The organism is Caballeronia sp. 11_S32 (assembly GCF_056930355.1).
Map to the genome: position 1 here is coordinate 1,244,871 of NZ_JBXOWH010000004.1, position 56,458 is coordinate 1,301,328.

Here is a 56,458-nt window from a genome sequence, read left to right on the forward strand (position 1 = left end):
TCCGAGAGATTGCCGCCCGTCAAGATGGTCGGCGGAAGCGGCACTTGCGGCGTGTCGTAGATGCTCGTCGGGAACGCGCTGCTGAACGTGAACGCCGACTTCGAATCCACGCGCACGATCGACGCGCCCGCCGTCACGAAGTGCGACACCGGCCCGGTATTGAAGTGGCCGCGCACGCCCGCTTCGGCGGACGTGCCGTCTTCCTTGTGTGGCACGCCGAGCGCCGTGGCGTTGGTGCTGCCGTCCGCCAGGATGTTCGGCGACGAGTATTGGCCGTGCTCGTCGGTGTGGCGCGCGCCGCCCGTGATGTATGCGGTCCAGCCGGGCAGGAAGTCGTATTCGGCGCGCAGGATGCCGACCGTGTCCTCGATCGAACTGAAGCTCCAGGTTTGCGCGTAGTTATACGTGGCCGACGGCGGCTCCGGAATGAAGTTCGCGAAGTCGTTGACGGTCGGCCGCCCGCCGTTGATGCGCTGGCGCTGATACAGGAAATCGCCGTAGAGACGCAGCTTGTCGCCGCGCCAGTCGAGCGACACGGCCGTCGTGTTGTCGCGGCGATGTTCGCCGTCGATGCTCGTTTCGCCGTCGTGGTTCGCCTGATTCACGCGGATGCCGAACTGCCCTTCGCTGCCGAAGCGCCGGCCGATGTCGATATGCGCGCCGATCTCGCCCGACGCCGAGCCATCGAGCGTTACGCGCGTGAGCGGCTTGTCGTCCGCGCGCTTCAGTTGCAGGTTCAGCCCACCGCCCACCGAGGAACCGGTCGGCGACGCGCCGTTCAGAAACGCATTCGCGCCCTTGAACACGTCGACGCGCTCGAGCGCATCGGTCGCGACGAGCTGACGCGGTGTGATGCCGTAGAGACCGTTCAGCGACACGTCGTCGCCCTGAAGCTGGAAGCCGCGAATGACGTATGTTTCCGCGAAGTTGCCGAATCCATACGCAGTGCGAACGGACGGATCGTTCGCGAGGACATCGCCGATCGTGCGTGCCTGCTGGTCCTCGATCAGCTTCGACGTATACGTCGTCATGCTGAACGGGACGTCGATCATTTTCTGCTGGCCGAGCACGCCGAAATCGGCGCCACGCGCGACCTGGCCGCCCGCGAAGGTCGGCGCGAGATCGCCGGGCAGTTGCTCTTTCGACGCCTGAACCTTGACCGCTGGCAGCGCGCTCTCCTGAGGCGCGGCGGCGGCGTTGCTGCCGGTGTCGGCGGATTGCGCGTGGGCGGACAGCGAAAAGACCATCGCAACGGCTGCGGCGATGACGGCGCGATGAGCGAGCGCCTTCACAGGCGCGGCCTGCGAGGTGTGACGACGGGAAACGGACATGAATGCGGAAACTACGATGTTGGTCGGTCTTCCGTCCCGGGGCGCGAATGGAATCCGGGCGGCATTGTTGTGAGTCGCAAGACCGGGCGCAAAAGTGCGTGACGGCGGGACTACGTTATGCGCGGATTATAGAGTAAATAAGAGTCGTTATCATTCAAGAATGAAACGATTTGTTTGCGCGCAACATCCCACCCAACTCGGGGGTGCCCATAGAGCTTTATTCGATGACGCTCCGATTACTTCGATGGTGTCAGCGAGCCCCCGCCGCCGTCCGCGCGCTCGCGACCGCCGCCGAATGACGGCGCGCCGAGCGCTTCCTGAACCAGATGATGAGGCCCGTCGCGCTGAGCACGGCGACCGCGATGCCCACCGCGCTCACGAGGATGCGTCCGCCGATGCCCGCTATGCGCCCGGAGTGCAGCGGAAACTGCGCCTGCATGAAAATGTCGCCGGCGGAGCCGCGGCCCGGAATCGACGATCCCGCGAGCGCGCCCGTCTGGCCGTTGTAGTAGAGCCAGGCGTTGCCGAGACCCATGTCGCCATGATCGCGGCCGGGCGCGAAGAAGCCCACGCCGTAGGCCTTGAACATCGGTGCGAAGTAGAGCGCGCCCATCGGTTCGGTCAGGTGTTCGCGCTGCGCGTCGCGGGCGGCGGCGGCGAGAATCTGCTCGCGCGTTGCGAGCGGCTGGCCGGGCGGCCCGGCGCGCAACAGATCGTTGTTTTCCGTGAACGATGGCTGGAGCTTCGAGAACATCGACACGACCGGGCGCATCACCGGTTCGGCGAGATTCATCGAAATGGACGTCAGCGCCATGATCAGCAGCAGGCCCCAGATCCACACGCCGCCCGAGCGATGCAGGTCGAACGTGAGCGCGTAACCGCCGCGCTTCACGCGAAACGCGAACGACTTGCGCCATGCCTTCACGCTCGGAAACGACAGAATCAGCGCGATGCCGCTGTCGAAGAACCACAGGATGCCCACGATGCCGATCAGCCATGTGCCCACATCGAAGCCGCCGACGATCGGCAGATGCAGCGTGTAATGCAGCTTGTAGAGGAACGGCATCAGGTCGATGCGCGCGAGCGACACCGCGCCCCACATGCGCTGCGCCTGCACCTGGCCGGTCGCGGGATCGACGGCGATCTGGTTGTACGCGACATCGAACGGCGCGTTCGTCGCGGGATTCGTGCGCGGCATCACCATCATCTGCGCGGTGTGCCCCGGCTCGACGCCGAGCGGCATATATGTCACTTCGACGCGCGGATCGGCGGCCTCGACCCGCCGCGCGAGTTCGAGCGGCGGCAGCGCGGGGCCGTTGGTGCGGGCGTGGAAGAACGTCGGATTGAGGAGCGCGTCGATTTCGTGATCCCACGCGATCAACGCGCCCGTGAGACCCGACACGAACAGAAAGAGCGCGGTCGCGACGCCGAGCCAGCGATGCAGGCGAACCAGAACCGGTCTCATGCCCGCGAATCCTCGGAGCGGTAGTCGTGCGCGACGGCGATCATCTCTTCGACGTGATGTAAATAGGAATTGTTCGCAATTATAGCGAGCACCGACCGGGCGTACAAGCTTCTCGTAAGCTGCTTACCCATGTTTAGTGCGCGGTGTCGAATTCCGGCGCGACATACATCGACATAACTCGTCTGAAACGCCCGTCCCTTGTGCGACAAGGCTTTGCGGGCGGCACGTGACATTCCATGAAATAGTTTGTGCGTGGTTTTTAACCTGGCCGATCGCCAGAATGGGTTCATTCGCAACCACCCACCAAGGCGAACAATCATGGAACTGGAACTGCTCGGAAAAATCTCGCTGTACGCGATGGGCATCGTCCTCGCCGCGTCGATGATCGAAGCCGTCGTCCTGCACTTCAAACAGAAGGGCACCGACAAGCCCTTCGACTGGCACGAGACCTGGCTTTCGCTCGTCGATCTCGTCGGCCACAAGCTGCTCAGCCTGATTCCGTTCACGCTCGCGACGCCGGTGCTCAACTTCGCGTGGGAGCATCGCATCCACACCGTCACGACGAGCACGGCGCTCACGGTCTTCCTGCTCTTCATCGGACAGGAGTTCTGCTACTACTGGTATCACCGCTTCTCGCACACGATCCGCTTCTTCTGGGCGAATCACGCGGTCCATCACTCGCCGAACCAGTTGACGCTGTCCTCCGCGTATCGTCTCGGCTGGTTCACCAAGTTCATGGGCTCGTCAGTCTTCTTTACCCCGCTCGTGTGGTTCGGCGTGAAGCCGGATGTGGTGCTCGCGGTTGTGTCGATCAACCTGCTCTATCAGTTCTGGCTGCATGCGACGTGGATTCCGAAGCTCGGCTGGCTCGAATACGTGCTGAACACGCCTTCGGCGCATCGTGTGCACCATGCATCGAACGCGACGTATCTCGATGCGAACTTCGGCGGCGTGCTGATCATCTTCGACCGTCTGTTCGGCACCTATGTGGAAGAGCGCGCTGAGGAGCCCTGCGTCTACGGCCTCACGACGCCGGTCACTTCGCATAACCCGATCGTCGTCGAGTTCCAGCACTGGGTCAGTCTCGCGAAGGACATGTTCAACGCGAAGAGCGTGTCGGATGCGGTCGGCTTCCTGCTGCGTCCTCCGGGCTGGCTGCCGAACGGCGAAGGCCAGACGACCGAAGAGCTGCAGAAGCGCGCAGTCCAGGCGATCGAACAACAACCGGCCCACGCTGGCCACTAAGAACGGCATCGAAGCGGTACTTCCGAATCCCGATGACCGGCTCACGCCGGCATCGGGATTTTTTATTGTTTGCGACGGATGGTCGCCGCCGCCGCGCCCGCGGCCGCGAACGCACACGCGGCGGACAGCAGCGCGACCGCGCGCAATGCATCGGCGATGGCATCGGACTGTGCGCGGGCGAGCGGTGTCGATGCCGCCGAAGGTGCCGCGGGTGTCGCATCCGCATCGGCAATACGCATATTTTGATGCGGCAGATGCAGCCGATCGAGCCGCGCCGCCAGCGCCGCGTCGTGCGACCAGACGAACACGATGCCGAGCACGGCGATCGCCAGCAGGCTCGCCACCCGCGCCACCGCATTGTTGATGCCGGACGCGACTCCCGCGCGCTCGCTGCTCACCGATGCCATCACGGTCGTGGTCAGCGGCGCGACGGTGATCGTCATGCCGAGCCCGAGCACGACGAGCGCGGGCAGAAAACCGGCCCAGTAACCGCCGGCGAACGGCAGCGCGAGCATCGCGAAGCCGAGGCCCGCGACGCACGGCCCGGCGATGAGCAGCAACCGCGCGCCGAAGCGGCTCGTCAGCCCGCCGGTGAAGCGCGACAGCAAGCCGATGATGAGCGGCATCGGCAGCACGGCCGCGCCGGCTTGCGTCGCGGTATAGCCATACGCGCGAATCAGCGTGAACGGCAGGAAGAACAGCACGCCGCCGAGACCGAAGTAAAGCAGCAGCGTGACGAGATTGGCGCCGCTGAAATCGCGCGAGCGGAAGATGTCGAGCGGGACCATCGGATCGCGGGATTTCGCTTCGATCGCGACGAACGCGGCGAGCAGCAGCACGCCCGCGACGATCATCCCCAGGACGAGCGAATCCGCGAAACCGCGCGACGGCGCTTCCGTGAGGCCATAGGTGAGCGCCGCGAGGCCCGCCGCCGTGCTCGCGGCGCCGGGCCAGTCGAGCGTCTGCGGCGCATTGGCGTTATGGCTGTCGGGCACGGAGGCTATCGCCAGGGCGATCGTCGCGGCGGCGAGCGGCAGATTCAGGAAGAAGATCGCGCGCCAGGAGAATGCGTCGACGAGCCAGCCGCCCGCCGCGGGCCCGACCGACGATGTGATCGCGCCGACGCCCGCCCACGTGCCGATCGCGCGTCCGCGGGCTTCGCCCTCGAACACCGCGCCGATGATCGCGAGGCTGCCCGGCACCAGCAGCGCCGCGCCGATGCCCTGCAACGCGCGCGCCGCGATGAGCCACCCCATGCCGGGCGCCGCGCCGCACGCCGCCGATGCAGCCGTGAAAATCGCGATGCCCGCGATGAACACCTTCCGCCGACCGAGCTTGTCGCCCATCGACCCGCCAACGAGCACGAGCGCGCCGAGAAACAGCAGATACGCGTTGACGACCCACTGCATCGCCGCGATGCCCGCGCCGAGCTCGCTCTGTATGGACGGCAATGCGACGTTGACGACCGAGCCGTCGATGAACGCCATGCTCGAGCCGAGGATCGTCGCGGACAAGGCGAGGCGCTTGCGCCGGCATGGCTCGCCCGCCGCGACGGGCTGCGTGCGAATGACGAGCTCATCGCAAGGGCTCGCCTGCGACGCCACGGCGTGCGCGCGTTTCTGGCTGTCGAGAGGCGGGCTGGCCAAGGTCGGTTCCTTCTGTGGCTCCGTGGCGAGGACATCGCCGGGAAGTCCAGATGATAATGCTGGATCTCCTCCCTCATCCGGTCATGCGCGTCAGCCACTCGCGCGGACGTGTCGATACGTCCGCGGCCGATGCTCCGACGCGTTGCACATACACCACGGGCGCCGTCGCGCCCTCCGTATTGATGACGAGGCCGCGCGCCTTCGCATCGAGTCCAATGGAGCGCGCCAGTTCGCGATCGCGCATCGACACGACTAGCCCCGCGAATCCCGCGAATCCCGCCCCACCCGATTCGCCCGCGACGATCGGCACATCCTGACCGCGGCGTTGCGCGAGCGGTTTCATCGCGTCGATTGCCGGACCATGCGCGGCTTTCGTTCGCGGCGCTCATGTTCAGGATCGCGCGGAGTTCGCCGGGGTACGCGGTCTCTAATGACTTCGCATTGGATACGAGCATGCGGGACAACTCCGGTGCTGAAGTAGCGACCGGAAAATGATATTGCGCGAGTGAATCAAAAAAGGCGCGTCATAAGGGTCACTTATGCAAAAATCTCTCGATCTTCGAGAGCACGACATGACCTTTAACCTCGACAGCTTCGATCGCAAACTTCTCGGCGAAGTCCAGCGCAATGCGCAGACGCCGCAAAACGAACTCGGCGCGCGGCAGCTCTTCTTTTCCAGCAACAACGTGAAACACCTCCAGACGCTCGTGAGCATGAACCGCGTGAAGGTGGAACTGAGCGCGCCCCGATGCGGCGGACGAATGACGAAGGGAACACGCATGCCTTTGACGGTCGATATCGTCATCTATGACGGCTTCAAGGCGCTCGAAGCTATCGGCTCGCTCAGCGTCTTTACCTACGCAAACATTCATCTCGAACGCCGCGGCCTTCCCGGTCGATACGATGTCAAGCTCGCATCGATCCGGCGCGGCGAAATCATGTCCGACACGGGCGTGTCGCTCACGGCGGAAAAGCGCATCGATACGCTCGCGCTGCCGCATACGGCGATCATCGTGGGCGCGTGGCAAATCGAGGAAGCGGTGGGCCATGCGCCGGAAATCGTGCAATGGGTCGAAGCCGCCGCGAACCGCATGGAGCGCACGGCCGCGCTCTGCTCCGGCGCGTTCTTTCTCGCCGCCGCGGGCCTGCTCGACGGCAAGCGCGCGACTACCCACTGGGCCGTCGCCGATGCATTGAGGGCGAAGTATCCGGCCATTCGCGTCGATGCCGACTGCATCTTCATCCGCGAAGGGAATCTGTGGACATCGGCGGGCGTGACGGCGGGCATCGACCTGGCGCTCGCGCTCGTCGAAGAGGACTTCGGGCTGGACCTCGCGCTCGATGTCGCGCGAGACCTCGTCGTCTATCTCAAGCGCCCCGGCGGACAGTCGCAGTTCAGCTCGCATCTCGTCAGCCAGGCGACCCATAATCCCGGCATCCGCGACGTGCAGGACTGGATCCTCGCCAATCTTCGGCGCGATATATCGCCGGCCGAAATGGCGGAACGTCTGTCGATGAGCGTGCGCAGCTTCAATCGCTCGTTCAAGCGCGAAACCGGCACGACGCCCTCGACATTCGTGACGCGCGCGCGCATCGAGGCCGCGCGCAGGCTGCTCGAGGAAGGCGATCTGCCCGCCAAGACCATTGCCGCGAACAGCGGCTTCAAGACGTATGAGGCCATGCGCAAAGCGTTTCAGCAAGCGCTCGGCATTACGCCGTTGACGTATCGGGAGCGCTTCGGCGTGGGCCGCGAATGAACGTCTTGAACGCCTTGCGCACGGTGCATCAATAGATCACGACGGAACGGATCGACTCGCCCTTCTTCATGAGGTCGAAGCCGTCGTTGATCTGCTCCAGCTTGAGATGATGCGTGATCAGATCGTCGATATTGATCTTGCCTTCCATGTACCAGTCGACGATTTTCGGCACGTCCGTCCGGCCACGCGCGCCGCCGAATGCCGAGCCTTTCCATTCACGGCCCGTGACGAGCTGGAACGGACGCGTGCTGATCTCTTCGCCCGCCGCCGCCACGCCAATGATGAACGACTGCCCCCAGCCCTTGTGCGTGCATTCGAGTGCCTGACGCATCAGCTTCACATTGCCGACGCATTCGAACGAGTAATCCGCGCCGCCATCGGTGAGTTGCACGATATGGTCGACGACGTTCTCCACTTCCTTCGGGTTGATGAAGTGCGTCATGCCGAACTTCTTCGCGAGCTCGACACGCCCCGGATTGATATCGACGCCAATGATCTTGTCCGCGCCGACCATCTTCGCGCCTTGAATCACGTTCAACCCGATGCCGCCAAGACCGAACACGACGACATTCGCCCCCGCTTCCACCTTCGCCGAATACACGACGGCACCGACGCCCGTCGTCACGCCGCAGCCGATATAGCAGATCTTGTCGAACGGCGCGTCCTCACGCACTTTCGCAACCGCGATCTCAGGCACGACGATGTAATTCGAAAACGTCGATGTGCCCATGTAATGAAAGAGCGGCTTGCCATCGAGCGAAAAGCGCGACGTCGCATCGGGCATCAAACCCTTGCCCTGCGTCGCGCGAATCGCCTGACAGAGATTCGTCTTGCGCGACAGGCAGAACTTGCACTGGCGGCATTCCGGCGTGTAAAGCGGAATGACGTGATCGCCCTTTTTCAATGTGCCGACGCCCGGCCCGACATCGACGATCACGCCCGCGCCTTCATGCCCGAGAATCGCCGGGAAGATGCCTTCCGGATCGGCGCCGGACAGCGTGTAGTAATCGGTGTGGCAGATGCCCGTCGCCTTCACCTCGATCAGCACTTCACCCGCGCGCGGGCCTTCGAGATCGACTTCCTCGATCGTCAATGGCTTGCCCGCTTCCCATGCGATGGCTGCTCGCGTCTTCATGTTCCCTCGTCTTTCACGTTTCGAATGATCGGATGATCGGCTACGGTGACGTGCATCGGCGTCATTCGCGTACGCCGTGGCGAAAATCGAGTGCAAGTTGGCCATAGCTCGGTGTCACCCACGCTTTGATCGCACGAGTTAAGCTAGTGATTCCGCTCGCATCGAGATGACGCCATGAGCCGAACAGATGGGCTAGCTCAAAGCCGATGGCTGGCCGACGCGCGCGAGGAAATCGCCGCGGCGCAGCGAACCTGCGACGAAGCGTGGCTGCACGACATGAGCATGCGCTGGGGCTGCCGCCTGGCGATGCTCGTCGCCGATTTCGGCGTGCGCGTGATGCTTCAGGCGGGCGGCATTGTTGTGAAGGTAGAGCCGTCGACGGATGCGGCTAGCGTGTTTATCGACTGCGACGACGGCATGCCTCATTCCCTCGGCCGCGCGGCGTGGATCAAGCTTTCGAAGTTCGAGGAGCACGCGACCGCCGTTCTGGAGGCGAGCGCGCTGATCCACGGCAATGCGCAATGCGATGCCTGCCGCGAGACGATCATCGCGTGGCGTCAGATGCTCATTGCGGCGAACGAATGGCCTAGAGAGGAAGCGGACACATACATCAGCCACGCATGCCGGCCGATACTGAAGCAGTTCATGAATCTCGCGTCGTGCGCGACCGCCGGACAGCAATTCGAACTCGCCCGAGAAGGCGACTACGAGGAAGCGTGGCGCGAGTTCGAGCACTTCTGCACGAACGAACATGCGCGACCCGTAACGGGATGGGGCCGCAAGTACCGGCATCTACGTGACAACGGTGTGGAGCGCCCGTCGACGCCCGATGCGCTCATGCTGCAACCCGCTGCTGCTCACGCGTCACAGCCCGCCGCCTGATCGACGATGCATGAAGTCCGGCTTGCGCTTCTCTAGAAACGCGGCCGTTTCGCAGCATGTATCGAACGTGCTCCGACTGCTCATATCATTAGGAATTCTGTGACTTTGTAACTTCAGTGTAATCGGCAAGCTCTTGAGCCCTATCTTGAAAGGCGTCAAGAGCGATATGCCGTCGTGGCATCCCAGCAATCCGGTCGAACGTCGCCTGATGGCGGTGCATGATGATTGGCCGCGTTTTAGCAGTGATTCACGGGCCACTTTGCTTTATTTGGCAAAAAACCCGCTTCTATTTGAGAAACTTAATCTCTGAAGAGTGAACCGAACAAGGGCCGCCCACGCGGCTCCTTGCTCGGCTACTCGGCGATAGCGATCAACCACCCCTCTTCCAAATTAATGCTGACACGCCCCCCAGCTTCGCCGTCCGCCATTACTTCGCCATCCGAATGATCGATACACCGCTCAGAAGCGATGCCGCAGCCCCACCGTCGCCTCGACCTGATTGCTCGTCGAAGACGGCGCGGTGATGCCATTGATCCAAGCCACGCCCAATGGCGAGCCGCTGCCCGCGCTCACGCCCTGCCACACACCCTGCAGGTAGACATCGGTGCGCCGCGAGAAGCTGTAGCCGGCCATCGCGCTGACCTGGTTCCAGTGCGGATTGCCGCCGCCCGTGAGGCTGCCCGCGCGCGTATACGTGTAGGCAGCAGAAAGCTCGACCGCCGGCGTGAGCGCATAACGCAGGTTGCCTTCAAAGTTCTGGAAGTGCGTGCTCGGTCCTGTCTGGAACAACTGCGTCAGGTTGGTCTGCGTATAGACGAATCCCGCCACGGCCGGACCGAATGCGTAGTTCACGCCCGCGCCCCATGTCTGTTGACGGCTCGAAAGCGCGCCCAGCGGGACGGCGTTCGACGTGAACACGCTCTGCAGCGATGAGCCTGAGGTATCGGTGACGGCGCCATTCGAATTGAGCTGTGCCGGCGTCTGCGCGTCGCTGTTGAGTTGAAGAAAGCCCGCGCCGAAGTTGAGCGGCCCCCATACATACGATATGCCGATGCTGTAAGCACGGTTATTCGAAAAACCGCCCGCCTGATTCGAGAAGCCATACAGCGCGCCGAGCCTGAAGCCCTCCATTTCCGGGCTTTGATACTTCACGGCATTGTTGATCTGGAATGAATCGTTGAGATTGTCGATGTCGAACGGATGCGCGAAGTGCGTGCCGCCATACTCCGTGCCTGTCAACGAAAGCGGCCCCACGAAGTCGACCATGTCGTCGGTTTGACGGCCGAATGTGAGCGTGCCGAATTCGCGGCTCGACAGGCCGACATACGCCTGTCGATTGAAGATGCGATTGCTCGACGTGTTCTGTCCGTTGTTCAGATTGAAGCCATTTTCCAGGTTGAAGATGGCTTTCAGTCCGCCGCCCAAATCTTCCGCGCCGCGCAATCCCCAACGGCTGTACTGGACAGGACCGCTCTTCAGCTCCCAATTGCTGTGGCCGGCGCCAGTCGTCGGGCTGATCTGGCTGTTCGTGTAGGTCACGCCCGCGTCGATCAGCCCGTACAGCGCAACACTGCTCTGGGCATGCGCCGCGCCAGCCAGCGTGAACATCGTCGTCGCGCCGGTTATAAGCAACTTGTTCATTTGCCTGGCTCCATCGATGTCGGAATTCACGCGATGTGTTTCACCCACATTATGCGACTGCATCGGCGACCGGCAACCTCAAATTTCGCGCGCGACAACAGCGCGCAACGAAGCGCCCGCTCAGAAATCGTGGCGCACGGAGAACGTCATGCCCTTCTCGCGCTCATGATTCACGCCGAGCTGCGGGTTGGCGGAAAAATGCCATTCGTCCTCGCCGCTCGTGATGTCGTCGCGCGGTCTGACCGGCGCGGGAACCGAATTCGGCGAAGACGGCTGCGGATAGACCCGGGCGAGCTCACTCAGATCCGGATGGATGTTCCTGTCGTATTTCGACAGCGTGACGGCATCCAGCGCGTCCATGGTGCCTTGAAAGGCATAGCGCGCATGACGCGGCCTGACGGAGTGGATGCTGGCGGTCGAGACGACGACCGGATACGGAAAGAAGAGCAAATTCGCCGCGACCCGCTGAAAGGGAATCATGCGAGTTTGTTCATTGGCTGATGCGAAGCTGCCGACGAGAAAAGCCACGATGCCGGCGACCCAATATCTTCTGATATGGCGAGTCATCGAATGCCTGCGAGACGCTACTGTCCAAGTGAAGCTCAGCGTTCTTAAAGTATTTTAATTCATTTGACGACGCATTTCCTGACGATGATGCCATCGGGGAAATAGTCGCCCGCACGCTCCGCTTCGCGAATCGCTGCAAGGCATTGTGCAGTGAATCGAAACAACGCCGATCGATCGTTCGAGGCTGTTCACAACTGCCCGCTTAACCACTATCTTGTAGAGCAATCTGATCTGCTCACGCACCCTCCGGAGTTCACGCCATGCTCATGCGCACGTTGCAAACCTTAGTCTTGTCCGCTGCAATTCTCGTCGGCGCCTCGCCCGGTGTTTCATTTGCGACGGAACAGGCCCAGCAACGCCGCGCCGGACGCGACGTGCGCCAGGACACGCGCCAGCATGCGCGAGACACGAAGCAGGATTGCCGCGCGGCGAATCAGAAATCCAACGCCAGTTGCAGACATGACAAGCGCGATACGAAGCAGCAAGGGCGTCAGGCAGCGCGAGACATCAAGTACTGACATCGCAATACCGCGCGCGTCGCATTTTCCCCGACCTTCCGATGGACCTTCACTGAAAGGAGATGTCGTGATGAGCAAACATTCGAAAGATGGCGCATCGCATTCTTCTGCTCTCGAAGGCGATGAACTTCGCCTCGTCGATGCATGGTGGCGCGCGTGCAATTACCTCTCGGCGGGCATGATCTTTCTCGCCGAAAATCCGTTGTTGCAGGAGCCCCTGAAAGCCGGGCACGTGAAGCAACGGCTGCTCGGCCACTGGGGCGCGAGCCCGGCACTGTCGTTCGTTTGGGCGCATCTGAACCGCATCATCAGGCGCGACGACATCGACGTGATCTTCATGGCCGGACCGGGCCACGGCGCGCCGGGCGTGCTCGGTCCCGCGTATCTCGAAGGCACGTATTCGGAGGTGTATCCGGACAAGAGCGAAGACGCCGAGGGCATGCAGAAGTTCTTCAAGCAGTTCTCGTTTCCCGGTCATATCGGTTCGCACGTGACGCCGGAAACGCCGGGGTCCATTCACGAAGGCGGCGAGCTCGGCTACAGCCTGTCTCATGCCTATGGCGCGGCGCTCGACAACCCCGGGCTCATCGTCGCGTGCGTCGTCGGGGACGGCGAAGCGGAAACCGGTCCGCTCGCGACGGCATGGCATTCGAACAAGTTCATCAATCCCGCGCGCGACGGCGCCGTGCTGCCGATCCTGAACCTGAACGGCTACAAGATCGCCAATCCGACGATACTCTCGCGCATCAGTCACGAAGAGCTGGAGGCGCTCTTCGTCGGCTATGGTTATCGGCCGTATTTCGTCGAAGGCTCGGATCACGCCGAGATGCACCAGAAAATGGCGGAAACGCTCGATGCCGCCACCGGCGAGATTCGCGCGATCTGGGAGAAGGCGCGCGATGCCGGCGACGCCGAACGTCCGCGCTGGCCGATGATCGTGCTGCGCACGCCGAAAGGGTGGACCGGGCCGAAGGAGATCAACGGCCACAAGGTGGAAGGCTCGTGGCGCGCGCATCAGGTGCCGTTCTCGGATGTGCATACCAATCCGGCCAATCTCGCGGTGCTCGAGCGCTGGCTGCAGAGCTACAAGCCCGAGGAGCTCTTCGACGAAACCGGCCGGCTGCGTGAGGAGATCAGGGCAATCGCGCCGGTGGGCACGCGGCGCATGAGCGCGAACCCTCATGCAAACGGCGGCGTGCTGCGCAAAGAGCTTAAGCTCCCCGACTTCCGCGACTACGCCGTGGATGTCGGACACTCGGCGGGCAAAACGCTCTATGAGAACACGCGTCCGCTCGGCGAGTTCCTGCGCGACGTCATGCGCTGCAACATGGACAGGTTCCGCGTATTCGGCCCCGACGAAACGGCATCGAACCGCCTCCAGGCGATCTACGAGGTGAGCAAGAAAGTCTGGATGGCCGATTACCTTCCCGAAGACGAGGACGGCGGCGAGCTCTCACGCGATGGCCGCGTGATGGAAATGCTCTCGGAGCACACGCTGCTCGGCTGGCTCGAAGGCTATCTGCTTTCGGGACGCCACGGCTTTTTCCATACGTATGAGGCTTTCGCGCATGTGATCGATTCGATGTTCAACCAGCATGCGAAATGGCTCGACATCTGCAAGAACCATGTGCCGTGGCGCGCGTCGGTTTCGTCGGAGACCATCCTGTTGTCATCGACAGTCTGGCGGCAGGATCACAACGGCTTCTCGCATCAGGACCCGGGCTTCATCGATCTCGTCACGAACAAGAGCCCGTCGGTCACGCGCGTGTACCTCCCGCCCGATGCCAACACGCTGCTCGTCGTGGCCGATCAGTGCCTGCGCTCGACCGACTGCATCAACATCATCGTCGCGGACAAGCAGAAGCACTTGCAGTTCGCGACCATCGACGAAGCGATCGTCCATTGCGCGAAAGGCATGGGCGTGTGGCGGCGCGCCAGCACCGATGAAGGCGTGGAGCCCGATGTCGTGCTGGCTTCATGCGGCGACGTCGCGACACAGGAAGCGCTCGCCGCCGCCGCGATCCTGCGCGAGCGCCTGCCCGAGCTGAAGCTGCGCTTCGTGAACGTGGTCGATCTCTTCAAGATGCAGCCCGAGACCGAGCATCCGCACGGATCGAGCGCGCGCGAGTTCGACAGCCTCTTCACGCTCGACAAGCCCGTGATCTTCAACTTCCACGGCTATCCGTGGCTGATCCACAAGCTCGCCTATCGCTTCCACAATCACGAGAATCTGCACGTGCGCGGCTACAAGGAAAAAGGCAACATCAACACGCCGCTCGAGCTCGCGATACTCAATCAGGTCGATCGCTTCAATCTCGTGATCGACGTGCTCGACCGCGTGCCGCGCCTGCAGGCGAGAACGGCGCATTTGAGGGAGGACATGAAGAACGCGATCATCCGTCATCTGGAGTACGCGCACACGCACGGCACCGACCATCCGGAAATCGCCGAATGGGTGTGGCCGTTCTGATCACGGCGACTCCTTGAGCACGCGGAGTTCCGGCTGCACGGCGCCATCCGTTGCACGCCGGTTCTCCGCCTGCTCGCGCTCGTCGCGGTCCCGCGGCGACGTATGAAGATGCATCTGCGGCAACAACATCTCGATGCCAGCTTCGTCCAGCTTGAGCTTGAGCCTCGCGTTGAAGGCGCGCGCCACGCTCCATTGCTGCAGCGGGCGCGTCTTGATCTGCCCTTTCACCACGATGCAGTTCGCTTCGAAGCGGTCGAGCCCCCACACTTCGACAGGACCGATTATCTCGTTGCGAAAGCGGAAGTCTTCGCTCAGGTCCGCGCCCACTTCCGTGATCATCCGCGTGATGTCCTCCATCTTCGCGGAGAACGGCACCCTGACTTCGAACACCGCGTTCGCGAAATCGCGCGACAGGTTCTTCACGATCTTGATCTGCGAGAACGGAATGGTGTGCACCGCGCCTTGTCCGTCGCGCAGGCGGACCGTGCGGATCGTGAGATCCATCACGGTGCCGGCATGACCGCCGTCGATATCGATCCAGTCGCCGACCGAGATCGTCTCCTCGACGATGATGAAAAGCCCCGTGATCAGATCGGTGACGAGCGACTTCGCCCCGAAGCCGACCGCGAGACCGATCACGCCGGCGCCGGCCAGAAGCGGCGTCAGATTGATGCCGAGACTCGCGGCGGCGGCGATGGCCGCGATGCTCGCGACCGTCACGAAGACCGCGTTGCGCACGAGCGGCAACATCGTGCGGGCGCGTACGCCGGGACTGAGCGCCTTGTTGCGCGAGCTGTTCGGGCCGAGCGCCTCGAGAATGATGGTGTCGATGACGATCCAGATGAACCACGCGCCGAACACCGTCGCGAGCACCGCGATGAGCCCGTGCCTGAAGCCCGGCGTCATCGCGCTGTGCTTGATGAGCCGCGCGATCGGCCCGCTCCATAGTTCCAGCTCGAAGCGCAGATACCCGAGCCAGATCAGCAGCACGAAAAGCGTGCACCCGAAGCGCACGAGCCGCATCAGATGCGGCGCGCGGCGCTGCGCGCGCGTGTCGCGGCGGCGTGTCAGATGCAGCAGCAGCGCGGAGACGAAGAGTGTCAGCACGAGCAGCACCGCGCTCAGCAGCGACGGGCGCAGCACGTCGCCTTCCGCGCCGCGCCCGTCGATGATCGCGACCACGGAAGCCGTCGCGATCAGCAGCATCGGGATATGCCACAGCGAGGCGAGGATATCGAGCGCTTCCGTCGCGAACTTGTGATCGCGTCTGCGCGCATAGGGCCGGTTGCGGATCAGATGCGTGACGGGCCGCCGGTAAGCGAGCGCGAAATAGCCGCTCAGGAGCGCCGCGGCCAGGTTCGCGAAGGTGGACAGCAGACCCGCGAGATTCGGGCCGAGCTGACGCGTGACGTCGGCGTTGGCGGTGGCATCGCCGAGCGCGCCGCAGGCGCCTATCGCGAAGAGCGGCCAGAGCGTGCGCGCCAGGAGCTGCTGCACGGCGACGCGACGGTGCGCCGTGCTGAACACCGAAAACACGATCAGGCAGATCGCCGAGAAGACGAAGCCCGCGACGATCGCATATGCGATCACGAGCCCGAGCGTGCGGCCGAGCGCATCGGGCATCGCGCGCACGAAGAGCAGCACCGCGAAGAACGCGATGACCCACGGCCCCGTCTGCCGCAACGCGAACGCGAGCAGTTCGAACGAGGTCGGATTCGGCGCGAGCGCGACATCGCGGCCATAGCGCGCGAAGATGTGCCGCTGGACGCGGATCAGCACGAATGCGCACACGCCCCAACCCACGAGTGTCGCGCCCATGCCGGCGATGAGCTCGCCGAGCGACTCGCCGTTCGCGCCCTTCGCGATGATTCGCAACTCCCTCGCCGCCGCGCTCGCGCGCGTCGCCCAGAAACGCAGCGGCGAGAGCCCTTCGCTCAGATTGGTTTCGACCGACGCGATGCCCGATGCGATCGCGCCGAGCAGATCGCCATTGGCTGGCGGCGGCGGTGTTATCGGCGTGGCTTTCTCGGTTGCGTCGCGCAGCACTTTCAATTGCTCGACGAACGCGCTGCGCTGCGCATCGTTGTCGAGCGTGCTGATCAGGCTATTCAATGAACGCACCATTTCGGCCTGGCTCGCGGGCGAAGGCGCGGAGGCGGGCTGAGGTCCGGCGGCCGTCCACGTCGATATGAGGCTTTGCATTGCCGCGGGCAAGGGCGCGGCCGACACGGGCAGCACGAACGCCGCGCAGCCGATGAAAAGACCGAGCGCGACCAGCCACGCACGAGCGTACGAAAGGACATGCCCCGCTTCGATGCGCCGCGTGAGTGCGCTCATGGAGATTCCCTCCAGAATGTCAGGCCGATGCGGCGCACGCGCATGTGCCGGTCGGCTTCATCGCCGCCGGATTGCTGCAATCCGCAAGATCGCGCACGAAGTCGAAACACTGCGGGCGCGGCCGCTTCGGTTCTCGCGCCAAGATTAGCGTATCGAATTCATGCATGCCATCCGCAATGCATTTGGCGATGAAGCCCTTCCTGAACAGGAATTGTTTTGCGGCCGCCTTTATGTTGGCCTTTACGTTGGCCTGCGCGTCGGCCTGTGAAGACGCTTCAGGCCGCGCCGCCGCCCAGCACCACGCGCCGGAAGAATTGCGCGAGCACGTCCTCGGCTAGCTGCCCAGGCACCGATTGCGGGTCCGACGAGTAGAAGAACTGCACGCCGTCGCAGAGCGCGATCAGGCCGAGCGCCATCTGCTCGGCGGGCATCGTGAGCGGCGTGCCGGCGCGCTCCGAGAACGCCTTGATGTAATCCGTCGTCCTCTGGCGCAACTCGCGCATCAGCGCGTTGAAGCTCGCGCGGAACTTCGGGTCGCGGCTCGCGTGCAGCTTCGCTTCGACCCACAGCAGAAAACACGCGTTATTCTGGTAGCACTCGCTGTAGTACTGGAGGACGCGCGCTTCCATGTCGGCGCGCGAGGCCTCGCCGTCCTCGAAGATCGTGGACAGGCGCTGCATGATGGTGTCGTGATCGCGCTTCAGCACTTCGAGCAGCAGGTCGGCCTTGCTCGAAAAGTTCGAATAGAACGCGCCGCGCGTATAGCCCGCGTCGGCGGCCACGTCCTCGACGCTCGACGCGCCGAAGCCCTTCTTCATGAATACCGCCTGCGCAGCGTCGAGCAGACGCTGACGCGTCTGGTCACGGCTCTGCTCGCGGGTGAGACGTACTGGTTTCATGCGCGCAGTGTAGCATCGCCGGGCTTACAAATCCGCCTTTGCATTCAGATACACACCTGTATTAGAATTCACTTCGCATCAGAGTCCGGGTCGTCGAAACGCTTGCCGGACGGGGCTTTCAGGTCCGCACAATGACTCGCCCCGCTCAGGCTCGCTTCTCGAAATTGCTCGCCGGACACCTGTTTCCTTGCTTCGCCCATGAGTGGCGCGCCCCGGTTCGAAGGCGCGCCGCACCATGCCCTTGCGGGCGCCGAGGTTCCTGTGAAGCTCTTCCACTCACCCGCGTCCGTCGTGGCGCGCGCGGCAGTCGTTCCGGTCGTCTGCATATCGCTCGTCGCCTGCAAGCGCCATGAAGCGCCCGCTCCCGCACCGCGTCCCGTCGTCGCCGTCGCGGCGCAGGCGGATGGTCACGCGGGCACGTCGAGCCTGCCCGGGCAGATTCAGTCGCGCTATTCGACACCGCTTTCCTTTCGTATCAACGGCAAGATTCTCGAGCGCCGCGTGCGCCTCGGCGACAGCGTGAAGGCGGGCCAGGTCGTCGCCCGGCTCGATCCCGCCGATGCCGAGAAAAACAGCGCGAGCGCCCGCGCGCAGCTCGACGCCGCCGAGCATCAGCTCGTGTACGCGAAGCAGCAGCTCGACCGCGATCGCGCGCAGGCCGCCGAGAATCTCATCGCGCCGGCGCAGCTCGAACAGACCCAGAACGCCTATGCATCCGCGCTCGCGCAGCGCAATCAGGCGCAGCAGCAGGCGGCGCTGTCGGGCGATCAGCTGCGCTACGCGACGCTCACCGCCGATCACGCGGGCGTCATCACCGCCGAGCAGGCCGACACCGGCCAGAACGTCACCGCGGGCCAGGCCGTCTACACGCTCGCATGGAGCGGCGATATCGACGTGATCTGCGACGTGCCCGAAGCCGCGCTCACCGCGTTCGCCGTCGGCCGCGAAGCGAGCGTAAAACTCGCGGCATTGCCGAAGCAGACCTTCAAGGCGCGCGTGCGCGAGCTCTCACCCGCCGCCGATACGCAAAGCCGCACCTGGCGCGCGAAGCTCACGCTCGAAGCGCCGACGCCCGATGTGCGCCTCGGCATGACGGCGGATATCGCCTTCGACGCCGGCAACGGAGCGAAAGGCGCGTTCACCATTCCGTCGACCGCGCTCTTCCACGACAACGGCCATCCCGCCGTGTGGATCGTGAAGCAGCCCGGCGATGCGCTCGAGCTTCGGCGCGTGGAAGTCGCGCGTTACGGCGAGCGCACCGTGACGCTCGCGAGCGGCATCGCGGCGGGCGAGCGCATCGTGTGGCAGGGCGTGCACACGGTCAGCGCGGGCGAGAAGGTGCGTGTCGTGGCGCCGCTGCATCCCGAGGACTTCGCGTCATGAGCGACACTCGCGAAGACGACAACGCACATCGCGACGAAGAAGGCAGCTTCAATCTGTCGGCGTGGGCGCTGCGGCATCGGGCGCTCGTCGTGTTTCTCATCGCAATGGCGACGCTCTTCGGCATTCTGGCCTACACGCGGCTCGCGCAATCGGAAGATCCGCCCTTCACGTTCCGCGTGATGGTCATTCGCACCTTCTGGCCCGGCGCAACCGCGCGTCAGGTGCAGGAAGAAGTGACGGACCGCATCGCGCGCAAGCTGCAGGAAACGCCGTACACGGATTTCATGCGCAGTTATTCGCGTCCGGGCGAATCGCTCATCTTCTTTCAGATGAAGGACTCCGCGCCCGCGAAGGACGTGCCCGAGGAGTGGTATCAGATCCGCAAGAAAGTGGGCGATATCGCCGCGACCCTGCCGCCCGGCGTGCAAGGCCCGTTCTTCAACGACGAATTCGGCGATGTCTACACGAACATCTACGCGCTCGAAGGCGACGGCTTTTCGCCCGCGCAACTGCACGATTACGCCGATGCACTACGCACCGTGCTCTTGCGCGTGCCGGGCGTCGCGAAGGTCGATTACTTCGGCGATCAGGAAGAACGCATCTATGTGGAGATTCCCAACACGACGCTCACGCGCCTGAACATTTCGCCGCAGCAGATCGCGCAGGCCATCGACGGCCAGAACGCCGTCTCGCCCGCGGGCGTTCTGACGACGCCCAACGACCGCGTGTTCGTGCGCCCGAGCGGACAGTTCAGGAACCTGGCCGCGCTCGCGGATACGCTCATCAACGTGAACGGCCGCTCGTTCCGGCTCGGCGATATCGCCACGATCAGGCGCGGCTATATCGATCCGCCCGCCACGCAGATGCGCTCGGCGGGCGCGCCCGTGCTCGGCATCGGCATCTCGATGCAGCCGGGCGAGGACGTGGTGCGTCTCGGCAAGTCGCTCGACGAGCAGATGATCAAGTTGCGCGCCCAACTACCCGCGGGTCTGAAGCTCACCGAAGTCTCCAGCATGCCGCACGCGGTCTCGCATTCGGTCGACGACTTCCTCGAAGCGGTCGCGGAAGCGGTCGTCATCGTGCTGATCGTGAGTCTCGTGTCGCTCGGCGTGCGAACCGGCATGGTCGTCGTGATCTCGATTCCGATCGTGCTCGCCGTCACCGCGCTCTTCATGTATCTGTTCGATATCGGCCTGCACAAGGTTTCGCTCGGCACGCTGATTCTCGCGCTCGGCCTTCTCGTCGATGACGCGATCATCGCCGTCGAGATGATGGCCGTGAAGCTCGAGCAGGGCTGGAACCGCACGCGCGCCGCCGCGTTCGCGTACACGAGCACCGCGTTCCCGATGCTGACCGGCACGCTCGTCACCGTCGCGGGTTTCCTGCCGATCGCGCTCGCGAAATCGAGCACCGGCGAATACACGCGCTCGATCTTCGAAGTCTCGGCGATCGCGCTGATCGCGTCGTGGCTCGCGGCGGTCGTGCTGATTCCCTTGCTCGGCTACAAGCTCCTGCCCGAGCGCAAGAAGGAAGCGCATCTGCCCGACGATCACGAGCACGATATCTACGACACCAAGTTCTATGGACGCCTGCGCCGCTGGGTCGGCTGGTGCGTGGAGCGGCGCTTCGTCGTGCTCGCGATCACGGTCGTGCTGTTCGTCATCGCGATGGCGGGCTTCACGCTCGTGCCGCAGCAGTTCTTCCCGAGCTCGGATCGTCCCGAGTTGCTGATCGATGTGCGCCTGCAGGAAGGCGCATCGTTCGAGGCGAGCTTGCGCGAAGCGAAACGGCTCGAAGAAGCCCTGAAGGGCCGCGATGAGATCGATCACGTGGTGAGCTTCGTCGGCACCGGCGCGCCGCGTTTCTATCTGCCGCTCGATCAGCAATTGCCGACGCCGAACTTCGCGCAGTTCGTCGTCACCGCGAAGTCGGTCGAAGCGCGCGAAGCGCTCGCGCGCTGGCTCGAACCGATGCTGCGCGAGCGTTTCCCCGCGGTGCGCACGCGTCTTTCGCGTCTGGAGAACGGACCGCCGGTCGGCTATCCGGTGCAGTTCCGCGTGAGCGGCGACGATATCGGCACGGTGCGTCATATCGCCGAGCAGGTGGCCGCGGACATGCGCGCCGATTCGCGAACGGCCAATGTGCAGTTCGACTGGGACGAGCCTTCCGAGCGCTCGTTGCGCTTCGAGATCGATCAGCAGAAAGCGCGCGATGCGGGCGTGACGTCGCAGGACGTATCGAGCTTTCTCGCGATGACCCTGACCGGCACCACGGTCACGCAGTACCGCGAGCGCGACAAGCTCATCAGCGTCGATCTGCGCGCGCCGCGTGCCGAGCGCGTCGATCCTTCGCGGCTCGCGACCCTCGCGATGCCGACGCCGCACGGACCGGTGCCGTTGAGCGCGCTGGGCCGCGTCGTCGATACGCTCGAATACGGCGTGGTCTGGGAACGTGACCGCCAGCCGACCATCACCGTGCAATCCGACGTGAAGGGCGATGCGCAAGGCATCGACGTGACGCACGCCATCGACAAGAAGCTCGACGAGATTCGCCGCGCGCTGCCGGTGGGGTATCGCGTCGAAGTGGGCGGATCGGTGGAGGAAAGCGGCAAGGGCCAGGCGTCGATCAACGCGCAGATTCCGATCATGGTGATCGTCGTGCTGACGCTCCTGATGATCCAGTTGCAAAGCTTCTCGCGCGTGATGATGGTCGTGCTCACCGCGCCGCTCGGTTTGATCGGCGTGGTCGTGACGCTGCTCGCGTTCGGCAAGCCGTTCGGCTTCGTGGCAATGCTCGGCGTCATCGCGATGTTCGGCATCATCATGCGCAACTCGGTGATTCTCGTCGATCAGATCGAGCAGGACATCGCGTCGGGGTACAAGCGTTTCGATGCGATCATCGGCGCGACGGTGCGGCGTTTCCGGCCTATCGTGCTGACCGCCGCCGCCGCCGTGCTCGCGCTGATTCCGCTTCTGCGCAGCAACTTCTTCGGCCCGATGGCGACCGCGCTGATGGGCGGCATCACGAGCGCGACCGTGCTCACCCTCTTCTATCTGCCCGCGCTCTACGCGGCGTGGTTTCGCGTGAAGCTGGACGAACGCGAAGGAGCATCGTCATGAATCGAGCGCTATTGATGACTTTCGCGTGCATGACGCTCGGCGCCTGCGCGCTCGGCCCCGACGGCAAGCCGCCCGCGATGCCGCAGCCCGCGCATTACGGCACAGAGCCGCAAACGGAAGCGAGCGTCACGGCGGAAGGCGCCTCGCAGCGTTTCGAAGTCGGCGCGAAACCCGTGCCCGAATGGTGGAAGCTGTATCGCTCGGACGCGCTGAATGCGCTCGTCGATGAAGGTCTGCGCGCGAGCCCGAATCTCGCCGCCGCCGACAAGAGTCTCGTCGCGGCGCATGAGCAGTTGCGCGCGCAAGTGGGTTCGTCGCTGTTGCCATCGATCGACGCGACCGGGCAAGCGTCACGTCAACGCGGCTTCGGCATTCCGGAGGCCGGGCCGCCGACCGTGCTCTACAACCTTTTCGTCGGGCAGATTCAGGCGCAGTACACGTTCGATCTCTTCGGCGCCGCGCGCTTCGCGAATGCGTCGCTCGCCGCGCAGGTCGATCAACAAGCCTTCCAGCTCGATGCCGCGCGACGCGCGCTCGCCGCGAACGTCGTGACGGGCGCGATCGGCGCGGCGGCATTGCATGCGCAGATCGACGTGACCGGGCGCCTCGTCGCGCTCGCGAACGACGACGCGCACGATGCCGAACGCCGTTACGCACTCGGCTCGGCATCGCGCGCCGACATGCTCGCCGCGCAGCAGAACGCGGCGTCGCTCGCGTCGCAGTTGCCGGGCTTGCGCGCTCAATGGCTCGCGATGCGTCACGCGCTCGCCGTCCTGCTCGGCCGCACGCCGGACCGCGCGCCCGACGATCTCGATCTCGCGAGCCTTACCGTGCCATCCGATGTGCCCGTCGTGCTGCCTTCCGAGCTGTTGCAGACGCGCCCCGACATCCAGGCCGCCGATGCCGCGTTGAAAGCGGCCGCCGCGCAGGTCGGCGCCGCGACGGCGCAATTGTTCCCGAGCCTGTCGATATCCGCATCGATGGGCAAAGGCGGCTTCAACTGGCCGACGGCGCTCTCGGGCGCGGGCGCGCTGTGGAGCATCGGCGCGTCGCTGTCGCAGCCGATCTTTCATGGCGGCGCGCTGCTCGCGCAACGGCGCGCGGCCATTGCCACGTATGACGCCGCCGTCGAGCAATACAAGCAGACCGTGCTCGCGGCGTTCCAGAATGTCGCGAACACGCTGGCGTCGCTCGAAACCGATAGCGAGGCGCTCGCCTTCGCCGACAGCGCGAGCCGCGCGGCGCGCGATGCATCGTCGGATGCGGCGGCGCGCGTGCGTCTCGGTGCGATCCCGCCGCGCGCCGCACGCGGCAGCGAGCAGCAGTACCTCAACGCGCGGCTATCGACGATCCGCGCGAGCAGCGCGCGCATGAGCGACACCGCCGCGCTGTTCCAGGCGATGGGCTCGCCCGTGGCAAACGCCGCGCGCGTCTCGCAGCAAGGCGGCGAAAGCACGGTGAAGTAAGTCGAAAGCGGCCGTGCCCGCGCGCGGCGCAGCGGCGGCGTCAGTTCTTGTCGGCGACCACCTGATCGAACGTGCCGCCATCGGCGAAATGCGCCTGCTGCGCCTTCTGCCAGCTTCCGAACATCTGCTCGACGGTGAACGTCTTCAGCGGCCTGAACTCGCTCGCGTGCTTCGCGAGCACGGCTGCATCGCGCGGACGCAGATGATGCTGCGCGATGATCTCCTGCGCGGCGGGCGTGAACAGGAAGTCGAGGTACGCCTGCGCCTCTTTGCGCGTGCCGCGCTTGTCCACCACCTTGTCGACGATCGACACCGGCGGCTCCGCGAGCAGGCTCACCGACGGATACACCGCGTCGAAGTCCTTCGCGCCCGGCCCCGCGCTCATCAGGCCGACTTCGTTCTCGAACGTGACGAGCACATCGCCGATACCGCGCTGCGTGAAGGTCGTCGTCGCGCCGCGTCCGCCCGCATCGAGCACGGGCACGTTTTTGAAGATGGCTTTCTCGAAGTCCTGCGCCGCTGAGTCGCTCGCGCCCTGCTGCTTCTTGTAGCCCCACGCCGCAAGATATGCATAGCGCCCGTTGCCCGATGTCTTCGGATTCGCGATCACCACCTGCACGCCGGGGCGCGCGAGATCGTTCCAGTCCTTGATGTGCTTCGGATTGCCCTTGTGGACGAGGAAGACCATTGTCGTCGTGTAGGGCGCGCTGCTATCGGGCAGGCGGCTGCGCCAGTTCGCGGGCACGAGCTGGCCGCGCTCGGCAAGCAGGTCGATGTCGTTGGGCTGGTTCATCGTCACAACATCGGCCTGCAGACCTTGCATCACCGACAACGCCTGCGCGCTCGATGCGCCATGCGACTGCCGCACCGATACCGTCTCGCCGGTCTTTTTCCTGTAATCCGCGACGAAGGCCGCGTCGATGTCCTTGTACAGCTCGCGCGTCACATCGTAGGACACGTTGAGCAGCGTCGTGTCGGCATACGCGAAATTCGCCGCCATGCCGAGCGCAGCCGCGATGACCAGCTTCTTATAGACCGCCATTTTTTCTCCAGAGACAGGGGTTCGAACCGCACAACACAAACAGAGAAACAGACAAAGGCCGCCCGAAGGCGGCCACGCATGCATCGCACTCGTTCAGGCAGCGGGATCAGCCGTACGCGCGCTGCGCCTCTTCCTCGTATTCGGGCGACACGCGCCGCGCGAGCGTTTCGATGAAATGCTTCGCGAGCGGCCAGGGCCCGAATCCCGCCGATGTGTTGATATGCCCCGCGTCACCGAGATTCACGAACGCGCTGTTCCAGCGCTGCGCGAGCGTGCGCGCTTCGTCGAGCGGCATCCACGGATCGGTCTCGCTGCCGACGACGAGCGAGAGCGTATCGAGCCGGCGCGCGCTGAACGCACCCGCGAAACGGAACTTGGCCGGGCTCGCGGGCGCGACGAACAGCACGCCCTTGACATTCGCCGCATGCGCCTGAGCCGCTCCCGCGTGCGACAACGCATGCGCCGTCGCGAGACAGCCAAAGCTATGCGCTGCAAGCACGACGGGACCATCGATGCTCGCGAGCACATCGAGTACGGCATCGCTCCAGATGGCGAGATTCGGCGCATCCCAGTCGCGCTGCTCGACGCGCCGCGCGCCGGGCATCTCGCGCTCCAGCCAGGTCTGCCAATGCGCGTCCTCGCTGCCGTGCAAACCCGGCACGGTCACGAGCGTGACCGGCGACAAGGACGAAACACCCGTTACCCGTGCATTCCACGCGCTGCGCTCACTCATCTTCGATCCTCGCTGCAACTCGAACTAACGAGTCTCCATTCTCGATGAGCACGCGAGCCCGGCTAACCAATATTTCGTCATTTGTTTATGGCGATGGCGATTGCGCCGATCAGCGAGCGACGGCACGCCGCACATAGCGCGCGATGAATGTGCGCGTCTCGTCGTCGGGAAAGCGCACGGCGACGCGCTCGCCGCTGACCATTTCGACGACGCCCTCGCCATAGCGGCGCACCCGCACGCGCTCGCCCTGCGTGAAGCCGGCTGCCTTGCGCTTTGCCGTTGCATCTTTCTTCACGCGCGTTTGCTCGCGCACTTCGCGCGGACTCTCGATCACCTCCGGCGGATGCACGCAGTTGTCGCACACGCCGCAGTTCCCGCCGCCGAGCTCGTCATCGGGTACGCGGTAATCCACGTCGCTCGCATGCAGCGGCGCACAGGCGCGGCCGTCGTTCATGCCGTCGGCGAAATAGTCGAGCAGCATGCGCCAGCGGCACTGCGCGCTCTGCGCATACCCGATCATGCGTTCGAGCACCACGCGATCGCGCTCGGCGCGGGCCGCATAGTCGCGCGAGGCATCGTCGAGCTTCGCGGAAGACGCGTCATCGTCGACGAGCTTCATGCCCCCGCGCCACGTGCGCCGTGTCATGCCGATATCGTTGAGCAGCGTCGCGGCGACGCGCAGCTTGTTCGCGCCCACGTTCGGCAACGCATCGCGCAGACGCGCAAGCGGCTTGTCGAGCGTGCGGCCGCTGTCTTCGAGCGCAAGCTCGCGCACCGTCTGCGCAACCCGCGCGATGGTCTCGGCACTCGGATAGCGTCCGCTCATGAAGAACTGCTGCACCTGCCGGTCCTTCATTTCGAAGAGCAGCGTGCAGCGCGCGGGCTCGCCATCGCGCCCGGCGCGCCCTGCTTCCTGATAGTACGCATCGAGGCTGCCCGGCATCTGCGCAAGAATGACGAAGCGTATGTCGGGCTTGTCGATGCCCATGCCGAACGCATTGGTCGCGACCATCACGCGCGCGCGGTTCTCCATGAACGCATCCTGCGACGAAGACCGCGCCCCCGACGGCAGCTTGCCGTGATAGCGCTCGGCCTCGACGCCCGCTTCCACGAGCGCCGCATGAAGCGCCTCGCATTCCGCGACCGTCGCGCAATACACGATGCCGCTGCCCTGCTCGCTCGTCGCGAGCGCGATGGCGCGCTTTCGCCTGTCCTCGGGATTGGTCAGCTGCTCGACGCTGAAATGCAGGTTGTCGCGATACACGCCTGTGTGAATCACATGGGCGTGCCGCATCTCGAGCTCGCGCACGATATCGACGATGACGGCGGGCGTCGCCGTCGCGGTGAGCGCGAGCACGGGCGGGCGGCCGAGCGTCCTGATCGCGTGAATCAGCTCGACGTAGGCGGGACGGAAATCGTGGCCCCACTGCGAGATGCAATGCGCTTCGTCGATCACCGCCAGCGCGATCGGCGGCATGTTCTTCGCGGTGAGCTCGGCGGTGAATTCGGCATCGACGAGACGCTCGGGCGTGACGAACAGCATGCGGATCTCGTGCCGCGCAATGGCTTGCATGGCCTCGCGCGCCTCGCCCGCCGATAGCGCGCTGTTGAGCACGGCGGTCGCGATGCCCGCTTCGATCAGCTTCGTGGCCTGATCGCGCATGAGCGAAATGAGCGGCGACACGATGATCGTCACGCCGTCGAACTGCAGCGCGGGCAACTGATAGCACAGCGATTTGCCCGCGCCGGTGGGCATCACGGCCAGCGTATCGTGGCCGTCCAGCACGCTGCGGATGACGTCTTCCTGACCCGGCCGCAGATGCGGAAAGCCGAAGACGCGGCGCAGCGCGGTTTCGAGCTCGCGATCGAGCGGCCTGCGCGAGCGCGTGTGGATGGCGTGTCTGTCGTTCATTCGTCGATGGGCGGAGTGCGTGCTCGATCGCAATACGCAACCGATGCCCCAGGCGCACGAGCAAGCACCGTACCATCGGCGGACGCACGCGCAGGCAGAGCGCTTGCTGAGAGGTTCGGATGAACGCCAACCCTCTTCGCGACTGGCGCACGCATCGCGCCGACGCATTGCGCATCTGCACGCAGTCCCTGATTGCGAGCGTGCTGTGCTACGCCGTCATGAAGCTGATTGGCTCGGCGAGCGTTTCATGGGCCGTGTTTTCCAGCCTCTTCACGTTGCAGGTGAGCTTCGACCGCAGCCTTAAGCACGGCCTCGGCCAGATGACCGGCGCGGTCGCGGGCACCGTCGTCGGTCTTGCGGCGGTGCATCTGTTTCCGGCGGGCGCGGATGCGCTCATGAGGCTCGCCTTCGCCACGTCGATCACCTGTCTCGCCTCGACGATCTTTCCCGCCACCAATTACAGCATCGTCGTGGCCGCAGCGATTGCGCTCGAGCCTTCGTCGGATATCGCGGGCGCCTTCTCGCGCGCCGAGGCGATCATCCTCGGCGCGGCGACCGGCATCGCGGTGTCGGTCACGGTGTGGCCGCAATTCGCCCGCTCGCGCGCGTTCGGCATAATGGCGAATCTGCTCGACGACTGCCGCGAGCTGCTGCACGTTCTGCCGATACTCGGCCGCGCCGACAGCCGCGTATCCGTCGATGCGCTGCACGAACGCTTTATGCGTCACCTCGTGGATGCCCGCGCGGTCTGCGGCGAGGCGCGCATCAGGGCGCGCTTCGCCGGCGGCCCGTCGCTCGGCGCCGTGCTGTTCGCGATCGAAACGCTGTGGCATGGTCTCGTGCTGCTCGATCGCACCGGCGAATCCGAATCCGGCGCGCTCGACGATGAAGATCGCAGGCTGCTGCTCGAACATGTCGATGTGGTGCGGCGCTGCGGAACCGCCTATCTGGACCGCCTCGCGGCCTATATGCGAAGCGGTGCGCCGCTGCCGGCAAGCGAAAGCTCGCTGCAACCGCTCGACGACGCGCACGCCCGCGTCCAATCTCACATCGACGCAAGCCTGCGTTCACGCTGCGATGCGTCGCGCGTGCAGGCAATGAGCGCGCTCTCGTTCGCGCTCGGGCAGATCGGCGCGAACTTCGCGTATATCGGACGTGTGCTGGAGAAGCGCGACGCGGCGCGTCATTGATGCACGCTCTGCGCCAGTGCGCGCAACAGGCTCGCGCCGTCGCCGCTCCATGCGCTGCCGTGCATGCACGCGAGCGTCGTCGGCTCGAGTTGCGCGAGGCGCTCGAACATCGCATCGGCATTGCGCGTGTGGGAGAAGTAATCCATGCTGCGCCGGAACGCTTCGCTCGGGCCCAGGATGTCGGATGTGGTGAGCGCCGGCAGCGTCGCGCCGCCTTGCGTGAAGAGATCGCCGCATAGCAGCGTGCGCGTGCGCTCTTCCATCAGGAAGCCGCATTCCCATGCGTGCGGCAGATGCGGCGTGTCGATCCATCGCACGCCATGGCGTCCTAGCGTGATGGTCTGGTTATCGGCAAGGGCCACCGGCGCGCGGTCGGCGAGGTCCGCGATGGACACCATTGCCGCGACGGTGCCGCACAGCGGCGCGGCCTCGGGCGCGATAGCGAGCCACTCGTTGAGCGAACCGCATTCGTCTGCTTCGACATGAGAGAACGCGATGTGCCGCAGCGTCGCCGGATCGATGACGCTGGCGAGCGCTTCGCGCACCAGCGGAAACATCTTGCGCGGTCCGGTATGGAAGAGCAGCGGCTCGTCGTCGACGATCAGGTACTGATTGAAGGAAAAGCCGCCCGCTTCGCCGGGCAGCACGACAGGCGTATTGATGCGATACACGCCATCCGCGATTTCCTCGACATTCGTGCCGGACTGCGAGTTCGTGGTGACCATGAGCGCCTCCCCTCGTGAGGACGATGTCCAGTCGACACGATACTCGCGTTTGAAGCGCTTGCGGTCGTCACGCGTCCCGCAATTGCGCAAGCGGCGCGCGCTGCGTGCCGTTCGAATCGAAGTTGTCGTCGGCGAGCCAGCGCTCGAATCCGCGCCGGATGCGCGGCCAGTCCTGGTCGATGATCGCGTACCAGGCCGTATCGCGATTGCGTCCCTTGTAGACGATCGCCTGCCTGAAGATGCCTTCGAACTCGAAGCCGAGCCTGAGCGCGGTCTTGCGCGAGGGCGCGTTCAGGCTGTCGCACTTCCATTCGTAGCGACGGTAGCCGAGATCGTCGAAGACATAGCGCATCAGCAGATATTGCGCTTCCGTTGAAATGCGCGTTTGCTTGAGCAATGGCGAAAACGTGACGCTTCCCACTTCGATGACACCGTGCACGGGCTCGATGCGCATCAGCGCGATCGTCCCGACCGCCTTGCCGCGCGCCGAATCGATAACGGTGTAGTGCAGCGGATCGGCCGATGCCGCGGCTTTGGTCAGATAGTCGCGAAAGGCCGCGAAGTCCGTGAATGGCCCGACGAAGAGATAGGTCCAGTCGCTGCCGTCCGGTGCCTGGCCATAGGCCTCGAATAGATCGGCTGCGTGGCGATCCACGTCGAGCGGCTCGATACGGCAATGCGCCCCGTCGATGCCGATGCGCGCGGGCCGCTCGCGCGCCTTCCAGTCGATCACCGCTTCGCCGATGGGCTGCTGATATTCGTTGGTCTTCGTCATACGTCACGGGCTCCGGTTGCACGAAAGAAGCATTGCAGCCGGATAAGGTACACGAACGACGAAGACCCCGATAGCCCGGATGCAGCCGCCAACGGCGATTGCCCTGCATCCGGCGAAAGCACGCAAGCGACGGTCCGTTCAGCCGCCGTAGAGCGCGAAGTTCAGGATCGTGCCGTCCATGCCCATGAACATCCAGGCGCTCTCGTTCTCGCCCGGAATGGTGATCTGATACGTCCCATGCTGCACGAGCTGCGGCGGGTTTTGTCCCGAAAGCGACAGCGACTGTGTCTCCCAGTCGCCGGACTGCGCGGTCCAGTCGATGTCCTGGCCTCGCACGCGGACCTGCTGAACGTATTGCCCCATGATGCGCTCCCTGAAAATTCAATTGACGTTGATGAGTCCGAGGTCGTTGCTCAGAGTCGTGCCGGTGATGCTGTAGTGCGCCGTCTTCCCGCAACCCTTCTGGTAGGTGAAAGCCTGCTGCGCTTCGTTGTCGTTGCCCCAGACCACGATGGCCTTGAGCTTGACCTTCGAGCCGTCCGGCACGTTGAGCGCGGCCAGGTCGACCGTGCGCTCCTGACCGAGCGGGATGTCGTTGTTGTCGGGATAGGTCTTGCCTTCGCCGCCGGTGGCCGGCGCGGCGATCACGTGTAGCTTGGCGACGAACCCCCCGCCGTTCTTCAGACTGATCTTCTCGATGTTCATGGTCCTGTCCTCTGCAGTCTCGCCGCACACCGACGATCGGGAGCGGCCCGAAATTCATTTCAGATGTCCACCTCCTCGCCTCCTGGCTTGACCGGTTGGGGTTGGGATTGCGGCTGGGCTTGCGGTGGCGATTGCGATTGCGATTGCGGCGGCTGCGGTTGCGGTTGCGGTTGCCCTGCCTGCACGGGGGCCGGCTGCGGCGCGGCCACCGGCGGCGCGACGGGCTGGACCGGCGGCGGCGCGGGGCTTGCGTCGAAGCTGATCTCCTCGCCGCCGCGCTGGAGGCGAACCAGCTCCTTCAGCATCTGCGCGCGATACGTCGCCCAGTCGATCGGCGTGGAAAGCGTGGCCGCAAGCTCGTTCGACTTCAGCAGGACGGGGATGATGGCTTCCTTGAGGTCGGCGGGAAGCAGCGAAAGGAGCGGCACGACGTCGGCGAAGGCGATCACGTTCCACCACCCGCTGTGGCTCAGCGTCGCGGCCCAGCCATAGGGATCGAGCGCGAGCGCGGGATTGCCGCCCGACGCGGTCACTTCGATCGCCTGTTTCGCGGATTCGTAGATCTTGGCCGCGGACTCTTCCGTCTTGAACCCGCCTCGCGCGCTCACGGTCACCGCCTTGTAGGTGCCCTGCACGTCGCTGCTGAAGTCGCGCACCTGCTTGTTCTTGTCGGTATTGGCGTCGATCTCGCGGTCCTGCCGATAGATCAGCTTGCCGCCGAATATCGTGCGCAGCGGCACATGCGTGCCGTAGCTGTCGAGGATGCGTGCGAGCGCGCCGACGGCGTCTTCGCCCGGCTTGCTCCGGAGCTGTGCGGCGAGCGCGCTGGCATCTTCGAAAAACGCCTTCGAAAGAACGATGCTGCGCGGATCGATGACCACCTCGCCGCGCGCGACGAGATACTCGACCCGCAAGTGCAGCTCGCTGCGCGCCGCTTCTTTCGACCGCGTCGTTTCGTCCTTGTAGTCCGACTTGACGGAGAGGCTCGCCGCCTTGCCCTCCACCCCGACGCCTCCGCCCACATTCCACGACAACGAGGACGCGATCGAGTCGAGCGTGCGCACCTGGCTCGCGGAAGCCGAAAAGCGCGTCGATGTGATCGGACGAACCACCGCGACGAAGTCTTCCGTCCATTCGGCGTCGAGGGCCGGGCGCAGCGCGCGATCGAGCTCGTAGCCGCCGTCGGCGAGCACAAACCGCAAGCCGTGCAGATGACGCATCGCGGCGAGCAACGACGCCTGCTCGGAGACATCCATACGGTCGAAGACGTCCTGCGGCGCGCCGGGCGGAATGTTCGGCCGGCCGAGAAATGGCGCGAGCAGGTCCTGCGTATCGCGCAGAGTCGGCGTGGTTCCGGCCGCAGCAGCGGCCGCCGCCGCGGCTGCGCTGCTCGCCGATCCCGAGGGCGATGCACCCGGCGTCGTCGCGGCGTTACGCTTGCGCGGGCTCTCGAAGCGGAAACGCAGGAGCCCGAGCTTGTCGTCGGCCTTGCCGAGCTTGCCGCCCACGGTTTCGAAAGGCTCCATGTCGAGCGGCACGGGCTTCTGCGCGCTGTCGAGAAAAGGCAGATCGGCAGGCGCGTCTTCCTTCAGAAAGGCGCGCAGATCCTTGAGCGTCTTCTCTTCGCCGCCACCCGGCCAGTCGATCGCCTTTGGCTTGCCGCCGTCCTTGAGCAGAAGCAGCTTGTAGACCTTCGGCGCGGGCGTCGGCACGGTTTCGCGCTTGACCGCGAGGTCCTCGAAGCGGCGCAGATAGGTGCTGTCCTCGTCGGCGGTGGCGAGCGGCTTGCCATCGATCATGAAGACGTCGGTGTCCGCGACCAGCGCCGCGTTGTTCTTGCGGAACTGGCCGAGCGTCTCGTCGGGCCGCACGAAAACCGGCCGCTTCGTGCCGGTCTTGTCGGTGAAGGAGATGCTGCGCCGGATCGGCACGATCGCCACGACCATGCTGTCGGCGATCGCCGTCTTGGCTTCATCGGCGGTGGGCACGACCTTGAGGGCGACCGCGCTGGTGCCGCTGCGGAACTGATCCTCGGCGTCCATTTCGCCCGTGCTGACAAAGACCTTGCGCAACTCGGCGAGCGTCGCGCCATCGGGCGCGGCGTCGGCGCGGGACTTGCCGTCGCGCGCCTGCAGCGTATAGCTGATCATGTTGAGCCCCTCCTCCGCTATGCCGGCTTGATCTTGCTGCGCGCGAGTTCGAGCGCCTCCGGCGAGTCCACGATGATCACCGTCATGTCGACCGTCACCTCGCCGCCGCCCTGGACAGCGACGATCGGCACGGCCGGTCGTGCGGCGATCTGAGCGCCATGCGCGAGATAACCCTTGCGCGCGCCCGTCTCGGTCAGCACCGCCTGCAAAACGGCGGGCTGCACGGGCGCCGGAGCCGGTGCCGGCGCAGGCGCGGGCGCGGGCGCGACGGCGGGCTTGACCGCCACCGGTCGCGAGAAGTCGGCGGGCACATCGAAGAGCGCATCGGTGTCGGTCAGTTCACGTTGCGACACGCGTCCGGCAATGCCCTCCGAAACGAACTGCGTATCCACATCGAAGATGCCTTCCGTGCTTTTCAGTTCGCGCAAATGTTTGAGCAACTTGCCGATGCCGTCCCGCTGCACGTTGTCGATGCGCTTGCCGGCCGCATAGGCGGCCATCAGCGCCGCGAGCTCTTCGTACTCCTGGCGCGAGCAGAACGGGCCGAGGTCGGTCCAGCGCAAGCCGGCCGCGTCGACCTGGATGAGCGGGAGCACCTTGAGCGTGATGACCTGGCGATCGTCCGGGTCGATGTCGGAGCCGTCGAGACTGACCATGTCCCGCGCGACCGCGGACAGAGCGCGATTGCTGTCGCGCCAGTGATCGAGCAGCACCGTGCCCTGGCTATCGACGCCGTTCGGGTCGAAGTTGTCCGCGCTCTGCACGACCATGGCCTGCGTCGGCGCGCCGGGCCGCTCGCGGCCACGCACCTCGAGCCGCGCCTGAAAGCCTCGTCTACCCGAGCCGGAAACGGTGAAGACAAAAGGCCGGTCGCGCACGACGAAGAGCATCGTTCCCGCATTGGCGGCATTCTCGACAAAGAATCCGGCTGGCCCTCCCGCTCCGCTCCGGACGTTGATCACGCTACGACTGCGCGTAATGCTCTCAGAAACGCTTCCGGTGATTGGCATGATGCACCCCTCCGAACATGGTCAATTTTCGATGAACATTATCGTAAGCATTCCAAATCATGAAACCGAAAAGACAAAACGATCCGGCATCATCGTGCGGATACACGCGATCTTATTGCGCGGCGTTATATGTGATTCCCGGCGCCTGAGCACAAGCCAATAACGGCCACTGCGAAAGGAAAGTGGGCAACTGAAAGTCCATCCCGTCCATAGCTTTTTATGTATGGAGACACAGGCGCTTTATCGAAGTTCTTTAGCACCGCTACCCGGTGGATGAAGCGCGGGGGTGGCGTATTTAACTTAGGATTTTTCAGACGCTATAGGTATGCCACTCTTTGCGTATTGACTAACCAGCGGTGATGTGAGTCAGTGATGCACGTGCGTCGCCGCGTTCGATCAATACCAGCGTGCGATCAAAAACGGACGATCGATCAAAGCCAGACGCCCTATCATGTTTGAGTGGAACTTTCTTTCGGAGGCCGTATGGACATGAACACATTCCAGCGCGCGGCGAATCTTTCACCCGCGCTCGCCGAACGATGGATCCTGCCGATCACGGCTGCCGCCGACGAGTTCGACATCGACACGCCCAGCCGTCTTGCCGCGTGGCTCGCGCAAATGGGACATGAGAGCGGCGGATTCAGGCTGCTGAGCGAAAGCTTCAACTATTCGCCGGACGCACTGAAAATCTTCTCGCGCATTCCCGCGGGCATGCGCGCCCAGCTTGGACGACACGCAGGCGAAAGCACCGTTCCCATCGCAAGGCAGCAGCAAATCGCGAACCTGGCCTATGGCGGCCGGTTCGGTAATGGCGACGCGGCAAGCGGAGACGGCTGGCGTTATCGAGGGCGCGGGCTGAAGCAGGTTACGTTCAAGGACAACTATCGCGACGCCGGCCGCGCGCTCGGCGTGGACCTGGTGAATGATCCGGATCAGCTCGCGACGAACGATCTGCTCGCGGCGCGCAGCGCCGGGTGGTACTGGAAGTCACGCGGCTGCAATGATGCGGCTGACCGGCGCGACTTCGACGCGTGCACACGGGCGATCAACCCCGCGATGGACGGCAAGCCGGCGCGCGACTCACGCTACAAGACGTGCTGCGCCGTCCTGCTCGCCTAGAAAGGAGGCGCGACGCCGGCAAGCCGAGCTTCGTGTTGAAGGAAAGGCCATGAACTCTTCGCCCGTTACGCGCGCAACTGCATCATCGCTCGATGCAGATCTTGCCGCCGATGCCGCTTCGATCACCGACCCGCTCCATCTTCTATCGAAGCCTCCCGGAGAACAACTGTTCATCCAGCGAGACCTCAGCGAAGTCCTGCTGCTGCTCGACTTCATTTCGGGCCGGCAGGATGTGCACATCTGGGATATCGGCGACATCAGGTATCCGGTCCGGCGAGACGGCCCAGCCCAGGCGCCGGGCGAAGCGAGCCCGGATCAGCGGGTCGCGACCTTGTCGTCCATCGACATCATTCGCCGCATCTGCGCGCTGCGTTATCCGTCTGCGGACGGCCGGACCATCGAAGAGCGCGCGGACGATGCCGCGCTGCTGCTCTGCGTGAAGGACAAGCTCAACTCGATCGCCAGTCCGGCCAATGGAATCATGATCGCGTATACGTACATGTTCATCGAGGAGACGGCTTCCAGAACGCGGCGCGAGAAAAGAGAGGATGAGGCATGGAGTCTCGGCGAGTCGACGCGCGCCGATGCCGCGAAAACAGCCTATCCCGGTCTGGTTCGCAGCGCAAAGCGTTTCCGGTGCTTTCATCGCAGCGTCTCGCGCATCGGCGCCGCGATAACTCTGCTGTCCGCGATTCTGTTATGGCTCGTCGTCTACGGCGTGGAACTGACGTCGCGCTTCGAAGACGATCAGAAAAACCTGTCCGATGTGACCAATCAGATTTACGCGCTCGTGGACAAGGAAAACGCGGCGTTGCCCGCGGACCAGCAGAGCCATGCGAGCGTGCCCGCGCGATGCATCGAGAAGCTCGACGAGCAGAGCAACCAGATCAGGATGCTGTGCAACCAGTGGTCGTACTACCAGGCGCGCTACGAAAAGGCCATAAAAGATGACGCAAGCTTCGCCGAACGAGGGCTTTCGTCGTGGCTCACAGTGCCGTTTCCTGTTTCTCCTTCGCAGCTGAAGGACAAGGCGGGCCAGACCGTCGCGTCACAGGAGAACATCGAATCGATCACGCTGGTTCTGTCGGCGTATGCGAGTTTCGTGCTGCCCGTGTTATTCGGATTGGTCGGGACCATCGCTTCATTTCTGCGCGATATCAGCAGCCGCATCACGGGCAGCATTCTCGCACCGCGCGATGAGACGCTCGCGATCATCCGACTCATACTCGGCGCCATCGCGGGGCTTGCGGTCGGGCTGTTCTTCACGCCGGCATCAGTCGCGGGGAAGGTGAGTTCGGGCGCGGGCGTATTGACGCTGTCGGCATCGGGCATCGCGTTTCTCGCGGGTTATGGCGCGGACGGCTTCTTCCGCATGATCGATGCGATGATCGTGCGCCTGTTCACGTTCGATCGGCCGGATCAAAAGCCGGCGGCGTTCAGATGAGCATCAGTTATCAAATGAGAACTTTTCAGACGCGACCGGCATGCCGCTCTTTGCGCATTGACTGGCTATCCAGGATGTGAGTTGACGGGTCGAGTGCATGCCGAGTTTATGCAGAATGTGCTCGCGATGTTTATCGACGGTGCGTGAACTGATTTCCAAAGCACGCGCGATCTCCTTGCTGGACAGGCCACGGCAAAGAAATGCGACCACGCGTGTTTCGGCGGGCGTCAACAGGCGATCCGGCAAAGAGACCGCCAGCGCGTCATCGAGACTGGCCCAAAGATGCTGACAAGCGATGGAAGATGTCGCCGATGCCGCCTTTTTTTGCTTTATCCGGGCGCCATGGCGACGCACGGTGTCGACGCTGATTCCGAGTTGCGCGGCAATGACCTTATTGCTAATGCCCGAGGCGACCAGTTCGAGTATTTCTTTTTGTCGCGGCGTCAGAGCGGTGCTCGACCCGGTGCGCTTTGCCTTCAACGAGTTCGTTGCCGCCGGCTGGGTCGATTGCGTTCAACGCATGAACGAACTTCCTCGCTAACCTTACGTACAAGCGATACTCCTCAAGCTCCGAGTATAGGTTGAATGCGGCGCATGTCATATCAAATGGAGTTTTCGAGTGCCGGCCTTGATTCGCATGACCGTGCGAGGTTGGAATCGATCCGATAGCGGGAGCGCCCGCGTAAAGCCCGACGTGTCCGGATAACCTGGGGTTTGGCGTGCGAACGTGCGTGTTATGCGGAAAAGGCATTTCCAGCTATGGAGATGCCTGAGAAGGAGAACCTTGAAGGCGATTCGCAGATGGCGCTGCAACAGACCAATGGCGGCAATCGATGGCCAGCGCGTCGGAGGCACGAAAAGAAAGCGCTGCGCTGCCTGCGATTTCCGGCTTGCCAGCATCGCGGAAACCGCAGACAGCCTGACGCTCGGTTTCAGTTAAACGGGGCCGCACCTCCATTCGTGTTCATCCCCGACACACCATCGACGCTTTCCGCCGGTGGTGAGCTTTGGACCGCCTTCACCAGTTCGAGCGATGGACCGCCGCCGTCCATGCCATCGCGATAAGTCGTCTGCGCCGGCGCTGCTGCGGCCGCGCCACCGACCGCCCGCAGCAGCGCCGCCGATGGCGGTCCCGCATTGGTCGCGGTCGGGGTACTTGCATCGATGGGACCGGCGCCCAAGCCATATGTCGTGGGTTGCGTCATGGCGGACGAATTCGACGTGCTCGCCCGCTCCTCGGTATCAATGACGATGCGCATGTTCGAGCCTCCTCAGTTCATCACCGCATAGCGGGCCTCGATGTTCACCGGAGCCGCACTCACGTTGCGCACGGTAATCCAGTACGTGATGTTGCTTGCGCTCGCGCGCTCGACTTCGACATCCCAGTCGATCTGCGGCGCGCCGGGCACGGGCGACGTCGGCACGACGTTCCATTCGACGTGCCAATCCTTTGGCCAGTTAAAGGTGAACCAGCGGGCCGACTGCCCGGCATTGACGGTGCCGGTGAACTGAACGCCAACTCTCATGATCTTCGCTCCCTTGGGTCACCATCCGAGCACGGCATAGCGCGCTTCGATATCGCACGCCTGCGGGCTCAGGTTGGTGATGTCGATCCAGTAGGTGATGTAGGCGTCCGAAGCGCGCTCGACCTGAACCTTCCACTTGATCTGCGGCGCGCCGGGCCTGACGGTTGTCGGCACGACGGTCCAGACCATGTGCCAGTGAGCCGGCCAGTTGAACGTGAACCAGCGCGCAGTCTGTCCTGCCGGCACCGTGCCGCGGAACTGGACGCCAACCCACGGCGCGACCGTCGCCGTCACGCTGTCGATGATCTGCCGCAGATTCGGCCGGTTGCCGATGCGCTGCGTCGCGGGACGGCCGGGCGCATCCTGCTGCGGCGAACCCGTGCTGCGCAGGACTTCGCGCGCGCGCGCCGGCGAGAGCGGTATGCGCCCGCGGGCGCGCAGCACGCCTTGCACACACGCCAGCGTGCCGACGATGATCGGCGATGCGCTCGAGGTTCCGCTGAACTGGTCCGTGTACCACAGGTCCGCGTTCGTGCCGCCCTGCAGATCCCCGTAGCCCGTGCTGGTGACTTCGCGCCCCCAGCCCTGCGCGTCGATGCATGCACCGAAATTCGAGAAGCCGAGCCGCGAACGGTCTGGGCCGTTGTCGCGTCCGTGCGTGCCCGGCGGCGGCGCGCCCGCCCCGACGAGCACCGCGCCGCATTGCGCGTTGGCGCGGTTGAACGGATTGGTCCAGGCCGCCGGAAAGCCTGACGGGCGCGTGGAATACAGTGCATCGTCGAGATTCTCGGCGCCGTTGCCCGCCGCTTCCACGACGATCACGCCCCTGCTGCTCGCGTAGCGTATCGCCGCGAAATCGTCCGGCCACCATTCGACGGCGATATAGCCCAGTTGATCGGCGCGGCCCGCGAAGTTATAGCGCGGACCCGGCCGATGGATTTCCAGCAACATGATGTCGCCCGGCGACAGACGGTCTGCCGCGTTTCTGATCGCGGTGGCGGTGGGCATCGAAAACGCCACGGCGCTGATGACCGCATCGGGCGCGATGCCGGTGATGCCGAGCGCATTGCGGTCGCCGCTGATTTCGCCGAGCACGGCGGTGCCGTGATTGGTGTCGGTCGAGCCGGTACCCGCAACGATCCCGCCCTGGTTCTGCAACAGGTCTTCGTGCGTGAAGCGCCAGCCCCATTCCAGATCGATGATGCGCACGCCGGCGCCCGAACCGCCCGCCTGCGTCCACGCATAACGTGCGTCGATGCCGCCGGGCGCCGCATCGAGATAGGCCTGACGCGAAGTGAAATCGGGCGTGACAGCTGGAGCGTCCTGCGCATCGGGCAGCATCGTGTTCACGGACTCGATGGTTTCCTCCAGCGCGGCATGCGCGAGTTCGGCGGGAGGTTTCACATAGGCCGCCGCGACAGTCGGCTGCTGCCGGAGCTGCTCGGCCAGTTCGTCCATGCGCTGCTGCGGCGCATCGACGCGATAGAACACGGTCAGATCGGGCACGCCGACGGCATCGTCGGGGAATGGCGAGAGCGTCTGCAGCGCGCTGGGCAGACGTTGCGGGTCGCCGAACAGCGGCTCCAGCGCGATCTGCTCGGCCTCCAGCAGGTTGGCGAGCGGCGCGACATCGGCGCCCCTGTCGGACGTGATGCCCATCGGCGAGCTGCGCACCCCGGCATCGGGATCGAGCACGACGATCAGCTCCCAGTCACTCATCGGAGCCTGCCCTCGGGGGTGTCCGTCGCCCGGTCCATCTGTGCCTGCACCCGGCGGCCCGGCCACCGATACGCGTTCCTTCTTCATGTCAACGCCTCCTTGCTTGGGTCACTGCGGGTGCGATCCCGCAGGCGCTTCATCGGGCGGCTTGAAATAGGCCGCCTCGATTCCGGGTGTCGCCAGAAGCCGCGCGACGAGCTGCTCCGCCGCGGCGCGATCCGGCACCTCGATCCAGAAGAAGCATGCGAGCGCCGGGTCCGTTTCGCCCGGATGCAGCGGCTTCGCTTCGATTCCGAGCTTCGACGTGAGCTGACCGAGTTCCGTCGACCCGAGCGCCGACGCGCCCTCGCTTCCGACGCGTCGCGCCAGCGTCTGGTCGAGTTGAATAGTGATCTGCATGATTCGATTACTATTGATCTGCATCCCTAATGACATATGACGCGCCGCAGGATGAGCGTCAATTGAATGCGGAAAAAGAGATGAAGTTATCTATCCACGCTACGATTTGTATTGCGGCAGCGTCGATCGTTATTTTTATTCTTCCGCTTCATGCAGGCATGCCGTGACATTTCGATGTCCAGCACGGCGCGCTGCCCGGTCTCTGGCGTGAACTCAATCTATGTTAGGGGTATTGGGATGTCAAGAATGCACAGCCAAAGACCGGATATGAGCGGTGTTTTGGCGGCTGGGTACGCTTTGAAAACGCGCGATTCGCATTGGTTAATGCGTTTAATTTATGCAATATTCTCGAAGCAGGCTCGCGAACGATGAATTCGATATCGAGTGAATGCCTGCCTTACAGCCGATCAATCCGCATGAATGACGTATTGCCACTATCTGGACTGCCTAGTATTGTTGGGAGATATCGGAAACGCTCAGTCCCGCACTCAATCGACCGTTCGTTGGCAGCCCGCCGACCAGGAGGCAATGTCGGCGGTCGCTCGTGGCTGCCTGCCCTGCCGCGCGCCTCCATTCCGTCGCTTTGCCCACTTCGACAAGGGAGCAGATCATGTGCAATCACGCCTGGCATAACCGTATTCGTACGATTTACTGCATTCTCCCGCCGCACATGCTGAAAGAGATCGCCAAGAATGGCACGCCTCAGCAGCGCGTCCAGGCCATCGACACCTTGTCGACCGACCATACCTTCCGGCAGCTTCGTTCGGTCCAGGCGGCGCTGCACATACCGAAACCCGGCGCGAGCATCTCACCCGTGCCCGCGGTGCCTTCCGCTCACCGAAGCATCTACACGGCGAAGAACACCGAGACGCTGCCGGGCACGCTCGTGCGAGCCGAAGGCGCGCCGAAGTCCAACGATGTCTGCGTAGACGAAGCTTACGACGGGCTCGGCGCTACGTTCGAGTTTTATCTGGAGATTTTCCAACGCAATTCGATCGACGATGCGGGCATGCCGCTAACCGGCACGGTGCACTACGGCGACCAGTATGACAACGCCTTCTGGAATTCGCAGCAGATGGTGTTCGGCGACGGCGACGGCACGCTCTTCAACCGCTTCACCATCTCGCTCGACGTCATCGGTCACGAGCTCACACACGGTGTCACCGAGCACACGGCCGGTCTCGCCTATTCCGGCCAGCCCGGCGCGCTCAACGAATCCGTGTCGGACGTATTCGGCTCGCTCATCAAGCAATACACCCTGAAGCAGACGGCGGACAAGGCGGACTGGCTCATCGGCGAGGGACTGCTCGCGAGCGGCGTGAAGGGCGTTGCGCTGCGCTCGATGAAGGAGCCCGGAACCGCTTACGACGACCCGGTTCTCGGCAAGGACCCGCAGCCGGCGGACATGCGGCATTATGTTCAAACGACGCAGGACAACCACGGCGTCCACATCAACTCCGGCATTCCAAACAGGGCGTTCTGCCTTGCGGCGCTCGATATCGGCGGCAATGCATGGGAAAAGGCGGGGCGCATCTGGTACGAGACACTGAACGACTCGCACATCAAGGCGAATACCAACTTCAAGGGCTTCGCCAAGCTCACGGTGTCGAACGCGAATCGCCTTTACGGGGCGAGCAGCGCCGAGTCGAAAGCGGTCAGCAAAGCCTGGAACACGGTTGGTGTACTTTGAATTGCGCGAAGGGCGTGCGGGAGCCGGCCTGCTGGCCGGGCTCATATGGGTGTGTCTTCTGACAGGAGCCTGTGCTTCCGATCCCATCCAGAAGGAGTGGCCGATGCACGCGGAACTGACCATCGACGGAGGCGTCGGATTTTTTCCCGGCCTCGCCCGACCGATCGTGCTGGATGAAAAGGACCTGTCGCCCGACGAACGCGAGGAGCTTGCGCGCCTCGTGTCCGCCGCTCGCACGGAATCGGCCGCCCCGCGCGCGGCGGCGGTCAAACCCGTGCCCGATGGGCGAAGCTATCGCATCGGCATTGCGTCCGATGGCGGCACGCTCGAACTGAAATGCGCCGACCCTTCCGTTCCTCCGGGCTTTGCAGCGCTGATGGCATTCATCAAGCAGCATGGGCATCGTTGATGCGTGGCGGGGCAAGGCGAGAGCTTCTATGCCGCGCCCGCCCCGCGCCCCGCGTGTGCAAGCGCCAGCGCCAGCCTTGCCCCCACTTCGGCATTGTGCTTCACGAGCGCGATGTTCGTCGCCAGGCTGCGCCTCCCCGTCAGCGCATGAATGCGAGCCAGCACGAAGGGGGTCACCGCCTTGCCGGTGATGCCCTGCGCCGTCGCCTCGGCGAGCACCTGCCGGGTCAGCGCGTCGATCTCCTCGACGGCCATCGCCGATGCTTCTGGCACCGGCGTGCTCAACACCACGCCGCCTGCGAGGCCCAAATCCCATTTGGTGCGGATGAAGCGTGCCTGCTCCGCCGCATCGTCCAGCCTGAAGTCCGCGCGAAAGCCGCTGTCGCGCGTGTAGAACGCGGCGAAATTGTCCTGCTCGCAACTGAGCACCGGCACGCCGTGCGTCTCCAGATATTCCAGTGTGAGTCCGATGTCCAGGATGGACTTCGCGCCCGCGCAGACCACCGCGACCGAAGTCTTCGCCAGTTCCTGCAGATCGGCCGAGATGTCGAAGGTTTCCTGCGCGCCCCGGTGCACGCCGCCAATGCCGCCGGTGACGAATACCTCGATGCCGGCCAGCGCGGCACATATCATGGTGCCCGCCACGGTCGTCGCGCCGAGTCCGCCGCTGGCCAGCACGGCCGGCAGGTCGCGGCGGCTGACCTTGTGCACCTGGTCGGAGCGGCCGAGCAGCTCCAGTTCGCCGTCCGTCAGGCCGATGTGGATGCGCCCGCCGATCAGCGCGATCGTCGCGGGCTCGGCGCCCGCGTTGCGGATCGAAGACTCCACTTCGCGCGCGGTGCGCACGTTCTCCGGGTACGGCATGCCGTGGGCGATGATGGTCGATTCCAGCGCCACGAGCGGGCGGCCCGCGGCCTGCGCGGCGGCCACGGGCGCGCTGCGGGTCAACCAGGATCGTGCGAGATCGGTAACCATGTCGATGTCCCCGGCGGTGCGATGCCCAAGTATGCAGCACGCAGCCGATCCACGGACCTGCAAAGGGATGACCCACGCGCGCTAAACTGGGTGCGCCAGGAAAAGGATCGACGGATCGGGCTCAGCGCGATGAATATCACCGGGATGATTCTCCGTCTCACCGTCGCGTGCCTGATCGTGTTCGCGGGAGCCGCCGTCTTGCAGGATCGTTTTCTCTACTTCCCTGAAAAGGCCCGAATCGAGGATCTCACTTTCGGCGGACTGCGCGCCTGGCCGCCGCATGAAGCGTTTCGCGGCCTCGTGGCGGAGCCGGCCGAAGCCGCGCGGGCCACGGTCATCGTATTCCATGGCAATGCCGGGCATGCCGGACACCGCTCGTTCTATGCCGCCATGCTCACGCGGCTCGGGCTGCGGGTGATTCTCGCCGAATATCCGGGCTACGGGCCGCGCGACGGCGCGCTGGGCGAAGACAGTCTGGTCGCGGATGCCCGGCAGACCATCGCGCTCGCGCATCGGCTTCATGGCGCGCCGCTGCTGGTCATCGGCGAATCGCTCGGGGCCGGCGTGGCGGCCGCCGCCGGCTCGCGCGAACGCGACAAGATCGCGGGATTGCTGCTCATCACGCCGTGGGACCGGCTCGAACATGTCGCGGCTTACCACTATCCGTGGCTGCCCGTGAAGTGGCTGCTGCGCGACCGCTACGACAGCACGGCGAATCTGGCGTCGTTCGGCCGCCCTGTTCTCGTCGTGATTGCGGAACGTGACAGCATCGTTCCTCCGCGCTTTGGCGAAGCGCTATTCCGCTCGCTGCCCGAACCCAAACGGCTGATGGTGGTGAACGCGGCCGAGCACAACGACTGGATCGGCCGTGTCGACGAAACCTGGTGGCGGGAGGCGGTCGGCTTCCTGCTCACGCCTTCGCATTGAACGATGAAAGCGCACGCGGTCCCATCCGGCTCGGAGCGTCTGTATGTTCTCGACGCGAAGAACAGACCCGTCGAAGTGTTCGATCGCGACGCGTGGTCGCGCTGGATGGCAGAGAACGAACTGATCTTCCGCCGCACGCTGCTGGACGAATCCGGCGTGACGGTCACGACTCGATTTCGCGGCGTATCCGATCAGAAGGCCGGAAAGCCTTCGCTGTTCGTGACGCGCATCGCCGGAATGGAAGCGATGGACAACGAGAGCTATGGATCACACACGCTCGGCGCCGCGCTGGACGAGCACGAGCGCATCGTGCAGAAGATCCTCCGCATGTTGAGCGGCCGGTGAGCGACGGCCACCTGCGAAATGCGCTGCCGCTCAATCGCGATCGCGCCCGTCCCGCTGCTTCGGACCGGCTTGCGCGCCGCGAACGCCCCGTGTGCGCGAACGCGACATGATCGCGTTGATCGTGCGCTGCGACGATGCGCGCCGGTTGTTCTTCACGATGCGTTCAAGCCTTCTGGCGCTATCGGGATGAAACGCCCAGTAAAGCGCGGCGAACCAGCCCACGATGGTCCAGCCGCACAGCACGTTGAACAGCGCGAGCACCAGCACGGAGCGCCGTTTCTTCCGGTCGGCGATGATCGCGGGCAGCAGATAGATCGCAACGGCCGCGATGGTCAGCAGAATGTCCTGAAGTGCGTGCATGATGTCTTTCCCGCGACAGCCGCGCGATGCGGCAGTCGGTTCAGGTATGCAGACATCATGCGCCAGACGCGCCGGCCTGGCATCGCCGCCGTCAGATCTTGAAGCTCTCCAGCGTGGCCGGATGAAACAGCTCTTCCGGCTGCACCAACCGGCTCGACAAGCCTTCCTCGTGATGCCGCCTGAGAAAGCGCGAGAGCACATGGCGGTTCGGCTCGAATCCGTATGACCAGAAATCGTCCCCGAGCAATTTCCGCGCGGCGCGCAACTGCTCTTCGACGAACGGTAACGTCACCTTGGTCGCGGATGTGTCGCTCAGCTTTGCCAGCGCAACCGCCTTGCTCTTCTCGAACGCCTTGGCGATCGCGCCCGGCAGCCACGGATGCTGCTCCGCGAGCGTCCGGCGCACGCCGAGCAGATGCATGATCGGGAACAGCTTCGTGCGCGTGTACCAGTCGGCGGCGGCCTTCTGCGGATCGTCGTAGAGATATCTGACGTTCGGATGCCCGTTCGTGAAGCACGAAGGCGCACGCGGGCCGATCACCGCATCGATCTCGCCTGACGCCAGCAAGCCCGAAATGGTCGCATTCGACGGCGCGTTTTCCAGCCGCACATCCGCCGGAAGATCGAGTTTGATCTTTTCCTCGCGCCCCGTTTCCTCGTAGCCGCCGCGCACCCATGTCACGTCGGAAGCCTTGACGCCGTGATCTTCTTCGAGGAACAGCCGCGCCCACACGTTCGCGGTCAGCTGATATTCGGGCACGCCAATACGCTTGCCCTTGAGATCCGAGGGCGCTTCGATGCCGCGATCGTTGCGCACATAGATCGACGTGTGGCGAAACGCGCGCGACGGAAAAACCGGCACGCCGATATACGGGCTCGTGCCCGCCGCCGTCTTCACGCTATAGCTGGAAAGCGAGAGTTCGCAGATGTCGTAATCGGCGTGACGGAATGCGCGAAAGAAGATTTCCTCCGGATCCTGCAGCATGAACACCGGATCGACGCCGTCGATCTGAACTTCGCCGTCCACGAGGGGACGCATGCGGTCGTAATTGCCCACCGCGACCGACAAATTGAGCTTGCCCATTGTCCTGTTTCCTTGATCCTGCGTTTAAGTGAATTAACCGCCGATGAGCACGTCGCGCTGTTCCGCGCCCGAGCGCAGCATCGCGAGGCAGATTTCGAGCGTGCCGCGCGCCCACACTCCGTCGTGCAGCGGCGCGATATCGCCATGCACGGCGGCGATCAGTTCGTCGATGACTTCGGCGCGCGGCACACTGGGCGCCTCCAGCTCGATGCGCTCGCGACGCTCATCGCCATACACGACGATTGCGTCGGGCAGCGGCCGCAAAGCGCCGCGCTCGCACGACACGATGATCGGCCCGAAGTGCTGATGCTTGCGCGCTTCGGCTTTCGTCGGGGAAGGCGGCGCATAGGCGTCGCCGCCATAGGTGCCCGCCGCTTTCATTGCCGCTTCTTCTTCCTTCGATGCCACGCGCGACAGCTTGCGCCGCGCGTGGCCATAGTCCTCGGCGCTGCGCGTCTGGCCCATTTCGCCGATCCAGCCGGTCCACTCGTCCGAATCGAAATGCGCGTAGCCGTTGTAGGCGAGCGTCGCGAAGGCGCCGTTCTCGAACCAGAGCATCGCGCTGTACGCGCCTTCGGTCGGGCGCGCCGCATCCCAGTTGCCGACCGCTGCGCGCACGCGCGTCGCGCGGCTGCCCGCGAGCAGTCGCACGATATCGACCTGATGCGCCGCCTGACTGAACACCGCGCCGCCGCCCTCTTCCGTCTTCAGTTCCTCCGGCCTGCGCGGACGGAACAGATAGTCGGTGTAATTGAGCGCCTGAATCATCCTGACGTCGCCGAACGCGCCCGATGCGATCAGCTCGCGCGTGCGCAAATACGGCGTATCGAAGCTATGACAATGACCGACGATCAGATGCACGTTCGCTTCGCTGCATGCGGCGATCATGTCGTCGCATTCGGCGAGCGACAGCGCCATCGGCTTCTCGACGAGCACGTGCTTGCCGTGCCGCGCCGCGATGCGCGCGTGCGCCGCGTGGAACTGATGCGGGCTCGCGATATAGATCGCTTCGACCTCGGGCATGCGCGCGAGCGCTTCGATATCGTCGAAGGCGGGCGCGGCGAAATCGGCTTCGAACTGCGCGCGGGCCCGCGCACGCGGATCGCACGCGCCGACGAGCTGCACGCGCGCATCCGCGAAAAAGGTCGGCAGCATCAGCGAGAATGCGCGGCCCAATCCCGCGATGCCGAGCTTGAGCGTTTCCATCACGCCTGCACCTGATAGTTCGGCTCGACCTCAGCGGCCTCTTCGAGTTCGACCCACACGGGCTGCGCGGCGAACTGCTTCCAGTCGGTGTCCTTCGGCACCATCGCCTGGAACGAGCACACGGTGCGCGGAATCGCCTTGTCACCGGTGCCGATGGCCGTCTCGCCCGCCTGGAACTCCTTCACGGCATCGAGCATGCGGCGGCGGAACTCGACCACGGCAACATCGCTTGCGCCGAGGCGCTCCTCGGTGCGGTCGGCGATCGGGCCCATCGTCACCCACATCGCGATGTCCTGATTGGGAAACCCCTTGATGCCCGTGAAGTTGCCCGCCTTCATCGCTTCGCGGTCCTGCCAGAAGCGGTTGTCCGTGTTGCGCAGCGGCCGGAAGTATTCGTCGAGATCGACGCCCACGCGCTGGCCGAGAAACTTGCGCCACGTCTCCGTCTCAGGCGTCTTGTCCGGATTGCCCCACGCCATGAAATAGAACGCGGTGCTGGTGTCGTCGCACGGCACGTTGATGTTGGCGACGTTATACAGATTGTTCGGCGGAATCAGCGCGGTGGCGGGCGCGACGAACACCGTCGAGCGCACGTAGTCGTGCGTGGCGGCGTTCTGGATCGGACGGCGCAGCGCGGCGTAACGGAAGCCGTAGCTCGTGCGATGCACCTGCATGCGCGGCGCCTTGTCCGTCGACGGACGCAGCCAGTTCTTCGCGGTCGCTTCCGCCCCGCCGACGCGCGCCGGCACGAAGTCCGACGAATGCAGGCTGGAGCTGTGCGCGGAATCGATCGCGCCTTCGAGAATCTGCGCCCAGTTGCACGGCAGGATCGCCTTCGCGATGGTGACGCGCGTGTCTTCCGTCGGCGCCCACGCGGGCGGCACGAACTCGGGAATGGCGTCCTGCGGGCCCATGTAGGCCCACACGAAGCCGCCCCATTCCTTCGTCTCGTAGGCCTTGTGCTTCACCTTTTTGTTCATGTCGCTGCACGAAGGCTCGGACACCATTTCGATGATGTTGCCCTTCACGTCCATCTTCCATCCGTGATAGAGGCAGCGCAGACCGCAGTCCTCGTTGCGTCCGTACACGAGCGATACGCGGCGGTGCGGGCAGTATTCGTCCATCACGCCGACGTTGCCGTCGGTGTCGCGGAACACCACGAGGTCTTCGCCGAATACGCGCGCCTTCACGGGGGCGCCATCCGGCTCGCTGACTTCCTCGATGAGGCAAACCGGCGTCCAGTGACGCCGCATCATCTGGCCCATCGGGGCATCGCCTTCGACACGGCACAACAACATGTTTTCTTCATGCGTGAGCATTTGCGCTTCTCCTGACCAACGTATGCAATGGGGACAACTTCTTAGAGATCCAGCACCAGTTCTTCGCTCTTCGCGCGCGAGACGCAGATCATGATGTGATCGCGCTTCTCGTCATCGCCGAGGACCATGTCGCGATGGTCCGCTTCGCCCGCGCACAAGGTCGTGCGGCACGATCCGCACGTGCCGCTCTCGCACGAGCTCGGCGCGCGGATGCCGTTGTCGCGCAGGATTTCGAGGATCGAGCGGTCCTTTGGAATCTCGAAGCACCGGCCCGAGCGTTCCAGCTTGACGCTGAACGGCTTGTTCTCCGCCGCGCGCGACTGATCCACGCCGAAGCTCTCGAAATGCACGCTGCCTTGCGGCCAGTGGCCGGTCATGTCGCGCACGCCGTCCATCAACGCGCGCGGGCCGCAGCAGTAAACATGCGTGCCGCTGCCGCTCTTTTCGAAGACGGGCCAGAAATCAAACGCGTTGGCGAGGTCACCGTGATCGTGATGAATCACGACGTGCGGCTTCCATTCCGGGCTCGAAAGCTCGTCGATGAACGCCGTCATCTCTGGGTTGCGCGTGAGGTAGTACAGCTTGAAGCGCGGACCGCCGGTGGCCTTGAGGTGACGCATCATCGCGAGGATCGGCGTGATGCCGATACCGCCCGCGACGAACACGAAGCTGCGCGCCCGCTCGCTCAGCCCGAACTCGTTGCGCGGCGCCGATACGTCGATGCGATCGCCTGCGTTCACATCGTCAGTCATGCTGATCGACCCGCCACGGCCCGCCGCGTCGCGCTTCACGGCAATCACATAGCGGTCGGTTTCGTCCGGATCGTTGCACAGCGAATAGTTGCGGTTCGCGCCGCTCGGCACGCGCACCGTCACGTGCGCGCCCGCGGTGAAAGGATCGAGGGGACGTCCTTCGGGATCGCGCAACTCGAAGCTCGTGATTCCTTCCGCCACCTGCGCCTTGTTCGTCACCACAAGCGTCCTGAATGACAGTTCGTTGTTTGCCGTATCGCTCATCTGCGCTGCTCTCCCGCTTCGTTCACCCACCGCGTGACGCCTTTGCATCAGCGTCGTCCCATGTGTTTATATTAGATCTCTAATCATTTTGAGGCAACCGGGTTTTCCCTGAAACACACGAAGTACGCTCCAAAAAAATCGGCGCCCGAAGGCGCCAGAAAGTACTGCCGGTGCTACGAGAGTTCGTGTTCAGCCGCGTTCCGCGTGCTCGCGCAGCGTGTTCGCCGGCACGCCGATCAGCACGGCGAGCCCGCCGAGCATCACGATGGCGGCGATCGCCGAGAGGCCGATCGCGAGACTGCCTGTCATCGTCTTGATCCAGCCGAGTGCGATCGGCCCGCAGAAAGCGCCCACCTGCCCGAGGCTGCTGATCGCGCCGATGCCTGCGGCGGCGGCTTCATCGGAGAGATAGGCTGGCGGAATCGACCAGATGATCGCCGCCGCGCCGAAGTAGGAAATGGAGATCATGCCGAGGCAGACGATGGCCGCCGCCGTGTTGCCCGACACCACCGGAAGCAGAAAGCCGCCGAGCGCGCCTACCGCCGTGCACGAGAAGAAATGCCAGCGCCGTTCGAGCGTCACATCGGAGCTGCGCGCCACCGCGAACATGCCGAGCGCCCCGATGATGTAGGGCAGCGCGGACAGCAGGCCGACGTTGAGCACGTCCGCGACGCCCGCCTGACGGATGATCGTCGGCGTCCAATAGTTGAGGATGGTCCCGCACAAGGGCACCGTGCCCCAGCCCGCCGCGAGGATATAAACGCGCGGATCCTTCAGCGCCACGAGCAGCTGATGACGCCCGTGGGTTGCGGGCTTTTTCTCGGCGCGGTCGGCGGCGAGCGCATCGAGGATGATCTTCTTCTGCTCGTCGTCGAGCCAGCGCGCATCCTGCGGACGGTCGACGAGATAGAAGAACGCGACGATGCCCATCAGCAAGGCCGGCAGGCCTTCCAGGAAGAACAGCCATTGCCAGTTCCTGTAGCCGAGCACATCGACGAAGTTATGCAGGATCCATCCCGACAGCGGCCCGCCGATGATGCCCGCCGCCGCGATCGCCAGCAGAAAGCGCGATGTGATGCGCGCCCGCCGCGCGCCCGGATACCAGTACGTCAGATAGAGAATGATGCCCGGCCAGAATCCCGCTTCGGCCGCGCCGAGCAGAATGCGCGCGATATAGAACTGCATCGGCGTGGTCATGAAGGCCATAGCCGTCGAAATGGCGCCCCATAGGATCATGATGCGCGAGATCGTGAGGCGCGCGCCGATCTTCTTGAGCCAGAGCGTGCTCGGCACTTCGAGCGAGATATAACCAATGAAGAACAGGCTCACGCCGAGACCATACGCGGCATCGGACAGGCCGAGATCCTGCTTGAGATGCAACTGCGCGAAGCTCACGTTCACGCGGTCCAGATAGTTCAGCACCCAGCAGACAAAGATGAACGACATCAGCCGCCAGGTGACCTTGTGATAGGTCGCTTCGATGCGTTCCGCTGTCGCGTGTGCTTCGGGCATGAATTGCGTGACTGTGGATTTGGACACCAGACGTCTCCGTTGCTCTTGCTGATGAGGACGAGGCGCCGAAACATGCCGGGACCATTCCCGCGTTTCGCACCGTCGATGATTTTTTATTCGATATCTAACTATAATGGTAGGGAGACGGAGCCGCGTGAACAAGTCGGGGTTTGCCCGAAGAAGCGTCCTGAACGCTTGAAGCGCGCGTGGCGCCAGAACGACCGTTATCATGTCGGTGAGACACGATTCGCTAAGGAAGACACGGTCATGACACGCAAAAAGAACCTTGAAGGCGCGCCGCGCGAAACTACGGAGATGCTGCGCCATTGGCACGAATCCGTACCGAACGACCGTCTGGCTCACCTGGTGAAAGACGCGACGCGTTCGATGGTGCGCGCGTTGCAGATGCGGCTCGCGGAGCATTCGGTCTCATTCGGACACTGGACGTTTCTGCGCATCTTGTGGGAAACGGATGGCCTCACCCAGCGCGAACTGAGCGAGCAGGCGGGCGTCATGGCGCCCACCACGTTCGCGGCGGTGACGGCCATGGAAAAGCTGGGGCTGGTCGAACGTCAGCAGCGCCCCGAGAACAAGAAGAACACGCACGTGTTTCTCACTGCGGAAGGCCGGGCGCTCAGGGACAAGCTCGTGCCGCTCGCCGAGGAGGTCAACGAAATCAGCGTGACCGGACTGAGCGAGCGCGATATCACTACGGCGCGCAAGGTGCTGCTCGCGATCATCGAGAATCTTGCGGAGGACGAGGCCGGCTCGACGAATCCGATGCGGCGTGTGCCGTCGACTCGGGAGCTGGGGAGAATCATCGCCGAGCGGGGCGAGACGTTCGAAGATGCCTGACGCGGCGAGGAATCTGATCTAGTGCGGATGCGAGAGCGAGGTTGTTCCGGCAACGAAGCGCCCTCGCTACCACGGCATCGGTCAGATTCCCGCCTGCAATTCTCGACGAGCGAACACCGTACGATTATTGCTTCGACAAAACGGCGGCCTTACGCGGGTTTGATATTTGCGGCTTGTTTGCCCTTCGGGCCCATCTTCACGTCGAAACTCACCTTCTGGTTCTCCTGCAGCGATTTGAAGCCCTCGGCCTTGATTTCAGAGAAGTGCGCGAACAGGTCCTCGCCGCCGTCATCCGGACTGATGAAGCCGAAGCCCTTCTCGTCGTTGAACCATTTCACTGTGCCAGTAGCCATTTGAAACCTCGTCAATGTTGAGGGTCGAGTCGCGGTCGGGACCGCGGTCGCCGCCGCGCAGTGCGTTCGCCGGAGACTCGAGGCGTGCCAGGCGCCGCACGCGCAGCATAGGTCTCCCGCAAATAACGTGCAAGCTCGACGCCCAGGCGACTCAGGCCTGGCGCTGAAGCTGGTTGAGCCAGGACAGAAGGCTCGGCGGAGAAGCCCCTTTCCTGACGTAGCCATCGAACAGGCTGCCCTCCTCGCTCCGGGTGATGAGTGCCTCTTCTCTCCCGGTGTAGGCACAAATGAACGCGCCGGATGTCGGCGGATATTGTCTGATTGCACGAGCAGTCGTAAAGCCATCGCGTTGCGGCATCATGAGGTCGAGCAGCACAACGTCCGGAATCCAGCTTCTTATGATTTCGAGCGCGTCGCCGCATCCGCCGGCGACACGCGTCTGAATACCGAACAACGACAGGTAATCGGCAACTGCAATAGCGGCGGCCCGATAGTCGTCGACCACGAGGACGCGTGACACGGTGTCGAGGTGACGATGGGTCCAGTTTTCTTGCTCGATCTGCATTGCTGCATGTCCCGGATAAATTGGATCGCTCTTCTGTTTTCAAGAACGAAGTTGAGCAAGCAGCGTACCGAAGAAGCTCGCGCGTGTCGGTGCGTGACGCCACGAACCGTGCTGCGGAGCAGCCGCCTGAATCATTCTCGATCAGGTATGCAGATCGCAATTCCGGGGACGACCTGGCCCGTAGTTTGCTGACAGTGTGACGATGTCGGCGCTTCGCATTCAAATACTTCAAAACGCGACGGGGGCCTCGATTGGCAAAGAAGAACTTCGCCATGCCCGCACGGGTATTCGGCACACGAACGAGCCGTATCATCGCGCTCGCTTTGCTCGTCGTCGGGGGCGGGTTGTCTTTCGCGGCCTGGCTACAGACGGAACTCAACCAGGCTCGACGGCCGCAAGCGACAGCCTTTGGACGAGTGACGCGTTCGTCCAGCGCTGTGACACCGATCGTCGAGTCCGGAGCCTCGAGTGCGACGCACACGGTAGATACCATCGATGCGCCTGCGGAGCGCGTGCAAACGCCCGTCGACACCAGCAATCTCCCGCGAGTGCGCCAGTTGGCGAAATCCGCGCCTCGTCCAGCCCAGACAGAGCCTGCCGGTTCGCTCCAGCGTGCGAGGCCGGATCGCAAACCTCAGCAGCAGTCTCGCGAGCCGGCGTTCATGAACACCTTCGCGCACCACTGAACCGGGAATTGCAGTCATTGACCTTTCGACAGTTTCCGCAACAGCGCGACGCCCGCTTCGACCATCGCGTGCTGCCGTGTCGGGTTCCACGCGACCGCGGTCGTCACGACGCTGACCGTCTCCCTCAAAGGCCGGAACACCACGTTTTCCGCAGCCAGCTTCTTCGTCGATGCGGGCACCAGCGCCACGCCCTGCCCGCATCCGACGAATGCGACCTGAGACGCCACCGAACGCACCTCATGCACGATCCTCGGCGAAAAACCGGCTGAGCGGCACGATGCCACGACACCGTCGAAGTACACGGGACTGAACTGCCGCGAGAACATCACGAACGATTCATCCGCGAGCGATGCAAGCCGCACGCGCGCACGGCCCGACATCGCGTGGTCGCGAGGCATTGCGACGACGAGCCTGTCCTGCGCGAGCGGCAAGGTCTCGATGCGCGCGCCGAGATCGCCTTCGAGCCTCGCGAACGCCAGGTCGATATCTCCCGCTTCGAGCGCCGGCACCGCTTCCACGCTGTCGATCTCTTTCACGGAGACCGTCACTTGCGGATGACCGGCCTTGAGCCGTTCGATGAACGAAGGCAGCACATCGAACATCGCCGACGAAATCGCGCCGACGGTCAGGACGCCGCTGCGCCCCGCCACCGCCTCGCGCACCGCGAGTTCGAGCTGCTCCACCTGCTCCGCGAACTTGCGCACCGCGGGAAGAATCGCCGCGCCGACAGGCGTGAGTTGCGCGCCGCGCCGCGATCGCTCGAAGAGCTTCACCTTCAGCGCCTGTTCGAGCGTCTGGATCTGCTCGGTGAGCGGCGGCTGAGACATGCCGAGCCGTTGCGCCGCGCGCCCGAAGTTCTCTTCTTCCGCGACCGCGAGAAACAGCCACAGGTGACGAATCAGCCGAAAGTTGATCATGATGTTCGATAGGTTGAGCGTATGGATGTGTTCCGTTCTTCGGAATTTACATATGAGACTGTAGGCGCGAAAGTGACGCATCGCAAATCACTTCAACATCGCCATGACGCGAAACCCGCTTCTTGAACGGCTCGCGGCGCTCGACACCAATACCGTGTCGGATGCGCTCGATTTCCTGGGCCTTCCGGGCGCCACCTTCGGCATTCGGCCGCTGTGGGATTGCCCGCGCATCGTCGGACGTGCAAGTACGATCCAGCTCGGCCCCAAGACCGACGCCACGCCGACAGCTCACCTCATCACGCCTGTCATCGACGCGATCCGGACCGACGACCGAATTCTCGTGATCGCCGGAGGGCTCGAAGGCATCTCGTGCTGGGGCGACATCATCGCCAACGCCGCGACCGTCAGAAAGGTTCGCGGCTCGGTCATCGACGGTTATAGCCGTGACATCGAAGGCAGCGAGTCGATCGGCTATCCCGTCTTTGGACGCGGCATCACCATGATCAGCGCCCGCAATCGCGTCGCGCAGATTAGCTCGGGCAAGCCGGTGACTTTCGCGGGCGTCGTGGCGCACGAAGACGACTATGTGATCGCCGACCGTTGCGGCACGGTGTTCATTCCGGCCGCGCGAATCGAAGAAGTGCTCGATCTCGGCGAACGGATCGCGAAACGTCAGGACGGCATGGTGCTGGCGGTTCGAGCCGGACGCGACGCGCAACGCACGCTCCTCACGGGCGAAGCGCGCGCCGCGAAAGAGACGGACATGATGCGGCAACTCGCGCAAGGCAGAAGCACGCTCGACCTGATGGGCCTCACGCAATGGAGAGAACGCGCATGAGCGACGACGTGCAACGCCTCAATGTTCATCTCGCCAAAGCACAGCCATCGGCGACGTATCGCATGATGGATCGCGTCGCCGCGCGCCGGGCGTCGGGTGCGAAGGTCATTTCGCTGTCGGCAGGCGAGCCGGACTTCGACACGCCCGCACATGTGCGCCAGGCAGCCATCGCTGCGATTCACGCCGGACACACGCGCTACACGCAAGTGGCCGGCATGCGCGCGCTTCGCGAAGCGGTGGCGAAGAAGTTTCAGCACGAGAACGGACTGGACATCGGCTGGCAGGATACGATCGTCTGCAGCGGCGGCAAGCAAGTCATCTACAACGCGCTCGCCGCGACGCTCAACCATGGCGATGAAGTCATCATTCCCGCGCCTTACTGGGTCAGCTATCCGGAGATGACGCAGCTATGCGGAGCGCGCGCCGTCATCGTGCCGTGCGGTGCCGACAGCCGTTTCAAGCTCACGCCGCAAGCGCTCGCGGATGCGATCGGGCCGCGTACGCGCTGGCTGATCCTCAATTCGCCCTCGAATCCCACGGGCGCGGTCTATACCCGCGAAGAACTCGCGGCGCTCGCACAAGTTCTGCTCGCGAATCCGCACGTCCTCATACTGTCGGACGACATCTACGAGCACCTGATCTTCGACAATGCTGCGTTTCAAACGATCGCGCAGGTCGAGCCCCGACTCGCGACTCGCACGCTGACGATGAACGGCGTGTCGAAGGCGTATGCGATGACGGGCTGGCGCATCGGATTCGGCACCGGACCGCGCTGGCTGCTGAATGCGATGGAAAAGCTTCAGGGTCAGCAAACTTCCGGCGCGAGCTCCGTTTCTCAGCATGCCGCTCTCGCCGCGCTCAACGGTCCGCAGGATTTCATCAGCGAGTCGCGCGAGGTTTTCGAACGGCGGCGCGACCTCATGGTGAACTTGCTGAATGAAGCGCCAGGTCTCGCTTGCGCGAAGCCAGCGGGCGCTTTCTATGCGTTCGCTTCGTGCGCAAAGCTCATCGGCAAGACCACCGCCGCCGGCACCGTGCTGAAGACGGACGAAGACGTAGCCGGCGCATTGCTCGATGAAGCCGGCGTCGCGG

At 64.0% G+C, this 56,458-nt stretch carries 52 protein-coding genes and 1 pseudogene (2 of these 53 only partly in view); 20 read left to right on the top strand and 33 right to left on the bottom strand.

Features of this window, described 5'->3' with window-relative positions; translation table 11 throughout:
- Positions 1 to 1,331: the 5' portion of a TonB-dependent receptor gene (locus tag AC1Z32_RS31905; RefSeq protein ID WP_483482819.1), read on the bottom strand. 877 nt of this gene lie to the left of the window's left edge; only the first 1,331 of its 2,208 coding nucleotides appear in the window; its start codon is at positions 1,329 to 1,331; its stop codon lies off the left edge, out of view.
- Positions 1,332 to 1,581: 250 nt separating this feature from the next.
- Positions 1,582 to 2,796 (bottom strand): PepSY-associated TM helix domain-containing protein, encoded by a 1,215-nt coding sequence (locus AC1Z32_RS31910; protein ID WP_483482820.1) that lies wholly within the window; start codon positions 2,794 to 2,796, stop codon positions 1,582 to 1,584.
- Between the two features lie 318 nt (positions 2,797 to 3,114).
- Here AC1Z32_RS31910 and AC1Z32_RS31915 point away from each other — a divergent pair, with 318 nt between their 5' ends.
- Positions 3,115 to 4,041 (top strand): sterol desaturase family protein, encoded by a 927-nt coding sequence (locus AC1Z32_RS31915; RefSeq protein WP_483482821.1) that lies wholly within the window; start codon positions 3,115 to 3,117, stop codon positions 4,039 to 4,041.
- Between the two features lie 62 nt (positions 4,042 to 4,103).
- On the opposite strand, the gene AC1Z32_RS31920 is transcribed toward AC1Z32_RS31915, so the two are convergent.
- Both AC1Z32_RS31920 and AC1Z32_RS31925 read right to left on the bottom strand, forming a co-directional pair.
- Positions 4,104 to 5,687: an MFS transporter gene (locus tag AC1Z32_RS31920; RefSeq protein WP_483482822.1), complete on the bottom strand. Its 1,584-nt coding sequence runs from the start codon at positions 5,685 to 5,687 to the stop codon at positions 4,104 to 4,106.
- 73 nt (positions 5,688 to 5,760) lie between these two features.
- A complete protein-coding gene (locus AC1Z32_RS31925) occupies positions 5,761 to 6,030 on the bottom strand; it encodes a hypothetical protein (protein WP_483482823.1) in 270 nt (89 codons plus the stop codon).
- Positions 6,031 to 6,466: 436 nt separating this feature from the next.
- On the opposite strand from AC1Z32_RS31925, the gene AC1Z32_RS31930 reads away from it, so the two are divergent.
- Positions 6,467 to 7,444, top strand: a complete 978-nt coding sequence (locus AC1Z32_RS31930) for a GlxA family transcriptional regulator (RefSeq protein ID WP_483483359.1) — start codon at positions 6,467 to 6,469, stop codon at positions 7,442 to 7,444.
- 28 nt (positions 7,445 to 7,472) lie between these two features.
- Here the strand turns inward: AC1Z32_RS31930 and AC1Z32_RS31935 are convergent, their stop codons facing one another.
- Positions 7,473 to 8,579: an S-(hydroxymethyl)glutathione dehydrogenase/class III alcohol dehydrogenase gene (locus tag AC1Z32_RS31935; protein WP_483482824.1), complete on the bottom strand. Its 1,107-nt coding sequence runs from the start codon at positions 8,577 to 8,579 to the stop codon at positions 7,473 to 7,475.
- A gap of 174 nt (positions 8,580 to 8,753) precedes the next feature.
- Here AC1Z32_RS31935 and AC1Z32_RS31940 point away from each other — a divergent pair, with 174 nt between their 5' ends.
- Together AC1Z32_RS31940 and AC1Z32_RS31945 are read left to right on the top strand one after the other, a co-directional pair.
- Positions 8,754 to 9,461, top strand: a complete 708-nt coding sequence (locus AC1Z32_RS31940; RefSeq protein ID WP_483482825.1) for a hypothetical protein — start codon at positions 8,754 to 8,756, stop codon at positions 9,459 to 9,461.
- A gap of 145 nt (positions 9,462 to 9,606) precedes the next feature.
- A complete protein-coding gene (locus tag AC1Z32_RS31945) occupies positions 9,607 to 9,771 on the top strand; it encodes a hypothetical protein (RefSeq protein WP_483482826.1) in 165 nt (54 codons plus the stop codon).
- Between the two features lie 149 nt (positions 9,772 to 9,920).
- On the opposite strand, the gene AC1Z32_RS31950 is transcribed toward AC1Z32_RS31945, so the two are convergent.
- Both AC1Z32_RS31950 and AC1Z32_RS31955 read right to left on the bottom strand, forming a co-directional pair.
- Positions 9,921 to 11,102 (bottom strand): porin, encoded by a 1,182-nt coding sequence (locus AC1Z32_RS31950; protein WP_483482827.1) that lies wholly within the window; start codon positions 11,100 to 11,102, stop codon positions 9,921 to 9,923.
- Positions 11,103 to 11,222: 120 nt separating this feature from the next.
- On the bottom strand, positions 11,223 to 11,582 hold the full coding sequence (locus AC1Z32_RS31955; RefSeq protein WP_483482828.1) for a hypothetical protein: 360 nt from the start codon (positions 11,580 to 11,582) through the stop codon (positions 11,223 to 11,225).
- 353 nt (positions 11,583 to 11,935) lie between these two features.
- On the opposite strand from AC1Z32_RS31955, the gene AC1Z32_RS31960 reads away from it, so the two are divergent.
- On the top strand, positions 11,936 to 12,187 hold the full coding sequence (locus AC1Z32_RS31960) for a hypothetical protein (protein WP_483483360.1): 252 nt from the start codon (positions 11,936 to 11,938) through the stop codon (positions 12,185 to 12,187).
- Between the two features lie 70 nt (positions 12,188 to 12,257).
- Positions 12,258 to 14,657 carry a phosphoketolase family protein gene (locus AC1Z32_RS31965; RefSeq protein WP_483482829.1) on the top strand — a complete coding sequence of 800 codons (2,400 nt, stop codon included), beginning with the start codon at positions 12,258 to 12,260 and terminating at the stop codon, positions 14,655 to 14,657.
- Here the strand turns inward: AC1Z32_RS31965 and AC1Z32_RS31970 are convergent, their stop codons facing one another.
- Together AC1Z32_RS31970 and AC1Z32_RS31975 are read right to left on the bottom strand one after the other, a co-directional pair.
- Positions 14,658 to 16,994, bottom strand: coding sequence for a mechanosensitive ion channel family protein (locus tag AC1Z32_RS31970; protein WP_483482830.1), 2,337 nt, complete (start codon positions 16,992 to 16,994; stop codon positions 14,658 to 14,660).
- Positions 16,995 to 17,269: 275 nt separating this feature from the next.
- Positions 17,270 to 17,893, bottom strand: coding sequence for a TetR/AcrR family transcriptional regulator (locus AC1Z32_RS31975; RefSeq protein ID WP_483482831.1), 624 nt, complete (start codon positions 17,891 to 17,893; stop codon positions 17,270 to 17,272).
- Positions 17,894 to 18,154: 261 nt separating this feature from the next.
- Here AC1Z32_RS31975 and AC1Z32_RS31980 point away from each other — a divergent pair, with 261 nt between their 5' ends.
- Genes AC1Z32_RS31980 through AC1Z32_RS31990 form a run of 3 tightly spaced genes read left to right on the top strand, consistent with a single transcriptional unit; the run spans position 18,155 to position 23,861 of the window.
- Positions 18,155 to 19,276, top strand: coding sequence for an efflux RND transporter periplasmic adaptor subunit (locus tag AC1Z32_RS31980; RefSeq protein ID WP_483482832.1), 1,122 nt, complete (start codon positions 18,155 to 18,157; stop codon positions 19,274 to 19,276).
- Positions 19,273 to 22,395 carry an efflux RND transporter permease subunit gene (locus tag AC1Z32_RS31985; RefSeq protein WP_483482833.1) on the top strand — a complete coding sequence of 1,041 codons (3,123 nt, stop codon included), beginning with the start codon at positions 19,273 to 19,275 and terminating at the stop codon, positions 22,393 to 22,395. Before AC1Z32_RS31980 ends, AC1Z32_RS31985 begins: the two co-directional genes overlap by 4 nt.
- The gene (locus tag AC1Z32_RS31990) at positions 22,392 to 23,861 is read left to right on the top strand and encodes an efflux transporter outer membrane subunit (RefSeq protein ID WP_483482834.1); all 1,470 of its coding nucleotides are present in this window, start codon (positions 22,392 to 22,394) and stop codon (positions 23,859 to 23,861) included. Before AC1Z32_RS31985 ends, AC1Z32_RS31990 begins: the two co-directional genes overlap by 4 nt.
- Before the next feature lie 40 nt (positions 23,862 to 23,901).
- On the opposite strand, the gene AC1Z32_RS31995 is transcribed toward AC1Z32_RS31990, so the two are convergent.
- From AC1Z32_RS31995 to AC1Z32_RS32005, 3 genes are all read right to left on the bottom strand, one after another.
- Positions 23,902 to 24,903: a sulfate ABC transporter substrate-binding protein gene (locus tag AC1Z32_RS31995; RefSeq protein WP_483482835.1), complete on the bottom strand. Its 1,002-nt coding sequence runs from the start codon at positions 24,901 to 24,903 to the stop codon at positions 23,902 to 23,904.
- A 106-nt stretch (positions 24,904 to 25,009) separates the two neighbouring features.
- On the bottom strand, positions 25,010 to 25,636 hold the full coding sequence (locus tag AC1Z32_RS32000; protein ID WP_483482836.1) for an RBBP9/YdeN family alpha/beta hydrolase: 627 nt from the start codon (positions 25,634 to 25,636) through the stop codon (positions 25,010 to 25,012).
- A 109-nt stretch (positions 25,637 to 25,745) separates the two neighbouring features.
- Complete coding sequence (locus AC1Z32_RS32005) at positions 25,746 to 27,548, bottom strand: RecQ family ATP-dependent DNA helicase (RefSeq protein WP_483482837.1); 1,803 nt, start codon at positions 27,546 to 27,548, stop codon at positions 25,746 to 25,748.
- 119 nt (positions 27,549 to 27,667) lie between these two features.
- Here AC1Z32_RS32005 and AC1Z32_RS32010 point away from each other — a divergent pair, with 119 nt between their 5' ends.
- Positions 27,668 to 28,738: an FUSC family protein gene (locus AC1Z32_RS32010; RefSeq protein ID WP_483482838.1), complete on the top strand. Its 1,071-nt coding sequence runs from the start codon at positions 27,668 to 27,670 to the stop codon at positions 28,736 to 28,738.
- Here AC1Z32_RS32010 and AC1Z32_RS32015 read toward each other — a convergent pair.
- The 6 genes and pseudogenes from AC1Z32_RS32015 to AC1Z32_RS32040 form a co-directional block, all read right to left on the bottom strand.
- Positions 28,732 to 29,463 carry an oxygen-binding di-iron domain-containing protein gene (locus AC1Z32_RS32015; protein WP_483482839.1) on the bottom strand — a complete coding sequence of 244 codons (732 nt, stop codon included), beginning with the start codon at positions 29,461 to 29,463 and terminating at the stop codon, positions 28,732 to 28,734. The two genes, AC1Z32_RS32010 and AC1Z32_RS32015, sit on opposite strands and share 7 nt — an antisense overlap.
- Before the next feature lie 70 nt (positions 29,464 to 29,533).
- Positions 29,534 to 30,238, bottom strand: a pseudogene (locus AC1Z32_RS32020) (GNAT family N-acetyltransferase); the annotation flags it as partial.
- A gap of 138 nt (positions 30,239 to 30,376) precedes the next feature.
- Entirely contained in the window at positions 30,377 to 30,601 is a 225-nt protein-coding gene (locus AC1Z32_RS32025; RefSeq protein ID WP_483482840.1) for a hypothetical protein, read from the bottom strand.
- An 18-nt stretch (positions 30,602 to 30,619) separates the two neighbouring features.
- A complete protein-coding gene (locus AC1Z32_RS32030) occupies positions 30,620 to 30,943 on the bottom strand; it encodes a hypothetical protein (protein WP_483482841.1) in 324 nt (107 codons plus the stop codon).
- 59 nt (positions 30,944 to 31,002) lie between these two features.
- Complete coding sequence (locus AC1Z32_RS32035; RefSeq protein WP_483482842.1) at positions 31,003 to 33,093, bottom strand: MAC/perforin domain-containing protein; 2,091 nt, start codon at positions 33,091 to 33,093, stop codon at positions 31,003 to 31,005.
- 17 nt (positions 33,094 to 33,110) lie between these two features.
- The gene (locus AC1Z32_RS32040; protein ID WP_483482843.1) at positions 33,111 to 34,055 is read right to left on the bottom strand and encodes a hypothetical protein; all 945 of its coding nucleotides are present in this window, start codon (positions 34,053 to 34,055) and stop codon (positions 33,111 to 33,113) included.
- 531 nt (positions 34,056 to 34,586) lie between these two features.
- Here AC1Z32_RS32040 and AC1Z32_RS32045 point away from each other — a divergent pair.
- On the top strand, positions 34,587 to 35,222 hold the full coding sequence (locus AC1Z32_RS32045) for a glycoside hydrolase family 19 protein (protein WP_483482844.1): 636 nt from the start codon (positions 34,587 to 34,589) through the stop codon (positions 35,220 to 35,222).
- Positions 35,223 to 35,271: 49 nt separating this feature from the next.
- The gene (locus AC1Z32_RS32050) at positions 35,272 to 36,666 is read left to right on the top strand and encodes a hypothetical protein (protein WP_483482845.1); all 1,395 of its coding nucleotides are present in this window, start codon (positions 35,272 to 35,274) and stop codon (positions 36,664 to 36,666) included.
- A gap of 3 nt (positions 36,667 to 36,669) precedes the next feature.
- Here the strand turns inward: AC1Z32_RS32050 and AC1Z32_RS32055 are convergent, their stop codons facing one another.
- The 5 genes from AC1Z32_RS32055 to AC1Z32_RS32075 all read right to left on the bottom strand — a co-directional run bounded on the left by AC1Z32_RS32055 (position 36,670) and on the right by AC1Z32_RS32075 (position 40,310).
- Entirely contained in the window at positions 36,670 to 37,146 is a 477-nt protein-coding gene (locus tag AC1Z32_RS32055; RefSeq protein ID WP_483482846.1) for a response regulator transcription factor, read from the bottom strand.
- A 452-nt stretch (positions 37,147 to 37,598) separates the two neighbouring features.
- A complete protein-coding gene (locus AC1Z32_RS32060) occupies positions 37,599 to 37,925 on the bottom strand; it encodes a hypothetical protein (protein WP_483482847.1) in 327 nt (108 codons plus the stop codon).
- Positions 37,926 to 37,937: 12 nt separating this feature from the next.
- The gene (locus AC1Z32_RS32065) at positions 37,938 to 38,192 is read right to left on the bottom strand and encodes a hypothetical protein (RefSeq protein WP_483482848.1); all 255 of its coding nucleotides are present in this window, start codon (positions 38,190 to 38,192) and stop codon (positions 37,938 to 37,940) included.
- 18 nt (positions 38,193 to 38,210) lie between these two features.
- Complete coding sequence (locus AC1Z32_RS32070; RefSeq protein WP_483482849.1) at positions 38,211 to 39,998, bottom strand: S8 family peptidase; 1,788 nt, start codon at positions 39,996 to 39,998, stop codon at positions 38,211 to 38,213.
- 21 nt (positions 39,999 to 40,019) lie between these two features.
- On the bottom strand, positions 40,020 to 40,310 hold the full coding sequence (locus tag AC1Z32_RS32075) for a hypothetical protein (RefSeq protein WP_483482850.1): 291 nt from the start codon (positions 40,308 to 40,310) through the stop codon (positions 40,020 to 40,022).
- A gap of 610 nt (positions 40,311 to 40,920) precedes the next feature.
- Between AC1Z32_RS32075 and AC1Z32_RS32080 the strand changes: the two genes are divergently transcribed.
- A complete protein-coding gene (locus tag AC1Z32_RS32080; RefSeq protein WP_483482851.1) occupies positions 40,921 to 42,000 on the top strand; it encodes a M4 family metallopeptidase in 1,080 nt (359 codons plus the stop codon).
- Positions 42,001 to 42,103: 103 nt separating this feature from the next.
- Positions 42,104 to 42,409 carry a protealysin inhibitor emfourin gene (locus tag AC1Z32_RS32085; RefSeq protein ID WP_483482852.1) on the top strand — a complete coding sequence of 102 codons (306 nt, stop codon included), beginning with the start codon at positions 42,104 to 42,106 and terminating at the stop codon, positions 42,407 to 42,409.
- Between the two features lie 26 nt (positions 42,410 to 42,435).
- Here the strand turns inward: AC1Z32_RS32085 and AC1Z32_RS32090 are convergent, their stop codons facing one another.
- Positions 42,436 to 43,383, bottom strand: coding sequence for a pseudouridine-5'-phosphate glycosidase (locus AC1Z32_RS32090; protein ID WP_483482853.1), 948 nt, complete (start codon positions 43,381 to 43,383; stop codon positions 42,436 to 42,438).
- A 129-nt stretch (positions 43,384 to 43,512) separates the two neighbouring features.
- Between AC1Z32_RS32090 and AC1Z32_RS32095 the strand changes: the two genes are divergently transcribed.
- Positions 43,513 to 44,310 (top strand): alpha/beta hydrolase, encoded by a 798-nt coding sequence (locus tag AC1Z32_RS32095; RefSeq protein ID WP_483482854.1) that lies wholly within the window; start codon positions 43,513 to 43,515, stop codon positions 44,308 to 44,310.
- Between the two features lie 3 nt (positions 44,311 to 44,313).
- Positions 44,314 to 44,655, top strand: a complete 342-nt coding sequence (locus AC1Z32_RS32100; protein ID WP_483482855.1) for a hypothetical protein — start codon at positions 44,314 to 44,316, stop codon at positions 44,653 to 44,655.
- A 30-nt stretch (positions 44,656 to 44,685) separates the two neighbouring features.
- On the opposite strand, the gene AC1Z32_RS32105 is transcribed toward AC1Z32_RS32100, so the two are convergent.
- From AC1Z32_RS32105 to AC1Z32_RS32130, 6 genes are all read right to left on the bottom strand, one after another.
- Complete coding sequence (locus AC1Z32_RS32105; RefSeq protein WP_483482856.1) at positions 44,686 to 45,015, bottom strand: superinfection immunity protein; 330 nt, start codon at positions 45,013 to 45,015, stop codon at positions 44,686 to 44,688.
- A gap of 91 nt (positions 45,016 to 45,106) precedes the next feature.
- Entirely contained in the window at positions 45,107 to 46,099 is a 993-nt protein-coding gene (locus tag AC1Z32_RS32110) for an ABC transporter substrate-binding protein (protein WP_483482857.1), read from the bottom strand.
- A gap of 33 nt (positions 46,100 to 46,132) precedes the next feature.
- The gene (locus AC1Z32_RS32115) at positions 46,133 to 47,305 is read right to left on the bottom strand and encodes a Gfo/Idh/MocA family protein (protein WP_483482858.1); all 1,173 of its coding nucleotides are present in this window, start codon (positions 47,303 to 47,305) and stop codon (positions 46,133 to 46,135) included.
- The gene (locus AC1Z32_RS32120; protein WP_483482859.1) at positions 47,305 to 48,624 is read right to left on the bottom strand and encodes a Rieske 2Fe-2S domain-containing protein; all 1,320 of its coding nucleotides are present in this window, start codon (positions 48,622 to 48,624) and stop codon (positions 47,305 to 47,307) included. Before AC1Z32_RS32120 ends, AC1Z32_RS32115 begins: the two co-directional genes overlap by 1 nt.
- Before the next feature lie 41 nt (positions 48,625 to 48,665).
- On the bottom strand, positions 48,666 to 49,640 hold the full coding sequence (locus AC1Z32_RS32125) for a PDR/VanB family oxidoreductase (protein ID WP_483482860.1): 975 nt from the start codon (positions 49,638 to 49,640) through the stop codon (positions 48,666 to 48,668).
- Positions 49,641 to 49,829: 189 nt separating this feature from the next.
- Positions 49,830 to 51,152, bottom strand: a complete 1,323-nt coding sequence (locus AC1Z32_RS32130) for an MFS transporter (protein WP_483483361.1) — start codon at positions 51,150 to 51,152, stop codon at positions 49,830 to 49,832.
- A gap of 267 nt (positions 51,153 to 51,419) precedes the next feature.
- Between AC1Z32_RS32130 and AC1Z32_RS32135 the strand changes: the two genes are divergently transcribed.
- The gene (locus AC1Z32_RS32135; RefSeq protein ID WP_483483362.1) at positions 51,420 to 52,007 is read left to right on the top strand and encodes a MarR family winged helix-turn-helix transcriptional regulator; all 588 of its coding nucleotides are present in this window, start codon (positions 51,420 to 51,422) and stop codon (positions 52,005 to 52,007) included.
- Between the two features lie 149 nt (positions 52,008 to 52,156).
- Here the strand turns inward: AC1Z32_RS32135 and AC1Z32_RS32140 are convergent, their stop codons facing one another.
- Both AC1Z32_RS32140 and AC1Z32_RS32145 read right to left on the bottom strand, forming a co-directional pair.
- Positions 52,157 to 52,360, bottom strand: a complete 204-nt coding sequence (locus AC1Z32_RS32140; protein WP_062607932.1) for a cold-shock protein — start codon at positions 52,358 to 52,360, stop codon at positions 52,157 to 52,159.
- Between the two features lie 151 nt (positions 52,361 to 52,511).
- Positions 52,512 to 52,925 (bottom strand): response regulator, encoded by a 414-nt coding sequence (locus AC1Z32_RS32145; protein WP_483482861.1) that lies wholly within the window; start codon positions 52,923 to 52,925, stop codon positions 52,512 to 52,514.
- 251 nt (positions 52,926 to 53,176) lie between these two features.
- Here AC1Z32_RS32145 and AC1Z32_RS32150 point away from each other — a divergent pair, with 251 nt between their 5' ends.
- Positions 53,177 to 53,611: a hypothetical protein gene (locus tag AC1Z32_RS32150; protein ID WP_483482862.1), complete on the top strand. Its 435-nt coding sequence runs from the start codon at positions 53,177 to 53,179 to the stop codon at positions 53,609 to 53,611.
- 14 nt (positions 53,612 to 53,625) lie between these two features.
- On the opposite strand, the gene AC1Z32_RS32155 is transcribed toward AC1Z32_RS32150, so the two are convergent.
- Positions 53,626 to 54,528, bottom strand: coding sequence for a LysR family transcriptional regulator (locus tag AC1Z32_RS32155; protein ID WP_483482863.1), 903 nt, complete (start codon positions 54,526 to 54,528; stop codon positions 53,626 to 53,628).
- Positions 54,529 to 54,631: 103 nt separating this feature from the next.
- On the opposite strand from AC1Z32_RS32155, the gene AC1Z32_RS32160 reads away from it, so the two are divergent.
- On the top strand, positions 54,632 to 55,366 hold the full coding sequence (locus AC1Z32_RS32160) for an RraA family protein (RefSeq protein ID WP_483482864.1): 735 nt from the start codon (positions 54,632 to 54,634) through the stop codon (positions 55,364 to 55,366).
- Positions 55,363 to 56,458, top strand: partial view of a pyridoxal phosphate-dependent aminotransferase gene (locus AC1Z32_RS32165; RefSeq protein WP_483482865.1) — the 5' portion only. Its footprint extends 140 nt past the window's final position; only the first 1,096 of its 1,236 coding nucleotides appear in the window; the start codon lies at positions 55,363 to 55,365; its stop codon lies beyond the right edge, outside the window. Before AC1Z32_RS32160 ends, AC1Z32_RS32165 begins: the two co-directional genes overlap by 4 nt.

Bases quoted from the DNA above. Each gene is read 5' to 3' on its own strand.
- AC1Z32_RS31910 (WP_483482820.1), bottom strand. From the start codon at position 2,796: ATGAGACCGGTTCTGGTTCGCCTGCATCGCTGGCTCGGCGTCGCGACC.
- AC1Z32_RS31915 (WP_483482821.1), top strand. From the start codon at position 3,115: ATGGAACTGGAACTGCTCGGAAAAATCTCGCTGTACGCGATGGGCATC.
- AC1Z32_RS31925 (WP_483482823.1), bottom strand. From the start codon at position 6,030: ATGAAACCGCTCGCGCAACGCCGCGGTCAGGATGTGCCGATCGTCGCG.
- AC1Z32_RS31930 (WP_483483359.1), top strand. From the start codon at position 6,467: ATGCCTTTGACGGTCGATATCGTCATCTATGACGGCTTCAAGGCGCTC.
- AC1Z32_RS31935 (WP_483482824.1), bottom strand. From the start codon at position 8,579: ATGAAGACGCGAGCAGCCATCGCATGGGAAGCGGGCAAGCCATTGACG.
- AC1Z32_RS31940 (WP_483482825.1), top strand. From the start codon at position 8,754: ATGAGCCGAACAGATGGGCTAGCTCAAAGCCGATGGCTGGCCGACGCG.
- AC1Z32_RS31950 (WP_483482827.1), bottom strand. From the start codon at position 11,102: ATGAACAAGTTGCTTATAACCGGCGCGACGACGATGTTCACGCTGGCT.
- AC1Z32_RS31955 (WP_483482828.1), bottom strand. From the start codon at position 11,582: ATGATTCCCTTTCAGCGGGTCGCGGCGAATTTGCTCTTCTTTCCGTAT.
- AC1Z32_RS31960 (WP_483483360.1), top strand. From the start codon at position 11,936: ATGCGCACGTTGCAAACCTTAGTCTTGTCCGCTGCAATTCTCGTCGGC.
- AC1Z32_RS31965 (WP_483482829.1), top strand. From the start codon at position 12,258: ATGAGCAAACATTCGAAAGATGGCGCATCGCATTCTTCTGCTCTCGAA.
- AC1Z32_RS31970 (WP_483482830.1), bottom strand. From the start codon at position 16,994: ATGAGCGCACTCACGCGGCGCATCGAAGCGGGGCATGTCCTTTCGTAC.
- AC1Z32_RS31975 (WP_483482831.1), bottom strand. From the start codon at position 17,893: ATGAAACCAGTACGTCTCACCCGCGAGCAGAGCCGTGACCAGACGCGT.
- AC1Z32_RS31985 (WP_483482833.1), top strand. From the start codon at position 19,273: ATGAGCGACACTCGCGAAGACGACAACGCACATCGCGACGAAGAAGGC.
- AC1Z32_RS31990 (WP_483482834.1), top strand. From the start codon at position 22,392: ATGAATCGAGCGCTATTGATGACTTTCGCGTGCATGACGCTCGGCGCC.
- AC1Z32_RS31995 (WP_483482835.1), bottom strand. From the start codon at position 24,903: ATGGCGGTCTATAAGAAGCTGGTCATCGCGGCTGCGCTCGGCATGGCG.
- AC1Z32_RS32000 (WP_483482836.1), bottom strand. From the start codon at position 25,636: ATGAGTGAGCGCAGCGCGTGGAATGCACGGGTAACGGGTGTTTCGTCC.
- AC1Z32_RS32005 (WP_483482837.1), bottom strand. From the start codon at position 27,548: ATGAACGACAGACACGCCATCCACACGCGCTCGCGCAGGCCGCTCGAT.
- AC1Z32_RS32010 (WP_483482838.1), top strand. From the start codon at position 27,668: ATGAACGCCAACCCTCTTCGCGACTGGCGCACGCATCGCGCCGACGCA.
- AC1Z32_RS32015 (WP_483482839.1), bottom strand. From the start codon at position 29,463: ATGGTCACCACGAACTCGCAGTCCGGCACGAATGTCGAGGAAATCGCG.
- AC1Z32_RS32025 (WP_483482840.1), bottom strand. From the start codon at position 30,601: ATGGGGCAATACGTTCAGCAGGTCCGCGTGCGAGGCCAGGACATCGAC.
- AC1Z32_RS32030 (WP_483482841.1), bottom strand. From the start codon at position 30,943: ATGAACATCGAGAAGATCAGTCTGAAGAACGGCGGGGGGTTCGTCGCC.
- AC1Z32_RS32035 (WP_483482842.1), bottom strand. From the start codon at position 33,093: ATGATCAGCTATACGCTGCAGGCGCGCGACGGCAAGTCCCGCGCCGAC.
- AC1Z32_RS32045 (WP_483482844.1), top strand. From the start codon at position 34,587: ATGGACATGAACACATTCCAGCGCGCGGCGAATCTTTCACCCGCGCTC.
- AC1Z32_RS32050 (WP_483482845.1), top strand. From the start codon at position 35,272: ATGAACTCTTCGCCCGTTACGCGCGCAACTGCATCATCGCTCGATGCA.
- AC1Z32_RS32060 (WP_483482847.1), bottom strand. From the start codon at position 37,925: ATGCGCATCGTCATTGATACCGAGGAGCGGGCGAGCACGTCGAATTCG.
- AC1Z32_RS32065 (WP_483482848.1), bottom strand. From the start codon at position 38,192: ATGAGAGTTGGCGTTCAGTTCACCGGCACCGTCAATGCCGGGCAGTCG.
- AC1Z32_RS32070 (WP_483482849.1), bottom strand. From the start codon at position 39,998: ATGAAGAAGGAACGCGTATCGGTGGCCGGGCCGCCGGGTGCAGGCACA.
- AC1Z32_RS32075 (WP_483482850.1), bottom strand. From the start codon at position 40,310: ATGCAGATCACTATTCAACTCGACCAGACGCTGGCGCGACGCGTCGGA.
- AC1Z32_RS32080 (WP_483482851.1), top strand. From the start codon at position 40,921: ATGTGCAATCACGCCTGGCATAACCGTATTCGTACGATTTACTGCATT.
- AC1Z32_RS32085 (WP_483482852.1), top strand. From the start codon at position 42,104: ATGCACGCGGAACTGACCATCGACGGAGGCGTCGGATTTTTTCCCGGC.
- AC1Z32_RS32090 (WP_483482853.1), bottom strand. From the start codon at position 43,383: ATGGTTACCGATCTCGCACGATCCTGGTTGACCCGCAGCGCGCCCGTG.
- AC1Z32_RS32095 (WP_483482854.1), top strand. From the start codon at position 43,513: ATGAATATCACCGGGATGATTCTCCGTCTCACCGTCGCGTGCCTGATC.
- AC1Z32_RS32100 (WP_483482855.1), top strand. From the start codon at position 44,314: ATGAAAGCGCACGCGGTCCCATCCGGCTCGGAGCGTCTGTATGTTCTC.
- AC1Z32_RS32105 (WP_483482856.1), bottom strand. From the start codon at position 45,015: ATGCACGCACTTCAGGACATTCTGCTGACCATCGCGGCCGTTGCGATC.
- AC1Z32_RS32110 (WP_483482857.1), bottom strand. From the start codon at position 46,099: ATGGGCAAGCTCAATTTGTCGGTCGCGGTGGGCAATTACGACCGCATG.
- AC1Z32_RS32115 (WP_483482858.1), bottom strand. From the start codon at position 47,305: ATGGAAACGCTCAAGCTCGGCATCGCGGGATTGGGCCGCGCATTCTCG.
- AC1Z32_RS32120 (WP_483482859.1), bottom strand. From the start codon at position 48,624: ATGCTCACGCATGAAGAAAACATGTTGTTGTGCCGTGTCGAAGGCGAT.
- AC1Z32_RS32125 (WP_483482860.1), bottom strand. From the start codon at position 49,640: ATGAGCGATACGGCAAACAACGAACTGTCATTCAGGACGCTTGTGGTG.
- AC1Z32_RS32130 (WP_483483361.1), bottom strand. From the start codon at position 51,152: ATGCCCGAAGCACACGCGACAGCGGAACGCATCGAAGCGACCTATCAC.
- AC1Z32_RS32135 (WP_483483362.1), top strand. From the start codon at position 51,420: ATGACACGCAAAAAGAACCTTGAAGGCGCGCCGCGCGAAACTACGGAG.
- AC1Z32_RS32140 (WP_062607932.1), bottom strand. From the start codon at position 52,360: ATGGCTACTGGCACAGTGAAATGGTTCAACGACGAGAAGGGCTTCGGC.
- AC1Z32_RS32145 (WP_483482861.1), bottom strand. From the start codon at position 52,925: ATGCAGATCGAGCAAGAAAACTGGACCCATCGTCACCTCGACACCGTG.
- AC1Z32_RS32155 (WP_483482863.1), bottom strand. From the start codon at position 54,528: ATGATCAACTTTCGGCTGATTCGTCACCTGTGGCTGTTTCTCGCGGTC.
- AC1Z32_RS32160 (WP_483482864.1), top strand. From the start codon at position 54,632: ATGACGCGAAACCCGCTTCTTGAACGGCTCGCGGCGCTCGACACCAAT.